Annotated in this window: 58 protein-coding genes, 1 rRNA gene and 1 pseudogene (1 of these 60 only partly in view); 32 read left to right on the top strand and 28 right to left on the bottom strand. The window is 69.5% G+C overall.

The window, feature by feature from the left end:
• Positions 1-207 carry the 3' portion of a hypothetical protein gene (locus BLQ91_RS31245; protein WP_090102691.1) on the top strand. Its footprint begins 135 nt before the window's first position, so the window shows 207 of its 342 coding nt (coding positions 136-342); its start codon lies beyond the left edge, outside the window; its stop codon occupies positions 205-207.
• Between the two features lie 92 nt (positions 208-299).
• Here the strand turns inward: BLQ91_RS31245 and BLQ91_RS31240 are convergent, their stop codons facing one another.
• From BLQ91_RS31240 to BLQ91_RS31225, 4 genes are all read right to left on the bottom strand, one after another.
• Positions 300-869, bottom strand: a complete 570-nt coding sequence (locus BLQ91_RS31240) for a hypothetical protein (RefSeq protein ID WP_143022900.1) — start codon at positions 867-869, stop codon at positions 300-302.
• A complete protein-coding gene (locus BLQ91_RS31235; protein ID WP_090102686.1) occupies positions 862-1,446 on the bottom strand; it encodes a hypothetical protein in 585 nt (194 codons plus the stop codon). The genes BLQ91_RS31240 and BLQ91_RS31235 overlap by 8 nt, the downstream gene beginning before the upstream one ends.
• 71 nt (positions 1,447-1,517) lie before the next feature.
• A complete protein-coding gene (locus BLQ91_RS31230) occupies positions 1,518-2,696 on the bottom strand; it encodes an RtcB family protein (RefSeq protein WP_090102685.1) in 1,179 nt (392 codons plus the stop codon).
• Between the two features lie 10 nt (positions 2,697-2,706).
• Positions 2,707-3,384, bottom strand: a complete 678-nt coding sequence (locus BLQ91_RS31225) for a hypothetical protein (RefSeq protein WP_090102683.1) — start codon at positions 3,382-3,384, stop codon at positions 2,707-2,709.
• A gap of 148 nt (positions 3,385-3,532) precedes the next feature.
• Here BLQ91_RS31225 and BLQ91_RS31220 point away from each other — a divergent pair, with 148 nt between their 5' ends.
• Positions 3,533-4,852: an NAD(P)-binding domain-containing protein gene (locus BLQ91_RS31220; RefSeq protein ID WP_090102681.1), complete on the top strand. Its 1,320-nt coding sequence runs from the start codon at positions 3,533-3,535 to the stop codon at positions 4,850-4,852.
• Between the two features lie 207 nt (positions 4,853-5,059).
• The gene (cpt, locus tag BLQ91_RS31215) at positions 5,060-5,605 is read left to right on the top strand and encodes a chloramphenicol phosphotransferase CPT (RefSeq protein ID WP_245733934.1); all 546 of its coding nucleotides are present in this window, start codon (positions 5,060-5,062) and stop codon (positions 5,603-5,605) included.
• A gap of 71 nt (positions 5,606-5,676) precedes the next feature.
• On the opposite strand, the gene BLQ91_RS31210 is transcribed toward cpt, so the two are convergent.
• From BLQ91_RS31210 to BLQ91_RS31200, 3 genes are read right to left on the bottom strand one after another with little or no spacing between them, the layout of a single operon-like run.
• Positions 5,677-7,179, bottom strand: coding sequence for an aldehyde dehydrogenase (NADP(+)) (locus BLQ91_RS31210; RefSeq protein WP_090102677.1), 1,503 nt, complete (start codon positions 7,177-7,179; stop codon positions 5,677-5,679).
• Positions 7,176-8,000: an NAD-dependent epimerase/dehydratase family protein gene (locus BLQ91_RS31205; protein WP_090102676.1), complete on the bottom strand. Its 825-nt coding sequence runs from the start codon at positions 7,998-8,000 to the stop codon at positions 7,176-7,178. The genes BLQ91_RS31210 and BLQ91_RS31205 overlap by 4 nt, the downstream gene beginning before the upstream one ends.
• Before the next feature lie 42 nt (positions 8,001-8,042).
• Positions 8,043-8,831 carry an IclR family transcriptional regulator gene (locus BLQ91_RS31200; RefSeq protein ID WP_245733933.1) on the bottom strand — a complete coding sequence of 263 codons (789 nt, stop codon included), beginning with the start codon at positions 8,829-8,831 and terminating at the stop codon, positions 8,043-8,045.
• Positions 8,832-8,955: 124 nt separating this feature from the next.
• Between BLQ91_RS31200 and BLQ91_RS31195 the strand changes: the two genes are divergently transcribed.
• A complete protein-coding gene (locus BLQ91_RS31195; RefSeq protein ID WP_090102673.1) occupies positions 8,956-10,266 on the top strand; it encodes a sugar ABC transporter substrate-binding protein in 1,311 nt (436 codons plus the stop codon).
• Between the two features lie 11 nt (positions 10,267-10,277).
• Here the strand turns inward: BLQ91_RS31195 and BLQ91_RS42235 are convergent, their stop codons facing one another.
• Positions 10,278-10,622: a hypothetical protein gene (locus tag BLQ91_RS42235; RefSeq protein ID WP_218130468.1), complete on the bottom strand. Its 345-nt coding sequence runs from the start codon at positions 10,620-10,622 to the stop codon at positions 10,278-10,280.
• 55 nt (positions 10,623-10,677) lie between these two features.
• Here BLQ91_RS42235 and BLQ91_RS43870 point away from each other — a divergent pair.
• From BLQ91_RS43870 to BLQ91_RS40605, 7 genes and pseudogenes are all read left to right on the top strand, one after another.
• Positions 10,678-11,148: pseudogene (locus BLQ91_RS43870) on the top strand (carbohydrate ABC transporter permease); the annotation flags it as partial.
• Between the two features lie 28 nt (positions 11,149-11,176).
• Positions 11,177-11,845: a carbohydrate ABC transporter permease gene (locus BLQ91_RS31185; protein WP_090102671.1), complete on the top strand. Its 669-nt coding sequence runs from the start codon at positions 11,177-11,179 to the stop codon at positions 11,843-11,845.
• 8 nt (positions 11,846-11,853) lie between these two features.
• Positions 11,854-12,756, top strand: coding sequence for a 5-dehydro-4-deoxyglucarate dehydratase (locus BLQ91_RS31180; protein WP_090102817.1), 903 nt, complete (start codon positions 11,854-11,856; stop codon positions 12,754-12,756).
• Positions 12,757-12,769: 13 nt separating this feature from the next.
• The gene (locus tag BLQ91_RS31175) at positions 12,770-14,029 is read left to right on the top strand and encodes a glucarate dehydratase family protein (RefSeq protein ID WP_090102669.1); all 1,260 of its coding nucleotides are present in this window, start codon (positions 12,770-12,772) and stop codon (positions 14,027-14,029) included.
• Entirely contained in the window at positions 14,026-15,159 is a 1,134-nt protein-coding gene (locus BLQ91_RS31170; protein WP_245733932.1) for a hypothetical protein, read from the top strand. The genes BLQ91_RS31175 and BLQ91_RS31170 overlap by 4 nt, the downstream gene beginning before the upstream one ends.
• Positions 15,160-15,215: 56 nt before the next feature.
• Positions 15,216-15,677, top strand: coding sequence for a hypothetical protein (locus BLQ91_RS31165; RefSeq protein WP_245733931.1), 462 nt, complete (start codon positions 15,216-15,218; stop codon positions 15,675-15,677).
• Positions 15,678-15,823: 146 nt separating this feature from the next.
• Positions 15,824-16,369, top strand: coding sequence for a hypothetical protein (locus tag BLQ91_RS40605; RefSeq protein WP_143022899.1), 546 nt, complete (start codon positions 15,824-15,826; stop codon positions 16,367-16,369).
• A gap of 152 nt (positions 16,370-16,521) precedes the next feature.
• Here the strand turns inward: BLQ91_RS40605 and BLQ91_RS31150 are convergent, their stop codons facing one another.
• The 5 genes from BLQ91_RS31150 to BLQ91_RS31130 form a co-directional block, all read right to left on the bottom strand.
• Positions 16,522-18,183 carry a fumarate hydratase gene (locus BLQ91_RS31150; protein ID WP_425412564.1) on the bottom strand — a complete coding sequence of 554 codons (1,662 nt, stop codon included), beginning with the start codon at positions 18,181-18,183 and terminating at the stop codon, positions 16,522-16,524.
• Between the two features lie 250 nt (positions 18,184-18,433).
• Complete coding sequence (locus BLQ91_RS31145) at positions 18,434-19,423, bottom strand: sigma-70 family RNA polymerase sigma factor (RefSeq protein WP_090102658.1); 990 nt, start codon at positions 19,421-19,423, stop codon at positions 18,434-18,436.
• Positions 19,424-19,658: 235 nt separating this feature from the next.
• Positions 19,659-20,084: a D-aminoacyl-tRNA deacylase gene (gene dtd / locus BLQ91_RS31140; RefSeq protein WP_090102656.1), complete on the bottom strand. Its 426-nt coding sequence runs from the start codon at positions 20,082-20,084 to the stop codon at positions 19,659-19,661.
• Complete coding sequence (locus BLQ91_RS31135) at positions 20,081-21,550, bottom strand: DUF7782 domain-containing protein (protein WP_090102654.1); 1,470 nt, start codon at positions 21,548-21,550, stop codon at positions 20,081-20,083. Before BLQ91_RS31135 ends, dtd begins: the two co-directional genes overlap by 4 nt.
• A 28-nt stretch (positions 21,551-21,578) precedes the next feature.
• Positions 21,579-23,063: a PucR family transcriptional regulator gene (locus BLQ91_RS31130; RefSeq protein WP_090102651.1), complete on the bottom strand. Its 1,485-nt coding sequence runs from the start codon at positions 23,061-23,063 to the stop codon at positions 21,579-21,581.
• A gap of 77 nt (positions 23,064-23,140) precedes the next feature.
• Between BLQ91_RS31130 and BLQ91_RS31125 the strand changes: the two genes are divergently transcribed.
• Positions 23,141-23,455, top strand: coding sequence for a DUF3099 domain-containing protein (locus BLQ91_RS31125; RefSeq protein WP_090102650.1), 315 nt, complete (start codon positions 23,141-23,143; stop codon positions 23,453-23,455).
• A 342-nt stretch (positions 23,456-23,797) separates the two neighbouring features.
• Here BLQ91_RS31125 and BLQ91_RS31120 read toward each other — a convergent pair whose 3' ends face one another.
• Together BLQ91_RS31120 and BLQ91_RS31115 are read right to left on the bottom strand one after the other, a co-directional pair.
• Positions 23,798-24,676: a carbohydrate kinase family protein gene (locus BLQ91_RS31120; protein WP_090102648.1), complete on the bottom strand. Its 879-nt coding sequence runs from the start codon at positions 24,674-24,676 to the stop codon at positions 23,798-23,800.
• Entirely contained in the window at positions 24,673-25,563 is an 891-nt protein-coding gene (locus tag BLQ91_RS31115; protein ID WP_090102646.1) for a pseudouridine-5'-phosphate glycosidase, read from the bottom strand. The genes BLQ91_RS31120 and BLQ91_RS31115 overlap by 4 nt, the downstream gene beginning before the upstream one ends.
• A gap of 31 nt (positions 25,564-25,594) precedes the next feature.
• On the opposite strand from BLQ91_RS31115, the gene BLQ91_RS31110 reads away from it, so the two are divergent.
• Complete coding sequence (locus BLQ91_RS31110; protein WP_090102643.1) at positions 25,595-25,846, top strand: DUF3039 domain-containing protein; 252 nt, start codon at positions 25,595-25,597, stop codon at positions 25,844-25,846.
• A 73-nt stretch (positions 25,847-25,919) separates the two neighbouring features.
• Here BLQ91_RS31110 and BLQ91_RS31105 read toward each other — a convergent pair whose 3' ends face one another.
• Complete coding sequence (locus BLQ91_RS31105) at positions 25,920-27,014, bottom strand: YihY/virulence factor BrkB family protein (protein WP_245733930.1); 1,095 nt, start codon at positions 27,012-27,014, stop codon at positions 25,920-25,922.
• 156 nt (positions 27,015-27,170) lie between these two features.
• On the opposite strand from BLQ91_RS31105, the gene BLQ91_RS31100 reads away from it, so the two are divergent.
• Positions 27,171-28,856 carry a DEAD/DEAH box helicase gene (locus BLQ91_RS31100; RefSeq protein ID WP_245733948.1) on the top strand — a complete coding sequence of 562 codons (1,686 nt, stop codon included), beginning with the start codon at positions 27,171-27,173 and terminating at the stop codon, positions 28,854-28,856.
• Positions 28,857-28,862: 6 nt separating this feature from the next.
• Here the strand turns inward: BLQ91_RS31100 and BLQ91_RS31095 are convergent, their stop codons facing one another.
• Positions 28,863-29,651, bottom strand: coding sequence for a class I SAM-dependent methyltransferase (locus BLQ91_RS31095; RefSeq protein WP_090102637.1), 789 nt, complete (start codon positions 29,649-29,651; stop codon positions 28,863-28,865).
• Positions 29,652-29,897: 246 nt separating this feature from the next.
• On the opposite strand from BLQ91_RS31095, the gene BLQ91_RS31090 reads away from it, so the two are divergent.
• The 4 genes from BLQ91_RS31090 (at position 29,898) to BLQ91_RS31075 (ending at position 34,483) form a co-directional block, all read left to right on the top strand.
• Positions 29,898-31,022 carry a sugar ABC transporter substrate-binding protein gene (locus BLQ91_RS31090; protein ID WP_090102635.1) on the top strand — a complete coding sequence of 375 codons (1,125 nt, stop codon included), beginning with the start codon at positions 29,898-29,900 and terminating at the stop codon, positions 31,020-31,022.
• Positions 31,023-31,099: 77 nt separating this feature from the next.
• Positions 31,100-31,873, top strand: a complete 774-nt coding sequence (locus BLQ91_RS31085; protein WP_090102633.1) for an ATP-binding cassette domain-containing protein — start codon at positions 31,100-31,102, stop codon at positions 31,871-31,873.
• A gap of 20 nt (positions 31,874-31,893) precedes the next feature.
• Positions 31,894-33,324, top strand: a complete 1,431-nt coding sequence (locus tag BLQ91_RS31080; protein ID WP_090102631.1) for a sugar ABC transporter permease — start codon at positions 31,894-31,896, stop codon at positions 33,322-33,324.
• A 4-nt stretch (positions 33,325-33,328) separates the two neighbouring features.
• Positions 33,329-34,483, top strand: coding sequence for an ROK family transcriptional regulator (locus BLQ91_RS31075; protein WP_176960043.1), 1,155 nt, complete (start codon positions 33,329-33,331; stop codon positions 34,481-34,483).
• 62 nt (positions 34,484-34,545) lie between these two features.
• On the opposite strand, the gene BLQ91_RS43000 is transcribed toward BLQ91_RS31075, so the two are convergent.
• The 4 genes from BLQ91_RS43000 to ppgK all read right to left on the bottom strand — a co-directional run bounded on the left by BLQ91_RS43000 (position 34,546) and on the right by ppgK (position 37,593).
• Entirely contained in the window at positions 34,546-34,725 is a 180-nt protein-coding gene (locus BLQ91_RS43000) for a DUF7455 domain-containing protein (RefSeq protein ID WP_231642793.1), read from the bottom strand.
• A gap of 378 nt (positions 34,726-35,103) precedes the next feature.
• Entirely contained in the window at positions 35,104-35,289 is a 186-nt protein-coding gene (locus BLQ91_RS40600; protein WP_143022898.1) for a hypothetical protein, read from the bottom strand.
• Positions 35,290-35,302: 13 nt separating this feature from the next.
• Positions 35,303-36,613 carry an RNA polymerase sigma factor gene (locus BLQ91_RS31065; RefSeq protein ID WP_090102810.1) on the bottom strand — a complete coding sequence of 437 codons (1,311 nt, stop codon included), beginning with the start codon at positions 36,611-36,613 and terminating at the stop codon, positions 35,303-35,305.
• A gap of 218 nt (positions 36,614-36,831) precedes the next feature.
• Positions 36,832-37,593 (bottom strand): polyphosphate--glucose phosphotransferase, encoded by a 762-nt coding sequence (ppgK, locus tag BLQ91_RS31060; protein ID WP_090102629.1) that lies wholly within the window; start codon positions 37,591-37,593, stop codon positions 36,832-36,834.
• A gap of 105 nt (positions 37,594-37,698) precedes the next feature.
• Between ppgK and BLQ91_RS31055 the strand changes: the two genes are divergently transcribed.
• Positions 37,699-38,493: an inositol monophosphatase family protein gene (locus tag BLQ91_RS31055; RefSeq protein WP_090102627.1), complete on the top strand. Its 795-nt coding sequence runs from the start codon at positions 37,699-37,701 to the stop codon at positions 38,491-38,493.
• Between the two features lie 130 nt (positions 38,494-38,623).
• On the opposite strand, the gene BLQ91_RS31050 is transcribed toward BLQ91_RS31055, so the two are convergent.
• Together BLQ91_RS31050 and cei are read right to left on the bottom strand one after the other, a co-directional pair.
• Positions 38,624-39,154: a hypothetical protein gene (locus BLQ91_RS31050; RefSeq protein WP_143022897.1), complete on the bottom strand. Its 531-nt coding sequence runs from the start codon at positions 39,152-39,154 to the stop codon at positions 38,624-38,626.
• Between the two features lie 25 nt (positions 39,155-39,179).
• Complete coding sequence (gene cei / locus BLQ91_RS31045) at positions 39,180-39,905, bottom strand: envelope integrity protein Cei (protein WP_281199700.1); 726 nt, start codon at positions 39,903-39,905, stop codon at positions 39,180-39,182.
• A 422-nt stretch (positions 39,906-40,327) separates the two neighbouring features.
• Between cei and BLQ91_RS31040 the strand changes: the two genes are divergently transcribed.
• On the top strand, positions 40,328-40,627 hold the full coding sequence (locus tag BLQ91_RS31040; protein WP_030464829.1) for a DUF4193 domain-containing protein: 300 nt from the start codon (positions 40,328-40,330) through the stop codon (positions 40,625-40,627).
• Between the two features lie 83 nt (positions 40,628-40,710).
• Here BLQ91_RS31040 and BLQ91_RS31035 read toward each other — a convergent pair whose 3' ends face one another.
• Positions 40,711-41,172: a DUF3093 domain-containing protein gene (locus BLQ91_RS31035; protein ID WP_245733928.1), complete on the bottom strand. Its 462-nt coding sequence runs from the start codon at positions 41,170-41,172 to the stop codon at positions 40,711-40,713.
• 24 nt (positions 41,173-41,196) lie between these two features.
• On the opposite strand from BLQ91_RS31035, the gene dut reads away from it, so the two are divergent.
• Positions 41,197-41,670, top strand: a complete 474-nt coding sequence (dut, locus tag BLQ91_RS31030) for a dUTP diphosphatase (RefSeq protein WP_090102619.1) — start codon at positions 41,197-41,199, stop codon at positions 41,668-41,670.
• Positions 41,671-41,673: 3 nt separating this feature from the next.
• Positions 41,674-42,291, top strand: a complete 618-nt coding sequence (locus BLQ91_RS31025) for a DUF3710 domain-containing protein (RefSeq protein WP_090102617.1) — start codon at positions 41,674-41,676, stop codon at positions 42,289-42,291.
• Here BLQ91_RS31025 and BLQ91_RS31020 read toward each other — a convergent pair.
• Positions 42,288-42,809 carry an alpha/beta fold hydrolase gene (locus BLQ91_RS31020; RefSeq protein WP_245733927.1) on the bottom strand — a complete coding sequence of 174 codons (522 nt, stop codon included), beginning with the start codon at positions 42,807-42,809 and terminating at the stop codon, positions 42,288-42,290. The two genes, BLQ91_RS31025 and BLQ91_RS31020, sit on opposite strands and share 4 nt — an antisense overlap.
• A gap of 203 nt (positions 42,810-43,012) precedes the next feature.
• Between BLQ91_RS31020 and BLQ91_RS31015 the strand changes: the two genes are divergently transcribed.
• Both BLQ91_RS31015 and BLQ91_RS31010 read left to right on the top strand, forming a co-directional pair.
• Positions 43,013-43,393, top strand: a complete 381-nt coding sequence (locus tag BLQ91_RS31015; RefSeq protein ID WP_090102613.1) for an OB-fold nucleic acid binding domain-containing protein — start codon at positions 43,013-43,015, stop codon at positions 43,391-43,393.
• The gene (locus BLQ91_RS31010; RefSeq protein WP_090102611.1) at positions 43,390-44,154 is read left to right on the top strand and encodes a DUF3159 domain-containing protein; all 765 of its coding nucleotides are present in this window, start codon (positions 43,390-43,392) and stop codon (positions 44,152-44,154) included. Before BLQ91_RS31015 ends, BLQ91_RS31010 begins: the two co-directional genes overlap by 4 nt.
• Before the next feature lie 85 nt (positions 44,155-44,239).
• Here BLQ91_RS31010 and BLQ91_RS31005 read toward each other — a convergent pair whose 3' ends face one another.
• Positions 44,240-44,896: a potassium channel family protein gene (locus BLQ91_RS31005; RefSeq protein WP_090102609.1), complete on the bottom strand. Its 657-nt coding sequence runs from the start codon at positions 44,894-44,896 to the stop codon at positions 44,240-44,242.
• Positions 44,896-45,558 (bottom strand): potassium channel family protein, encoded by a 663-nt coding sequence (locus BLQ91_RS31000; RefSeq protein ID WP_090102608.1) that lies wholly within the window; start codon positions 45,556-45,558, stop codon positions 44,896-44,898. The genes BLQ91_RS31005 and BLQ91_RS31000 overlap by 1 nt, the downstream gene beginning before the upstream one ends.
• Positions 45,559-45,640: 82 nt before the next feature.
• Between BLQ91_RS31000 and BLQ91_RS30995 the strand changes: the two genes are divergently transcribed.
• The 4 genes from BLQ91_RS30995 to BLQ91_RS30980 all read left to right on the top strand — a co-directional run bounded on the left by BLQ91_RS30995 (position 45,641) and on the right by BLQ91_RS30980 (position 51,666).
• Positions 45,641-47,626, top strand: a complete 1,986-nt coding sequence (locus BLQ91_RS30995; RefSeq protein ID WP_090102607.1) for an APC family permease — start codon at positions 45,641-45,643, stop codon at positions 47,624-47,626.
• Positions 47,623-48,828, top strand: coding sequence for a class I SAM-dependent RNA methyltransferase (locus tag BLQ91_RS30990; protein ID WP_090102606.1), 1,206 nt, complete (start codon positions 47,623-47,625; stop codon positions 48,826-48,828). Before BLQ91_RS30995 ends, BLQ91_RS30990 begins: the two co-directional genes overlap by 4 nt.
• Positions 48,829-48,890: 62 nt before the next feature.
• Positions 48,891-50,795 (top strand): 1-deoxy-D-xylulose-5-phosphate synthase, encoded by a 1,905-nt coding sequence (gene dxs, locus BLQ91_RS30985; RefSeq protein WP_090102809.1) that lies wholly within the window; start codon positions 48,891-48,893, stop codon positions 50,793-50,795.
• 229 nt (positions 50,796-51,024) lie between these two features.
• Complete coding sequence (locus BLQ91_RS30980; protein WP_090102808.1) at positions 51,025-51,666, top strand: slipin family protein; 642 nt, start codon at positions 51,025-51,027, stop codon at positions 51,664-51,666.
• A gap of 12 nt (positions 51,667-51,678) precedes the next feature.
• Here BLQ91_RS30980 and BLQ91_RS30975 read toward each other — a convergent pair whose 3' ends face one another.
• A complete protein-coding gene (locus BLQ91_RS30975) occupies positions 51,679-52,080 on the bottom strand; it encodes a nuclear transport factor 2 family protein (protein ID WP_090102605.1) in 402 nt (133 codons plus the stop codon).
• 90 nt (positions 52,081-52,170) lie between these two features.
• On the opposite strand from BLQ91_RS30975, the gene BLQ91_RS30970 reads away from it, so the two are divergent.
• The 4 genes from BLQ91_RS30970 to BLQ91_RS30955 all read left to right on the top strand — a co-directional run.
• The gene (locus BLQ91_RS30970; protein ID WP_090102604.1) at positions 52,171-52,611 is read left to right on the top strand and encodes a MarR family winged helix-turn-helix transcriptional regulator; all 441 of its coding nucleotides are present in this window, start codon (positions 52,171-52,173) and stop codon (positions 52,609-52,611) included.
• A gap of 64 nt (positions 52,612-52,675) precedes the next feature.
• A complete protein-coding gene (locus BLQ91_RS30965; RefSeq protein ID WP_090102807.1) occupies positions 52,676-53,359 on the top strand; it encodes a response regulator transcription factor in 684 nt (227 codons plus the stop codon).
• Between the two features lies 1 nt (position 53,360).
• Entirely contained in the window at positions 53,361-54,488 is a 1,128-nt protein-coding gene (locus BLQ91_RS30960; protein ID WP_090102603.1) for a sensor histidine kinase, read from the top strand.
• 391 nt (positions 54,489-54,879) lie between these two features.
• Positions 54,880-55,005: ribosomal RNA gene (locus tag BLQ91_RS30955) — 16S ribosomal RNA — on the top strand; the annotation flags it as partial.

The following is a 55,005-nucleotide window of genomic DNA, read 5'->3' as shown; positions in this document are numbered from 1 at the left end:
CTGCGCTGCCTTGAAGGTGTCGACCAGGGGTCCGGGTCGTTCTGGAACAACCCGGCGGTGTGGTGGGAGCAGGTGCCGAGGTTCGGCGCGGGACTGCCGCGGTGCGGCTCGGAGGAGTGCCGCAAGCTGCTGGACGACATGCTCGACGAGGCGATCAGCGACGAGATCGACGTGCTGGAGATGGAAATCCGCGAACTGCCCAGCTGATCCGGGCGTGGTTCGCCAGTCGTGAGACTTCTGGACATGCCTGCCGGCGCCGCCACCTGTTACGGCCACGGCGCCGGGGCTTCCAAGAGCACTTACTTGACGGAGACCAGTGACCTGAACAATTCCCGATAACGGTGGAGAGCCAGTCGCAGGTCCTCGGTCTGCGGATCACGGTTTCCCTCGAGTTGCTGGGTGAGGGAACGGTGCCGCGTGGTGAGCTCCTCGAGCGCCCGCGTCACGAGCTGGTCGGCCTTGTGGACGGCCGCCTTCGGGTCGTCGACGAACTCGTACTGCACCGCCTGCCACTCGTCCTCGAGCCTGCCGACCGGCTGCTGCCCGGATCGCGGCTGTTCAGTGCGGTGGTGCTCGGCGCGCTGCTGTTCAAGACGCGGCTGCTCGGAACCCGCGTGCTCGCCGTGCGTCTGCTCGGCGCGGGTCTGCTCGGTGCGCGTCTGGTCGCCACGGGCCTGGTCGGTGCGCACGTCTTCCCGGCGCTGCTGGTCGTGGCGCTGAGTCTGCTGCGGCATGCGGTCGGTGTGCGTGACGCGCTCCTCGACGTGTCGCTCCACCTGCGCTGCGCGCTCACCCTGCGGGGTGCGCTCGGCCTGCTGCGGCCGGGCGGGGGTGGGAACTCCAGCGGAGTGGGTGGGGGCCTCAGACATCGGTCTTCTCCTTCCGCGCGGCTTCCCGGTCCGTGTGCGGCTCGGCGCCGCGTTCGAGCAGGTCGGTGAACAGCTCGCGGTAGTGGACCATCGCGGTCCGCAGGTCCTCGGTGCTCGCCTCCCCGATCTCCTGGCGTTCGGAGATGTCGTGCGCCTTGCGGTAGTGCTCGAGCGTCCGCGCGTGTTCAACGGACAGAACGCTCAGCTGCGCCTCGTAACCCTCCGTGGGATAACCGCGCTCCGCCATCAGATCGGTCACGAGCCGGTCCGCGTCCGCGATCGCGCTCTCCGGCGAATCGACGAACTTGGCCTGCACGTCGGCCCAGTGCCGGCGGTAACTCTCCTGCGCCGTGGGGGAAAGCGGCTTCAGGTCGAACTCGCTGTGGCGTTGTTCCCGCTCGGCGAGCTCCTTCTCCGCGGCCGATCTGTTGTCGCTGTGCTCGACCACGCGGTCGTACTCAGGGCCGAAGCGGTCGCGCAGCTTCTTGCGCTGCATGGCGGGCCTCAGCACAAGAGCGAGGATCACCAATGCCGCGACAATCGCGACCGCCACGCCGATGATGGCGCCCGTTGACATGGAAAAACCTCCAAGACAGGCAAACTCTCTGGCTGTCCTGGAGGCTTTCCGGTTCACTCACAAGGGAAACATCACCCCTTGATGCAAACCACCTGCTTGAGCTTCGCGACCACCTCGACGAGGTCGGCCTGGTTCGCCATCACGGTGTCGATGTCCTTGTAGGCGCCCGGGATCTCGTCCACGACGCCGGAGTCCTTGCGGCACTCGACACCACTTGTCTGCTCGGCGAGATCCTGCGCGGTGAACGTCTTGCGGGCCTTGTTGCGCGACATCTTCCGCCCGGCACCGTGTGACGCCGACTCGAACGACTCCGGGTTCCCGAGCCCGCGCACGATGTACGAGCCGGTGCCCATGGAGCCCGGGATGATGCCCAGCTCGCCCCGTCCCGCCCGGATCGCGCCCTTGCGCGTCACCAGGACGTCCTCACCGAAGTGGTTTTCCTCGCTGACGTAGTTGTGGTGGCAGGAGATCGGCTCCTCGAACACGACGTGCGGGAAGTCGGCGCGCAGCACGTCGCAGACCAGGCGCAGCATGACCGCACGGTTGCGTCGCGCGTAGTCCTGGGCCCAGTACAGGTCGTGGCGGTACGCCGCCATCTCCGGCGTTCCCGAGAGGAACACGGCGAGGTCCGGGTCCGGCAGCTCGGAGTTGTGCGCGAGCGTGCGCGCCACCGAGATGTGGTGCTGCGCCAGCTCGTTGCCGATCCCGCGCGACCCGGAGTGCAGCATGACCCACACCCGCTGGTCCTCGTCCAGGCAGACCTCGAGGAAGTGGTTGCCGCCGCCGAGCGTGCCCATCTGGTGCATCGCCTTGTCGGCGCGCGCCTTCACGGCGGGCGTCAGGTCGTCGAACTTCCTCCAGAACGTTCCCCAGTCGGACGCGTCCCTCTCGGTGAAGGCGGTCGCCTTGTGCTGACCGAACCCGACGGGAACCACGGCCTCCATGCGCGACCGCAGACCGCGCAGCGTCTCCGGCAGGTCACTGGCCGTGAGCGAGGTGCGCACGGCGGCCATGCCACAGCCGATGTCCACGCCGACGGCCGCGGGGGAGACGGCGTCGCGCAGCGCGATCACCGAACCCACCGTGGCGCCCTTGCCGTAGTGCACGTCGGGCATGACCGCGACGTGCTTGAACGCCCACGGCAGCGAGGAGATGTTCTGGAGCTGTCGCATGGCGAACTCCTCGACCTCGTCCGGTCGAGTCCACATGCGGATGTCCACGTTCTGGCCGCGGACCAACGTTGCTGCCATGACATCGAGGTTAGGCGGCCTTTTGCCCGTTCCACAAAAGAGTTTCCGCCTCGGCGCCCACGAACTCCCAGGTGCCCTTGCGCACCTTCGCCCTGGAGACGTCCCCGCCGATCTTGGTGATGAACGCCCGCACGGTCGGCAGGTCGTCGACGCCGGCGATGAGAATCGCCCTGTCCTGCAACGTGACGCTGCCGCCGCCGAGCTTCTCGCGCGCGACCGCGTCCTGCAGCAGTCCCTCGCGAACCTGCCGAGCGGTGATGCCCTCGACCTCGACCTGGACGGCGTCGACCTCCGGCGAGTTGGCGTGCAGGAACCGGAACGTGAGCACCGACTCCTGGCCGAACCGCTTGGCGATGGTCGAGGCGGTGTGGCGGAGACTTTCCTCGTTCAGCGTGACGTCGAACTTGCGGGAGCGCTCGAACGTCGTCTGCTGCAGGTCGCTCGACCAGAACACGCCGTCGAGCAGCGTGGAGCGAGTGGTGACGCCACCGTTCGCCCGCACGATCCCCCGGACCTCGCGGTCGAACCGGATCAACCTGTCCTCCAGTCGCGGGTCGGCGGGATCGGTGATGATCGCGGTGTTGTTCGACGCGAAGATCTCCGGGGACGGCAGCGGCGCTCCCGCCGCCGTGCCCGTCGAGACCGCGAACGCCAACACCGACGTGACTGCCACGAGAAGATTTCGCATGCGCCACAACGTATGGGTCCGGAGTAGCCGGGTACACCCCGTTCCACTCCGCGGGCCGGTGCTTGTTCGTGCTGGTGATCGGTCGCCGGCTCACTGTTCGTGGCCTGGTCGTTGACAGGCGCAATGAACGTGAAAATACTTCAGTCCCATGGAACGCGTGTGCGTCATCGGGGCTGGTTCGTCCGGCATCGCCGCATGTCAGGTCCTCGGTGCCCGCGGGATCGAGTTCGACTGCTTCGAGACCGGGTCCGACATCGGTGGCAACTGGCGCTACCTCAACGACAACGGCATGTCGTCGGCCTACCGCTCGCTCCACATCAACACCTCGCGGCAGATGATGGAGTTCAAGTCGTTCCCGATGCCGCCGCACCTGCCGGCGTACCCCTCGCACTTCCAGATCGCCGAGTACTTCGACGACTTCGTGCAGCACCACGGGTTCCGCGACCGCATCCGGTTCCGCACCGAGGTCACGTCCGTCGCCGTCGCGCCGGGCGGGTACTCGGTGACGACGCGCGACCGAGACACGGGGGAGGAGGCCACCGCCACCTACCGGTCGGTGATCGTCGCGAGCGGGCACCACTGGTCGCCGCGGATGCCGGAGCCCGCGTTCCCCGGCACCTTCGACGGCGAGGAGATGCACGCGCACTTCTACAAGACGCCGGAGCGCTTCGCCGACAAGAAGGTGCTGGTCCTCGGTATCGGCAACTCGGCCTGCGACATCGCTGTCGAGTCCTCGCGCGTCTCCGCGCGGACGTTCCTCGCGATGCGCCGCGGCGCGCACATCATGCCCAAGTACCTGTTCGGCATGCCGACCGACCACCTGACGACCTCGCCGCTCGCCCGGTTCGCGCCCTCCTGGCTGCAGGCGCTGTCGCTGAAGGTGATGCTGCGGCTGGCGCGGGGCAAGCTCTCCGACTACGGTCTGCCCGAGCCGTCGCACGGCATCCTCGCCGCACATCCGACCGTGACCGACGACCTGCTGACCAGGCTCGGGCACGGCGACATCACCGTGAAGCCGAACCTCGAGCGGCTGGACGGCTCCGGGGTCGTGTTCGCCGACGGCTCCCGCGAGGACGTCGACGTGATCGTCTACTGCACCGGCTACAAGGTCGACTTCCCGTTCCTGCCCGCCGCCGAGTTCTCCGCCGTCTCGTCCGCGGACAACGACGTGTCGCTGTACCGGCGGGTCGTCGACCCGGGACATCCGGGGCTGTACTTCCTCGGGCTGATCCAGCCGCTGGGGGCGATCATGCCGCTCGCCGAGGCCCAGGCCGAGTGGATCGCCGACCTGATCACCGGCCGGGCCGCGCTGCCACCGGTGCCGGAGATGAAGGCGGAGATCACCTCCTACCGGGAGGGACTGCGGCGCCGATACGTGAAGTCCGAACGGCACACGCTGGAGGTCGACTTCCTCGGGTACCAGCGGGAGCTGCGGGAGGAACGACGAGCAGGCGCGGCCCGCGCCTGACGCACCTTTGCAATGAGTCTTTTGACTTCGTCCGCAAACGTTCTTTGCATGCGATTGGGTCAGGACACCGATATATCAGTTGTGGAAGGGCGTTGAACAGCGCCTTAGCAATGGGTCTTTGACGTCGTCCGCAAAAGACCCATTGCTAAGGGGTGTATGGCGAATGATGAGGGCTTGGGCGGCGGGTCGGCTGGGTACGGACGGAGCGTGGCGTCGAGTGCTCAGGTGATCGTCCTCAACGGCGGGTCCAGCTCGGGGAAGTCGGGGATCGCGAGGTGCCTGCAGGCCGTGTTGCCGGAGGCGTGGCTGGCGGTCGGGGTCGACACGTTGATCGACGTGATGCCCGCGCGGCTGCGGCTCGGGTCGGAGGGGATCGGGCTCGCGGGTGATGGTGAGGTCAGCGTCGGGGCCGAGTTCCAGGTGCTCGAGGACGCGTGGATGACCGGGGTCGCCGCGATGGTGCGCGCTGGGGCGCGAGTGATCGTGGACGACGTGTTCCTCGGCGGGACCGAGTCGCGGTCGCGCTGGGAGAAGGCGCTGGACGGGCTCGACGTGCTGTGGGTCGGGGTGCGGTGTGACGCCGACGTCGCCGCCGGCCGGGAGCTCGCCAGGGGTGATCGGGTCGCCGGGATGGCCGAGGCGCAGGCCGACGTGGTCCACCGCGGGCTGACCTACGACATCGAGGTCGACACCGCTCACGCCGAGGCCGTCGAGTGCGCGAGGGCAATCGCCGAGAAGATGCAGAGCGGCTGAAAGCAAGACGGGAACGATCGAAGAAAGCGGGGCCGCCGACCGTGCGTCGGCGGCCCCGTTCGTCCCACAGCTCAGTGCACGCCCAGCACACCGTCCACCCGGCGCGGGATTCCGAGCGGGTTCGCGTCCTTCAGCTCCGCTGGCAGCAGCGCGTCCGGCCACGACTGGTACGTCACCGGGGCGATCCAGCGGCGGATCGACGTGGCGCCGACCGACGTGTGCAGCGGGTTCGTCGTCGCGGGCCACGGGCCGCCGTGGTGCTGGCCCCACGCCACCGCGACACCGGTCGGCCAGGCGTTGAAGATCAGCCGGCCCGCCACGCGGCGCAGGACCTCGGCGATCTCACCGGCCTCCGCGTGGTCCGACTCGGCGGCGTGCACCGTGCCGGTGAGCGTTCCCGGCAGCTTCGCCAGCACCGAGTGGAGCTCGGAGGGAGAGGAGTACGTGACGATCAGCGCCGCCGGGCCGAAGTGCTCCTCGGTCAGCTTCTCGAGGTTCTGCTCGAACACCTCCACCGGCGTCGCGAAGAGCAGCGGCGCCACCGCCCACGCCTCGTCCGGGCGCGTTCCGGTCGACACCACGGACACGAGGTCCGACGCGGCCAGGGCGTCCGTGCCCGCCTTGTAGGAGTCGCACATCCGCTCGTTGAGCATCGCGCCGCCCGAAGTCGCCGCGACCGCCTCGCCCAGCGCGGGCACGAGCGACTCGGGTGCGAAGACCAGGCCCGGGTTCGTGCAGAACTGCCCGACGCCCATCGTCAGCGACTGCGCGAATCCCTCCGCGATGTCCGGGGTCGCCGCGCCCGGCAGGATCACCGTCGGGTTCACGCTGCCCAGCTCGCCGTAGAACGGGATCGGGTCCGGCCGGCCCTGCGCCAGGTCGAACAACGCCCGGCCGCCCCCGGTCGAGCCGGTGAAGCCGACGGCGCGCACCGCGGAGTGCTTCACCAGCGCGACACCCGCCTCGGTGCCGTGGACGATGCCGAACACGCCCTCGGGCGCACCGGCTTCGCGCAGGGCGTCCACGACGACCCTGGCGGTCTCGCGCGAGGTCGACGGGTGGGCCGAATGCGCCTTCACCACGACGGAGCACCCGGATGCGAGGGCGGACGCCGTGTCGCCACCGGCCACCGAGAACGCGAACGGGAAGTTCGAGGCGGAGAACACCGCGACCGTCCCGAGTGGACGCAGAACGCGCCGCAGCACCGGGCGCGGCGGGATGATGTCCGGGTTCGGCGAGTCCAAAGTGGCCTCGACGTAGCTGCCCTCGCGCAGCACCTCGGCGAACAGCCGCAGCTGGTTCGTCGTGCGCTTGAGCTCGGTCGTCAGCCGCGGCGTCCCGAGCGCCGTCTCGCTGTCGGCGGTCGAGACCAGCAGCGACGACTCGGCGTCCAGCGCGTCCGCGACCTTCTCCAGCACCACGGCCCGGTCTGCCGCCGCAACGACCGACCACGCCGAGAACGCCACAGCGGCGGCCGAGGCGATTCGATCCACCTCGCTGTCGGGGGTCTTCGCCACCGGTTCACCGAACGGCTCACCGGTCCGCGGGTTGTATCCCTGCACGCCGTGGCTCAACGCCCTGCCTCCTTGACTGCCGTGTCGAAATCGGGGCCGCACCAGGCCCCGCCCACGTACCTCGCCGCGGGCGACGAGGGGTTCAGCTCACCGTGCTCCTGCAGCACCTCGGCCGCGTACCGTTCCGAGTCGTCCTTCGGGTCGTACCCCAGCGCGCGGGCTTCGTCCAGCGAGAACCAGCCGCGCTTGTTGTCCGAGACACCCCACACGACGCGGAACCCCGGCGACGGAGCGGAGAGGCACGCCTCGAACAGCCGCGCGCCGTCGTCCGGCGACATCCACGTCGACAGCATCCGCACGTCCTTCGGCTTCTCGAAGCACGAACCGATGCGGATCGCGATCACGTCCATGCCGTAACGGTCGGCGTACAGCGACCCCAACGCCTCCATCGCCACTTTGGACACTCCGTAGTAGGTGTCCGGGCGGGGGAACGCGTAGTCGCCGGCCACGCCCTGAGCGCGCTCGACGAAGCCGACGGCGTGGTTCGAGCTGGCGAGGACGACGCGGCGCACACCGGCACGCCGCGCGGCTTCCAGCACCGTGTGCGTGCCGTCGACGTTGACCCGCAGGATCTTGTCCCACGACTCCTCGAGGCTGTGGCCGCCGAGGTGGATCACCGCGTCGACGTCCTTCGACGCGGCCTCCATCGCGGCCATGTCGGTCACCGACGCCTGGACGAGCTCCACGTTCTCGCCGTCGGTGGCCGTGGGGAGATCCGCGATGTCCAGCAGCCGCAGGACACGGCCCTCGGCCGCGAGGCGGGTACGCATGAGCGTGCCCACCTCGCCACCGGCGCCGGTGATCAGGATGCGTGCGGTCACGGGTTGGACCCTTCCGTCTTGTTCGGGTGTTCCGTCAAAGGCTCAGCGACCGAACTGGCGGAGGAGCTCGGTGATGGTCCTGGCGGCGGCGAGCAGCGCGGAGATGACCTGCTTCTCGTGCTCGGGCGTCAGCCTGCCCAGCGGGACGGAGCAGCTCATCGCGTCCAGCACGGGGTTGCGGTAGGGCAGCGCCACCGCGAAACAGCCCAGCCCGGGCGTGTTCTCCTCGCGTTCGTGGGCGTAGCCGACGTTGCGGAACCCGGCGAGCTGCTCGTGCAGCGCTGCCCGATCGGTCACGGTGTTCGGGGTCAGCGGCGCCAGCTCGTCGGGGAGGATGACGTCGACCTCCTCCGGCGTGCGCGTCGAAAGCACGGCCTTGCCGAGCGACGTCGAGTGTGCGGGGAGCCGGCGGCCGACGCGCGAGACGACGCGCAGGTGGTGCTCGGACTCGCGGCTCGCGAGGTAGACGACGTCCGCGCCGTCCAAACGGGCGAGGTGCACGGTCTCGTTGATCTCCTGGCGGACCTGCTCCATCACGCGGATCGCCGCCCGCACGACCGGGTCGTGGTCCAGGTAGGACGTACCGACGAGCAGCGCGCGAACGCCGATGCCGTACGTGCCCCTGTCCGAGTCGACCTCCACCCAGCCGCGTGCGACGAGCGTCTGCAACAGCATGTAGAGGCTGGACTTGGGATAGCTGAGCTCGCGGTGCAGCTCCGTGAGCGTCAGTCTGCGGTCTGACGCGGACAGCACCTCGAGCAGTTCCACAGTGCGGTCAGCGGACTTCACCGCGCCTGGACGAGCCGTGCCCCTGTCGATCGGCGACGCCACCTGACCTCCTCGAAACAGTTAAGCAACTTGCCCTTGACACGTTGCTCTGCTGATTCTTACAGTCCTGCATCAGGTTCACAAGTACGACCCCGGTTCATATATCTGAACACGAAGGGTTCCGACGATGCGCCGCAGAACAGCCGCCACCATCGCCACGCTCAGCGTGGCCGCCCTGCTCGCGGGGTGTGGCAGCACGGTGTCGTCGGCCGAGGACCCGAACAAGCCCCTCGAGGTGTGGACCCGCTCGACGGAGGCGACGGCCGAGGTCTACGAGAAGATCTTCGAGTCGTTCACCGAGAAGACCGGTGTGCGGGTCGACTACAAGCCGATCTTCAACGACTTCGACAAGCAGGTGCAGCAGCGCGCCGCGTCCCAGGACCTCCCCGACGTGGTCATCACCGACACCGGCTCGCTCGGCGACTTCGTCAAGCAGAGCTGGACGACCGAGGTCAAGCGCGAGGACGTGGCGGGTGGCGCCGACATCGTCGACCGCGCGTGGGGCAACGGGAAGGGCGCCGACGGCAAGTTCTACGCCATCCCCTGCTCCACCCAGGCGCTGGTCACGCTGATCCGCAAGGACTGGCGCGAGAAGCTCGGCAAGCCGGTCCCCACGACGTGGGAGGAGCTCGACGACCTGGCGAAGGCCTTCACCCGCGACGATCCCGACGGCAACGGGCAGAACGACACCTACGGCATGCTCGTACCCGGAACGACCGACCGCGGCTACCTCGCGTGGTGGGCGTCCAGCTACATCTGGCAGGGCGGCGGCGACATCCTCGAGGAGGAGGGCGACGGCAAGTTCCGCGTCGGCGTCGACTCCCCGGAGTCGACCAAGGCGGTCGAACGGCTGCGCAAGCTCTTCTGCGAGGAGAAGGTCGTGCAGCCCGGCTCGCTGACCCTCGGCACGAACGACGCGCACCCGCTGTTCGAGTCGGGCAAGAGCGGCATCTACCTCACCGGCCCCTACATGATCGGCCGCTTCGACAAGTCGGTCGGCGAGGACAGGTACGAGGTCATCGCGTCCCCGCGCGGCCCGGCCGGCGCCGCGGTGCTCGGTGAGGGCGAGAACATCTACCGGATGGCCGGTTCCGCGAAGACCGCCGACCAGAAGAAGCTCGCCGAGTACCTGATCACCGCCGAGGCGCAGCAGGCCGGCATGAAGGGCGACCCGCAGCCCGTGGTGCGCCTGCCCGTCAACAAGACCGTCGACGTCGACGCGACCTACAACGACCCGCGCTGGGCCACCGTGGCGGGCGTCTACCGGAGCGAGGCGCGGCCGTTCCCCAGCGTCCCGAACTTCGCGCCGTTCCGGCAGAAGACCTCGGAGACCCTGAACTCCCTCTTCGCGAAGTGCCCCGCCGATTCCGCGGCCGAGCTGAGGTCGCTGGCGGACGCGCTCGAGAAGGAACTCGAAAACCAGAAGGCGTCGAAGTGACCGCAGTCCAGTCACCCGGCGACACCCGAGACGTGGGCTCGACGGCTAGTGGCGGCGGTGCCGTCGAAACCCACCCCGTGAGGCGGCGCCGCCGGCGCCGCCTCACGGGAGCCACCCCAGGAGGGGGCGTCCGGGTCCCGTGGCTGTTCCTGCTCCCCGCCGCGCTGATCTTCCTGGTCTTCAAGTTCATCCCGATGGCCGAGGGCATCCGGCTCTCGCTCTACGAGGTCCGGCCGTTCCTCGGCGACATCTTCGTCGGCTTCGAGAACTACGCGACGATCCTGCGGGACGAGAAGTTCCTGACCGCCGGCGCGATGGTCGCCGGCTTCTTCCTGGCGCTGCTGCTGGAAGGGCACGCCAAGTCGCTGTGGTTCGTCCGGTCCGCGGTGTTCCTGCCCGTCGTGGCGGCTCGTGTTCTACCCGGCGCCCGAAGGCTTCCTCAACGAACTCATCTCGTGGGTCGGCCTCGGGCCTTGGGAGTACATCCACAACACGGACACCTCGCTGGTGTCGGTGATATTCGTCGGCATCTGGAAGCATGCGCCGTACGACATGGTGCTGATCCTCGCCGGGCTCGCCGGCATCGACCGACGGCAGTACGAGGCCGCCGCCATCGACGGGGCCACGACGCCGCAACGGATCTGGAACGTCACGCTGCCCGCGCTGCGGCCCGTCACCACCATCCTGCTGACGCTCGCCGCCATCCGCGGCCTGCGCGTCTTCGCCGAGGTCTACGTCCTCACCGGCGGCGGACCGGCAGGATCGACCGACGTGTGGATGACGCGCGTCTACACCACGGCGTTCGAACAGTCCGAAGCCGGGCTCGCCTCCGCTGGTTCCGTGCTGTTGTTCCTGGTTACCTTGGTTTTGACGGTCAGCGTGCAGTGGTACCGCCGCGGAGGGAGGCGCGATGAGCATCAACTCGAGCCGCTTCGACAGCGCCATCGGCTGGTCCACCCGCACGGACGCGTGGCTCAGCAGGGGCATCCGGATCGTCCTGAGCGCCCTCGCCGCCTACGCGTTGGCGCGCAAGAAGTTCCGCGGTCAGGCCATCGCACTGCTGGTCATCCTCGCCACGATGATGTTGCCGGAGGAGGTCATCGCTATCCCCCTGTCGCTGGTGATCGGCGACCTCCCGCTGGTGCACGTGAGTCTCAAGGGCACCCTGCTCGGTGTCATCCTTCCGCTGGGGGCGTGGGGGTTCTCCATCTTCGTCATGACGGAGTTCATGAGGGAGATCCCCGCGGAACTGGGGGAAGTGGCCAAAGTGGACGGTGCGCGGGAGCTGCGCCTCTTCGCGCAGATCATCCTTCCGCTGTGCAAACCCGCCCTCGGCGTCATCGCCGTGTTCGGCATCAACATGATCTGGGAGCAGTACCTGCTCCCCCTGATCGTCGCCGCCGACCCCTCCGATTACACGCTCACGGTCGCACTGCTCGCGCTCCGCTCCGACGACATGGTCGGGACGGGCATCGTGCTGGCCGGTGCGTTGCTGGCGCTGGTGCCGAGCCTGGTCGTGTACCTGGCGCTGCAGAAGTCCTTCCTGCGTGGGATCACCACCGGAGCGATCAAGGGATGAGTCTGGTTATGCAACTCGATGGTGTGCTGTTCTTTCCGGTGACCCCGTTCGACAGCGTGGGCAACATCGCTTACGACGTGCTCGCCGAACATGTCAAGCACGGTGTGTCCGCCGGGCCGGGCGCGGTGTTCGCCGCCTGCGGCACCGGCGAGTTCCACGCGCTGGGACTGGAGGAGTTCGAACGCGCGGTCGCGGTCGCGGTCCAGGCGACCGCGGTTAAGGTGCCGGTGTTCGCCGGCGCCGGTGGGTCGGTCGCGGCGACCAAGGAGTTCGTGAAGGCGGCGGAACGCGCCGGAGCCCAGGGCATCCTGCTGCTGCCGCCGTACCTGGTGACCAACCCGGCCGCCGGTCTCGTGCGGTACGTGGCCGAGGTCGCGGGCGCCACGGAGCTGCCGATCATCGTGTACCAGCGCAACAACGCGCGGTTCACGCCGGACACGGCCGTCGAGGTCGCGCGGATCCCGAACGTCGTGGGCTTCAAGGACGGCCTCGGCGACCTCGACCTGATGCAGCGGATCGTGCTGTCGGTGCGTGCCAACGTCGACAAGCCGTTCCAGTTCTTCAACGGCCTGCCGACCGCCGAGATGACCCAGCTCGCGTACCGGGCCATCGGCGTCGAGCTCTACTCGTCGGCGGTGTTCTGCTTCGCGCCGGAGATCTCGATCGGCTTCTACAACGCCGTGCAGTCCGGCGACACCGAGCTCGTGAACCGCTTCCTCTTCGAGTTCTACAAGCCGCTGGTCGAACTGCGCGACAAGGTGCCCGGCTACGCGGTCGCCCTGGTGAAGGCCGCGGTGCGCGCCAACGGCCTCGAGGTCGGCGGTGTGCGCCCGCCGCTCGTCGACCCGCTGGAGGAGCACGTCGCCGCGCTCGACAAGATCATCGCCGCGGGCAAGGCCCTGCTGAGCTGAGAGGACGTTCGGAATGAAGATCACCGAGATCGTCCTGACACCGATCGCGTTCCGGGACCCGCCGCTGCTGAACTCGGTCGGCGTGCACGAGCCGTGGGCGCTGCGCACGATCGTCGAGGTGTACACCGACGAGGGCGTCTCGGGGCTGGGGGAGACCTACGGCGACCTCGGGCACCTGGAGCGTTCGCGGTCCGTTGTGGACTCCCTGATCGGCCTCGACGTCTTCGCGCTGAACGAGATGCACGCGCGTGTGGCCGCTCGGCTCGGCGGCCAGGCGGGCCCGGACAAGCACGGCCTGACCGGGAAGATCACCGCGGAGAGCACCGTCGACCGCGTCTACTCGCCGTTCGAGGTCGCGTGCCTGGACATCCAGGGCAAGGCGCTGGGGCGTCCGGTGAGCGACCTGCTCGGCGGCGCCGTCCGCGACGCGGTGCCCTACTCCGCCTACCTGTTCTACAAGTGGGACGGGCACCCCGGCGCCGAGCCGGACGAGTGGGGCGAGGCCGTCGACCCCGCCGGCATCGTCGCCCAGGCGCGGAAGATGATCTCCCGGTACGGGTTCGGGTCGATCAAGCTCAAAGGCGGTGTCTTCCCGCCGGAGCAGGAGGTCGAGGCGATCCGCGCGCTGCGCGAGGCGTTCCCGGACCACCCGCTCCGGCTCGACCCGAACGCGGCCTGGTCGCCGGCGACGTCGCTGGAGGTCGCCGCCGAGCTCGACGGCGTGCTGGAGTACCTGGAGGACCCGGCACCCGAGATCGCCGGCATGGCGGAGGTGGCCGCGAAGGCGCCGATGCCGTTGGCCACGAACATGTGCGTTGTCGCGTTCGAGCACCTCAAGCCATCCGTGGAGCAGGACGCCGTGCAGGTGCTGCTGTCCGACCACCACTACTGGGGCGGCCTGCAGCGGTCGCGCCAGCTGGGGATGATCTGCCAGACGTTCGGCATCGGCCTGTCGATGCACTCGAACTCGCACCTCGGCATCTCGCTGGCCGCGATGACGCACCTGGCGGCGGCGACGCCGAACCTGAACTACGCCTGCGACACGCACTACCCGTGGAACGCGGCCGACGAGGTCGTCGAGCCCGGCGTGCTGTCCTTCGTGGATGGTGCGGTGCCGGTGCCCACGACTCCGGGCCTGGGTGTCTCGCTGGACCGCGACGCACTGGCGCGCCTGGCGGAGAACTACGTCCGGTGCGGCATCACGGCTCGCGACGACACGGGCTACATGCAGAAGTTCGACCCGAGCTACGAGAGGAAGCGTCCCCGGTGGTGAAGTCGGTTGTCCACGCCTACCCGTGGGACCTGATCGGAGACCCTGACGCCGTCACGCGGTACCAGGACCTCGGAGTCGACGCGATCGCCGTCGCCGCGTCCTACCACACCGTGCGGGCCGCGACGCCGCTCCACCCGTCGCACCGCCTCGTGGACGCGCGGCACGCGGCGTTCTACCTGCCGGTGCGCGCGTCGAACTACGGCCGGCTGGTGCCCGCCGAACCGTCCTGGATGGACGGTCCGGACTCGTTCGGCGCCGCGGCGGCCCTGGTTCGCGCGGCCGGAATGCCCGTGTACGCGTGGACCGTGCTGACGCACAACTCGCGGCTGGGCGACCTGCACCCGGACGTCACGGTGGTGAACGCTTTCGGCGATCGCTACCCGTACGCGCTGTGCACCACGCAGCCCGACGTCGTCGAGTACGCGTCCGTGCTGGTGTCCGAGGTGCTGGAGCTCGGTGCGCCGGACGGGATCATCCTGGAGGCGTGCGGGCCGCTGGGGTTCTTCCACGGCGGCCACCACGAGAAGACCGACGGCACGGACTGGAACGCGGTGCAGCAGAAGCTGTTGTCCCTGTGCTTCTGCTCTGCCTGCACCGCCCTGTACGCCGACCCGGACGCCCTGCGCGAAGCGGTCCGGGCCGGGGTCGATCGCGGCGCACCCGGTGTCGAGGAAGCGCTGGGTGCGCTCGCGGAGGACGTTCAGGCCGTCCGCACCGGAGTGGTGCGGTCGTTGCGGCAGAAGCTCGTCGGCGAGATCCGCGCCGCCGCGCCGTCGGTTCGCGTCGGCATGCACGTGACGGCGGACCCTTGGGGCACCGGGCCGTTCGCGACGGTGGCCGGTGGCGTCGACGCGGACGTCGACGTCCTGACGACGATGTGCTGGCCCGGCCCGGAGGTCGCCGTGCCCGGCATCGAGGCGCTGCGCGAGGTCGCGCCGGACACGCGGATCGCCGCGTACGTGCTGGGGCTGCCGCCGAAGCCCGCCGACGGTGCGGCGTTGTCGAAGGAGTGGCTCGCCTACCTCGACGCCGGGGTCGAGGAGTTCCACCTCTACCACGGAGGCCTGGCCTCCCCGGCGCGACTGGAGGCCCTGCGCGAGGCGGTCGCCGCGGTGTCCCGGCAACTGTGAAGGGAAGTCGCTGCAACCCGTTGTGAACGCGGTTCCGTCCTCTTCACATGAGGCACATGGGAACCGTAGTTGGTACAGGCGCGCTGCTGCTCGTCCTCTCGGCCTGTGGCGGCGCGCAGAACGCGGGCACTGGGGCAGGTGGCGGTCCGACGTTGCCGACCGCCACCTCGTCCTCCGAGGCGCCTCCCGGTGTCGCGCCCGGAGAAGTGCCGCCGGACGGCACACCGGTGACGAAGCTCGACGCCAACGGCCTGGCGTCGGACTATCCGCGCACCGTCTGGACGCAGGGTGACGGCAAGACCGTCGGCGTCGTGGCCCAGGAGGCCGGGTGCGGCAAGGCGAGCGCGTCCGTGCTGGAGCAGAACGCCTCCACGGTGAAGATCGAGCTGCTCGAAACGCTGCCGTTGACCAAGGAAATGTGCACGATGGACATCCGCTTCCCCCCGCTGACGGTGCAGCTGTCCGAGCCCCTGGGTGAGCGCACGGTCGTCCTGACGTCGCGGCAGGAACAGAAGTAGGCCTCTTTCCTCCTCCCCCCGGTGCCCGGCCGGCATCTGCCCCGCCGGCCGGGCACCACCCGCCGTCCCCGTCCGGGAAACTCGACCGGACAGGTCGCAGGACATTTCACAGGGACCTCCCGTCCCGGTTTGCGAGGATGGTGAGCATGAGAAACGCCGTCGCTGCCGTTGCTCTCGCCGTCGTGCTCGTCGGCTGCTCGTCCGGTACGCAGTCCAGCGCGCCCGGCTCCAGTTCGTCCGGCTCCAGCTCGTCCGGCGGCGCGCCCACCACGGGCACGTCCGCACCCGGTTCGACCGGCTCCAGCTCACCCGGCGCGAACCCCACCGCTCCGGCTCAGCCTCCGGTGTCGATCTCGGAGGAGAAGCCGGTCGTCCCGCCCGACGTCACGCCCGTGGCGAAGGAGAAGGTCGACACGACATCGTTGTCAGACACCTACCGCGACGAGGCCTACGTCTTCGGCGACGGCCGCGACGTCGAGGTGTTCGGCGTCGGCGGCGGCTGCAAGGAAGCCCGTGCCGAGGTGAGCGGCCAGTCCGCCGAGCTCGTCCAGATCACGCTCGTCACCATCACCAAGCAGCCTCCGGGCACGGTGTGCACGCAGGAGGTCCGGCAGGTGCCGCTGACCGTGCGCCTGGACGCGCCGCTCGGCAACCGCCGCCTGGTCCTGGAGTCCCGCGAAGAGACCGGCTGACGCGTGGGCCTGCAGGGTCAATGGTCGTGTGCTGCGCGTTTTCGGAGCCTGCGGGGCAGGCGACCTGCACGTGGTGGATCGAAGCAGAGCCCCCGTTCAAGCAGTACGAGCGTACTGCTTGAACGGGGGCTCGTCCGCCGAACCGCGAAGGTCTAGCGGCGGAAGCTGATCTGCAGGGTCGGCGTGGACGTCTCGGCGAAGAAGTCGTTGCCCTTGTCGTCGACCACGACGAAGGCGGGGAAGTCCTCGACCTCGATCTTCCAGACCGCCTCCATGCCGAGTTCGGGGTACTCGAGCACCTCGACCTTGCGGATGCAGTCCTGTGCCAGCCGGGCCGCCGGGCCACCGATCGAACCCAGGTAGAAGCCGCCGTGCGTGGAGCACGCGGACGTGACCTGCTTCGAGCGGTTGCCCTTCGCGAGCATCACCAGCGAGCCGCCCGCGGCCTGGAACTGCTCGACGTAGGAGTCCATGCGGCCGGCGGTGGTCGGGCCGAACGAACCGGAGGCGTAGCCCTCGGGCGTCTTGGCCGGGCCGGCGTAGTAGACCGGGTGGTCCTTCAGGTACTGCGGCATCTCCTCGCCGGCGTCGAGGCGTTCCTTGATCTTGGCGTGCGCGATGTCGCGGGCCACGACCAGCGGACCGGTCAGCGAGACGCGGGTCTTCACCGGGAGCTTCGTGAGGACCTCGCGGATCTCCGACATCGGGCGGGTGAGGTCGATGCGCACGACCTCGTCGGAGAGGTCCTCGCCCTCCACGTCGGGCAGGAACTGGGCCGGGTCGCGTTCCATCTGTTCCAGGAACACGCCCTCGGCCGTGATGCGGGCCTTGGCCTGGCGGTCGGCCGAGCACGACACCGCGATGCCGACGGGGCACGACGCGCCGTGTCGGGGAAGGCGGATGACGCGCACGTCGTGGCAGAAGTACTTGCCGCCGAACTGGGCGCCGATGCCGAAATCGCGGGTGAGCTCCAGGACCTGCTGTTCGAGGTCCGTGTCGCGGAACGCGTGGCCCAGCGGCGAGCCCTCGGTCGGCAGGGTGTCGAGGTAGCGGGCCGAGGCGAGCTTCGCGACCTTGAGGTTCTGCTCCGCGGAGAGACCGCCGACGACCACGGCGAGGTGGTACGGCGGGCACGCGGCCGTGCCGAGCGAACGCAGCTTCTCGTCGAGGAACGACGCGAGGCGCTTCGGGTTCAGGACCGCTTTCGTCTCCTGGTAGAGGAACGTCTTGTTCGCGCTACCGCCGCCCTTGGCCATGAACAGGAACTCGTACACGGGCTCCTGGCCGGGCTTGTGGAACACCTCGATCTGCGCGGGCAGGTTCGTGCCGGTGTTCTTCTCGTCCCAGAACGTCACCGGAGCCATCTGCGAGTAGCGCAGGTTGAGCTCCTGGTAGGCCTCGTAGACGCCGCGGGCGAGCGCCTTCTCGTCGTCACCGCCGGTCAGGACGCTCTCGGAGCGCTTTCCCATGATGATCGCGGTGCCGGTGTCCTGGCACATCGGCAGCACGCCGCCGGAGGAGATCGCGGCGTTGCGCAGCAGGTCCATGGCGACGAACCGGTCATTGCCGGAGGCCTCCGGGTCGTCGATGATCTTGCGCAGCTGGGCGAGGTGCGACGGGCGCAGCAGGTGCTGGATGTCCCGGATCGCCTCCTTCGCGAGCAGCGTCAGCGTCTCGGGCGCGATCTGCAGGAACTTGCGGTCACCGGCCTCGATCAGCTTCACCCCGTCCGACGTGACGAGGCGGTACTCGGTCTCGGTGTCCTTCGCCAGCGGCAGGACGTCGGTGTACTCGAAAGTGGGCACGGCGTACACAACTCCAACGGTGTGCAGTTCGGATCGGAAAACCGTACCGCCATCGAACGGACGTCCCGCCGCCCGTGCACCGTGTTCTTCGCAACGGCCGCCCGAACGCGGAAGGCCGGGGCAGCCCCCGGCTGCCCCGACCTTCCTTCGCGTGCGAAACCCGGCTCACGACGGGCGACGCGTGGCTCTGGTAACGCCCGACCGTGCCGTGAGTTGAGTCACAAGTCAATACTGCCGGACGGGTGAGACCCGACCGGGGTCACGAGGCGTAAGCACGCAGCTTCGCGGCGCGTTCACCCTGGCGGAGCTTCGACATGACCTCGCGCTCGATCTGGCGCACCCGCTCGCGCGACAGCCCGAACCGCTTGCCGATCTGGTCGAGCGTGCGCGGCTGGCCGTCCTCCAGGCCGTAGCGCAGCCGGATCACCGCCTGCTCCCGCGGCTCCAGCGTCGCGAGCACGCGGCGCAGGTCGTCCTGCAGCAGGCCGGAGATGACGGCGCTCTCGGCGTCGGTCGCGTCCGAGTCCTCGATGAAGTCGCCGAGGGGCGCGTCCTCCTCCGTGCCGACCGGCATGTCGAGCGATACCGGGTCACGCGCGTGGTCGAGCAGGTCGGCGACCTTGTCGACGTTGAGGCCGGCTTCCTTCGCGAGCTCCTCGTTCGTCGCCTCGCGGCCGAGCGTCTGGTGCAGGTCGCGCTTGATCCGCGCGAGCTTGTTCACCTGCTCGACGAGGTGGACGGGGAGGCGGATGGTGCGGCCCTGGTCGGCCATGCCGCGGGTGATCGCCTGGCGGATCCACCACGTTGCGTACGTCGAGAACTTGAAGCCCTTGGTGTAGTCGAACTTCTCGACCGCGCGGATCAGGCCCAGGTTGCCCTCCTGGATCAGGTCCAGCAGTGGCATGCCCCGGCCGGTGTAGCGCTTGGCCAGCGACACGACGAGGCGCAGGTTGGCCTTGAGCAGGTGGTCCTTCGCCCGGCGGCCGTCGCGGACGAGCGCCCCCAGTTCTTCGCGACGGGTGGGGGTGAGGCGCTTGGCCGTCTCCATGACGTGCTGCGCGAACACACCGGCCTCGATGCGCTTGGCGAGCTCCACCTCCTCCTCGGCGGTGAGCAGCGCCGTCTTGCCGATTCCGTTCAGGTAGACTCGAACGAGATCGGCTGCCGGTCCCTGGGCGTCGAGTTCGTGCTCGACGACGGTGACGGTGTTCTCTCCGACTTCACGGTCGGAGATCCTCGTGACGGTCATGGATCTCCCTCCCCCTGCTGCGGGCGGCGACAAGTCGCGCTGGCGGTCAAGGCGGCGCGGCGCTGCGCCCTGGTTGCCGGTTGCGGCGGGCCCGCTCGGGATCCCATCGCTGGCTGGCTGATACCTGGGTAACGAAGACGATTCCGAATTCGTTCCCGACTTCCATGACCTGAAGACGTCACCGCTGTCACAGCGGTTGCGCGACTAATCTGAGGATTGGCTGAGAACCCTTTAGTCAGACCTCTACGAGCACTGTGAACGGGCCGTCGTTCACGCTCCGCACCTTCATCTCCGCCCTGAATCGTCCCGTTTCGACACGCGCGCCCTTTTGCCGCAATTCCTGAACGACGGCGTTCACCAAGGGCTCCGCGTGCTCCGGCCGGGCGGCCGCCGTCCAGGACGGACGGCGGCCCTTGCGGGTGTCCCCGTAGAGGGTGAACTGGCTGACCACCAGCAGCGGAGCACCTGTCGACTCGCACGACTGCTCGTCGTCGAGGATGCGCAGCCCATGCAGCTTCTGCGCCATTTTCCGAGCGTGCGCGTCCGTGTCGTCGTGGTGGACGCCGAGCAGCACCAGCAATCCGGGCTCGGCGATCGCACCGACGATCTCCCCGGCGACTTCCACACTCGCCTCTGTGACGCGCGCCACAACTGCTTTCATGCAGGAATCAGCATTCCGTGCCGGATGAGATCACGAACGATCGGCAACGCCGCTTCTGCATCGATTTCCCCGTATGCGAACTCCAGCAGCGAGAGCAGGTCTTCCAGCGGCAACGCGCCGGTGCAGCCGGCCACGAGCTTCGCGGTCGCCTCGTCGACCTCGTGCTGCCAGCCGGGCCCGTCCGTGCGGTGCAGCCGTGCGACGACCTTCTTCCACCCGTCCTCGCCCGGCTCGGACACCTCCTCGAGCAGCACGGTGTCGGCGACCCGGAACCGCTGACCCAGCAGATCGGGGTTGGCGCGCAGCCACGCGACGTTGTCGAGCCAGCGCGCGGCCTCCGGACCCAGCGGGTCGTCGTAGGCGTGGCGCAGGTCCTCGCAGACGACCTGGGAGTGCATCTCGTCGGTGCGCCGCAGCGTCACGTAGCCGAAGCCGACGCCCTGCACATCGTTCTCCTCGAACCAGTCGAGCCACGCGCTCGCCTTGGCCCGCCCCTCGGGGCTGCGCGGGTCGACGCCCGCGTCCTTGAGCCACGTGCCGACGTACAGGGCGGGCTCGGCGATGTCGCGCTGCACGAACCACGCGTCGACGCCACCGCGGGGCAGCCAGCCGGAGACGCGCTCCTCCCAGTCCTCGCCCCTGCGGTGCACCCAGGACGCCAGCAGCTGCCCGACGCCGCCCTCGTTGAGGAACGACGGCAGCTGCCGGATGACGAGCGCCGACGCGTCATCGCCACCGAGACCGGAGTCGCGGTACACGAAGTCCACGCGCGGCGGGCCGACCACGAACGGCGGGTTGCACACGACCTGGTCGAACCGCCGGTTGCGCACCGGGCCGAACCACTCGCCCTGCAGCGTCTCGACGTCGAGCTCGTTCATGCGGAACGTGCCCTGGGCGAGCCTCAGCGCGCGCTCGGACAGGTCGGTCGCGGTGATGCGCTCGGCGTGCGTGCTGGCGTGCAACGCCTGGACGCCGCAGCCGGTGCCGAGGTCGAGCAGCGTGCCGACCGGCGTGCGCCTCGTGGCGCGGGCGAGGCTGATGGACGCGTGGCCCACGCCGAGCACGTGGTCCTCGGGGACGGCGCCGCCGCGCAGGTCGGAGTCGAGGTCGGCGATGACCCACCAGTTGTCCTCGTAGGGCCGGACGTCCAAACCGGCCCTGAGGTCGCCTGCGGTTCTGTCTGCGGCGAGGACCTCGTTCCTGACGGCGTCGTCGATGTCGACGCCGTGGAGCGCCTTGCGGACGTCCTGCTCGGGCTCCTGGTCGCCGAGCAGGAACAGGCGGATCAGCGTGCCGAGCGACCCGGCGTCCTTGCTCGCGCGGCGGGCGGGCTCCGGTTCGCCGCGGCCGAGCGCGGCGTGGGCCTGCGGGCCGAGCGCGTCGACGACGCCGTCCGCGGTGTAGCCGGCGTTCAGGAAGGCTTCGCGCAGTCGGGCGCACAGGTCGGCAGAAAGATCGGGGTGCACGGGTGGAGATGCTTTCACGCCGCCCGGTTCACCGCGTGATCTGGAGGGCGATGGCCATCGCGAGGCGCTGGTCGGGGTCGTCGAGGGGGAGCGGCGTCACTTCGGCCATCTTCTGCATCCGGTACCGCAACGTGTTCGGGTGCACGTTGAGGTCCTTCGCCGCCGCCCGCACGTCTCCTTGAGCCGCGAGCCACGCCCTCAACGTCAACGCGTACTGCGTCCCGTAGTCGGCGTCGTACCGCAATATGTTGGATATGGGGCCACGGGTGGGCAGGCGTCCGGCCTCGGCGACGGCGGCGAGCCGGTGCAACAGGACCTGTGCCCACGCGTCGTCGTACACCACCGGTGCACCGGTGGACAGCGCGAGGCATTCGTCGGCTTCCTGCCGCGACGTCGGCAGCTGCGCCGCCTCGGCCGGACCGCCGATGCCGGCCAGCACCGTCGCCTCGGAGGGGAGTTCGCGGGTCAGCGAACGCACCCACTGGACGGCGTCGTCGGCGGCCGGGATGACGGTGTAGAGGACGTTGCCGAACAGCGCGCTGCGTCCCGGACGAGACCAGCCGAAACCTGCCGTCGCCCGCTGGAACGCCAGCACCGCCGCGCCGTGCTCGCCCTCGCCCGCGTGCGCCTGCACGGCGATCACCCGCAGGTCGGCGGACGGCAGACCGAGGCGCGCGACGTCAGCGGACTCCGGCTGGTCGAGGAGCCGGATCACCAGATCAGCCTCGGCCTGGCGCTCGAGGTCGGTCGACGCTCTCGACCGCAACAGGTGCAACGCCGCCGTGCGCGCGCCGTCGACCAACGCCGCACTCCGTGCCGCGTCGACCGGACCCGTCACCTCGACCCAGACCGACCCGAGCAGCTCACGCCCCGCCCGCACCGCGGCGACGAGCCGGTTGCCGAGCTGCGGCGTCAGCTTGGGCACGAAGATCGGTTCGTCGGACGACGCGAGGTGGCTGAACACGCCGAACTCGTCGAGCGCCCGCCGCGCCTCCTCGGGCACGCGCCGCCCGAGGATGGTCTGCACCCGCACGGGGTCGACGTCCTCCTGGCGGTAGGAGTACGCGAGCACGCGGGACTGCTGGTCCTCGATCGTGACCGGCCCGCCCACCACGCCCGCGATCACGTCCGCCAGCCCGAACAGGTCTCCGGTGCGCGTGCCGCCGTTGACCAGCGTCTGAGTGACGTTCGCAAGCTGGCTCCACGGCACAGACGGATCCACGAGCAACACGGCCGCACCCGACTTCTTGGCCGCCGCGATCACCCGCTCGTCGAGCGGAGGCTTGCCGTGCAGCACGACAGCCGAGGCGGCCGTGGAGGACACGAGCCGCACCGCCGCGGCGACCGACGGCGTGCCGAGCCCGAGCAGGACGTCCCCCGCGGCCGCCGGCGTGTTTTCGGCGGGGTCGTGCAGGGCAACCCCGCGGAGTTCGGCGTCACGGCCCCTCGGCGCGCACGCCAGATGCGTGCCCAGACTGCCGAGCACGTCCACGAGGCGATCAAGGGCGACCACCCGCGGATGTTAACCGCCGACCGGGTGCCCCGGCGGTCACTCGGACGTGGGACCATGGGACACGTGGAGGTGGTGTCGTGAGCAGTCCCGATCGGAACGACACCCCGGTGTTGATCACCGAGGCGGCCCCGTCCTACGAAGAACAGCACGCCGCCCGGCGCAAGAAGTACGCGATCATGATGAGCCTGCGCTTCCCGTGCCTCATCCTCGCGGCTCTGTTCGCGCACACCTGGTGGCTCGCGCTGTTCTTCATCGTGCTGTCCGTGCCGCTGCCGTGGATGGCGGTGCTCATCGCGAACGACAGACCGCCGCGCAAGGCCGAGAAGGCCAACCGCTACGAGACCGAGCGCCGCGCCATCGCGCCCAAGAGCACGACCGTCATCGACGGTTAGACCGCCGGCGAAGCCCTGACGCACCCCGCGCCCGGCCTTCGTCGAACGTCATCCCCACCTTTGCAACAACTCTTTGGACTTCGTCCGCAAAAGACTCGTTGCAAAGGTGGACGACCATGGGGAAGTCAGGCTGACAAGCGCTTACGTGCACCGTTGCGACGCTCGCCGATCGACCTTTGCAATGAGTCTTTTGACTTCGTCCGCAAACGTCTTTTGCATCCGGCGGCGTTGAACGGGGCGAGGCGACGGGCGGTTCACGCCTGAGCAGACCTGTCGTGGGCGCGACGAACTCGTCGTCGCTCGGCCAAAGGTGTGTGTCCGGGGAAACCGATATATCAGTTGCTACCTCGGCGGCTGCGCTCCCACGACGCTGACCGCGCGCGACCCCGCCCGCACACCACCGAGGAGGGCGTCGCGCTTCGACGTACCGGACAGCCAGGCCGCCAGGAAGCCGGCGTCGAAAGCATCACCGGCACCCGTCGAGTCGACACACACGGTGGCTTCAGTGGGGACCGAGATGACCTCGTCGGCGTCCACCCAGGAGGCACCGTCCGCGCCGGACGTCACCACAACAGCCCCGACGTGCGAAAGCAGGGTCTTGGCCGACGAAGGCTCGGACGAGCCGGTCAGCGCGAGCAGTTCGTCGGCGTTGGGGAGCAGGAAGTCGACGCCGCGGACGTCCTCCAGAAAGGCGGACGCCGAGTGGATCAGCACGGCGGCCTGCGGGTCCACCGACGTCGTCCAGCCTGCCGCGCGGGCGGCGGCCAGCACGGCGAGACCGGCGGGGCGTGAGGTGGCGTCGAGCAGCACGTAGCCGGACAGGTGCAGGTGGCCGTCGGTGCCGGCGAGCAGGCCCGGGTCCAGGTCGGCGGGGGAGAAGCGGGCGTTCGCGCCGCGGTCGGGCAGCATCGAGCGCTGGCCGTCCTCGTCGACCAGGACGACCACGCAGCAGGTGGCCAGGTCCGGGTCCACGGCGAAGGCGCACTGGACGCCCGCCGTGGTCAGTTCGGCGTGGACCTGGCGGCCGGCCGAGTCGGCGCCCACGCGCGCCACCAGGACCGGGGAGGCTCCGCAGGCGGCGAGCCAGACGGCGGTGTTCGCGCCCGCGCCGCCCGGCTCGATGGTGACCTTGGCGCGCACGTCGCCGCCGTGGGCGATGGGGCCGGTGTGGCGGGCCACGACGTCGAGGCCCGCGTCACCCACCACGACGACTGGCCTCACCGGGACAGCTCCACGGCCACGGCCGCGGCGACCGAGACGTTGCTGACGACGAGCTCCTCGTTGGCGTCGAGGCTGACGCCGGCGCTCGCGGTGTGGAAGTGCTCGAGGAGGACGGGGGTGACGTCCTTGCCGCGCACGTCCTGGTCGACGAGCTTCTGCAGGCCCTCGGCGAGCAGGCGGTCGTGCAGGTCGGCGTCCATCTCGAAGTCGGCGGGGATGGGGTTCACCAGCAGCATGCCGCGGCCGCCCGCGGCGAAGACGGCGGCGGCCTCGGCGGGGGTCTCGACGCGCCACGGCACGTCGAACTCCGACTCGCGGCGGTAGAAGGCCGGGAAGCGGGAGGTCCGGTAGCCGACGACGGGCACCGAGCGGGTCTCGAGGACCTCCAGGGTCGCGCCCATGTCGAGGATCGACTTCACGCCCGAGCAGACGACCACCACCGGGGTCGACGCGACGATGTCGAGGTCGGCGGAGACGTCCCACGTCTCGCGCGCGCCGCGGTGCACGCCGCCGAGGCCGCCGGTGCCGAAGACCCGGATGCCCGCCTGGTGGGCGAGGGCGGTGGTCGAGGCCACGGTCGTCGCGCCGCTGCGACCCAGGGCGTAGGCGGGGCCGAGGTCGCGCAGCGACAGCTTCACGAGGTCGCCCGCGTTGCAGACGCGGTCGAGCTCGGCGGAGGTCAGGCCGATGTGCGGCACGCCGTCGAGGACGGCGATCGTCGCGGGGACGGCGCCTGCCTTCCGCACGACCTCTTCCAGGCGTGCGGCGACCGCGAGGTTGCGCGGGGCGGGCAGGCCGTGGGACAGGATGGTGCTCTCGAGAGCGACGACGGGCCGGTTCTCGGCCAGCGCGGAGGCAACTTCATCGGCGATGTGCAGCGTGGTCACGAGGGGACATCATCCCAGGTACCCTTGGCACGTGAGCACCCAGACTCTCCCCGAGGTCGATGTACGGCCGGACGGTACCGACCAGTCCGGGGACGACACCCCGAAGATGTTCCACTACGTGCGCAAGGCGAAGATCGCCGAGAGCGCCGTGATGGGCACGCACGTGGTCGCGCTGTGCGGCGAGGTCTTCCCGGTCACGCGGTCACCGAAGCCCGGCTCGCCGGTGTGCCCGGACTGCAAGAAGATCTACGAGAACCTGCCGCCCGGCGGCGACGGCGACTGATCTCCGAACGCGACAGCGCCCGGTGCCTCGGACCACGTCCTGAGGCGCCGGGCGCTGCTGTCCGGGCAACCGGCTAGCCGCGCTGCCGTTCTTCCTCGGAGCGGGTCCGCTGCTCCTGGATCTGCAACGGCGCCGTGCGCTGCGTGTCCGCCGGCGACGGAGCCGAGTGGCCGGTGTCGGTGTTCGTCTCCCGCGAGGGAGACTGCTCGCTCTCCTCGCGGATGCGGGACGCCGCGCGCTCCATCTCGAGCCTGCGCCAGCGGCGGCGCTGGCGGCGGGTCATGCGTGCAGGCCACATGTCCTGGATGGCGCTGTTGAAGTACGCGCCGATCGTGATCGCGAGGCCGATGAAGAACACGAACAGCAGGAACGCGATGGGGGTCGCGAGCGCGCCGTAGGTGTAGCCGGTGGTGGTGATCCACTGGATGTACAGGCGCAGGCCGATGGACGACAGGATGAACACGGCCATCGCGAGGATCGCGCCGGGCAGCACCCGGTGGTACGGCAGCCGTCTCGGCAGCGCCACCTTGTAGAGCGCCGACAGCGACAGCACCAGCAGCAGCGCGACGCCGGGGTAGTAGAAGCGGCCGACCCACGTCTCGATGTAGGGCTGCCACGACGCCGGGAAGAACTGCGGCAGGAACTCCGGACCCAGGGCGAGGACCGGCAGGCCGACCACCAGGGCCACCAGGGACACCAGGTAGAGCAGCAGGGCGAAGAAGCGCTGCCAGACCTCGTTGCGCACGCCGTACTGGTCGTGGGCGACGGTGATCGCGTCGACGAACGACGACATCGCCGACGAACCCGCCCACAGCGAGATCAGGAAGCCGATGGAGACGATCTCGCCCTTGCCGGTCGTGAGGACCTCCGCGACCGTGGGTTCGATCACGCCGTTGACGACGTCCCGGCTGAAGATCGTCCGGGTGAAGCCGATGATCTTCTCCTGGACGGCCCTGACGACGTCGTCGCCGAACCAGCTGCCGATCCAGCCCATCGAGCCCAGCACGCCGAGCAGCAGCGGCGGGAACGACAGCGTCTGCCAGAACGCCGCCTCGGCCGCTTCTGAGAAGATGTTCCCCTGCCACGCCTTCGACAGCGTGCGTGCGAGTAGACGCAGCGGCCCCTTGCGGCCGGACCTGCGTGCGCTGTTGTCGGAAGGCGAACCCATCGCAGTGACAAGCATGGTGCATACCGCCACGTTTCGCGGCATTGACATTCGGAACAGGTAGAGTCGCGGTGCCCCCGGCCACGGTCCGCCTGAGGGGATCGCCATGTCTGACCTGCACAAATGAGGAGAAACACGTCTGTGACAGCGACAGCAGCAATGCGACCGCTGCGGGCATGGCAGCGCAGGGCGCTGACCAAGTACCTGGCCGCCAAGCCGCAGGACTTCCTCGCCGTCGCGACACCGGGCGCGGGCAAGACGACCTTCGGGCTCCGCGTGGCCGCCGAACTGCTGGCCGACCGGACCATCGAGGCCGTCACGATCGTCACCCCCACCGAGCACCTCAAGCACCAGTGGGCGAAGGCGGCCGCCGAGCAGGGCATCCACATCGACTCGAACTTCCGCAACACCAACGCGATGACCTCCCGCGACTACCACGGCGTGGCTGTGACGTACGCGCAGGTCGCCGCTCATCCGACGCTTCACCGGGTGCGCACGGAGAACCGCAAGACGCTCGTGCTGCTCGACGAGGTGCACCACGGTGGTGATGCCAAGTCGTGGGGTGATGCGATCCGTGAGGCGTTCACGCCCGCGGTGCGCCGCCTCTGCCTGACCGGCACCCCGTTCCGCTCCGACGACTCGCCGATCCCGTTCGTGCAGTACGAGGAGAGCTCCGGCGGCTTCAAGACGTCGAAGGCGGACCACACCTACGGGTATGCCGACGCGCTGCGCGACGGCGTCGTCCGGCCGGTGCTGTTCCTGGCGTACTCGGGCGAGGCGTCGTGGCGGACCAGCGCGGGCGAGGAGTACACGGCGCGCCTGGGTGAGCCGTTGACGCAGGAGCAGACCGCACGGGCGTGGCGCACGGCCCTCGACCCTGCCGGCGAGTGGATGGCGTCCGTGCTGCGCGCCGCCGACCAGCGCCTGACGCAGAAGCGCGAGAACGGCCTGCCCGACGCGGGTGGCCTGGTGATCGCCACCGACCAGACCGTGGCGAAGGCGTACGCGGAGGTGCTGCAGCGCGTCACGGGGCAGGTCCCCACGCTCGTCCTCTCCGACGACCCGAAGGCGTCCGGCAAGATCGCCGAGTTCTCCGCGACGAACGAGCGCTGGATGATCGCGGTCCGCATGGTGTCCGAGGGCGTCGACGTGCCGCGGCTGGCCGTCGGCGTGTACGCGACGTCGTCGTCGACCCCGCTGTTCTTCGCGCAGGCCATCGGCCGCTTCGTGCGCAACCGGAAACCCGGCGAGACGGCCACCGTCTTCCTGCCCTCGGTGCCGGTGCTGCTGCAGCTCGCGTCCGAGCTGGAGGCCGAGCGCGACCACGTCCTGGGCAAGCCGCACCGCGAGAAGGACGGCTGGGACGACGAGCTGATGGCCGCGGCCAACCAGACCAAGGACGAACCGGGCGAGGACGAGCGCGCCTTCACGGCCCTGGGCACGACGGCCGAGCTCGACCAGGTGATCTTCGACGGCTCGTCGTTCGGCGCCCCGACCCACGCGGGCTCCGAGGAGGAGCAGGAGTACCTCGGCCTGCCGGGGCTGCTGGAACCGGATCAGGTGCGCACCCTGCTGCTGCAGCGGCAGGAGGAGCAGATGGCGCTGGCCGCCAAGCGGCCCAAGCCCGAGGTCGCCGTGCGCGAAGCACGGCCCGCGGGGGTGCAGGAACGCCTCACGTCGTTGCGCAAGGAGCTCAACACCCTCGTCGCGATGCACCACCACCGCACGAAGAAGCCGCACGGCAAGATCCACAACCAGCTGCGCGAGTACTGCGGAGGCCCGCCGACCGCGATGGCCACCATCGAACAGCTCGAGGAACGGATCGCGACCCTGCGCTCCTGGTAGCAGGCCTCAGACGCGGGTGACGGCGACGGCGAGCGTGCTGTAGCGCATCGTGATCTCGCCACCGATCGCGTCGATCGCGTGGCCGACGTCGTCGAGGAGTTCGGTGCCCTGCTCGGCGCTGAGCAGGGCCATCGGGCTCATGGTGCGCATCAGGTCGAGGTACTCGGCGGTGGTGGAGGTCCGCTCCCAGTCCGCGCGCCACTGCTCGGCGGTGGAGAACGCCCCGGTCGCGGCGAACGCCTCGCCGGTGCGCACGCAGCCCGCCTGGTAGGACTCGAACGCCTCGGCGTAGGAGTGGCCGACGCGGTGCGGGAGCTGGGGCGCCACCTTGGCGTACGCCGCGACGAACGCGTCGGCGATCGGCTCCGGCGTCCCGAACACGTGCCAGAGCGCGACGAACACCCCGCCGGGCCGCAGCACCCGCGCGACCTGCGCCGGACCGGCCTCGGCGCCGACCCAGTGCCACGACTGCCCGGCGACGACGGCGTCGAACTCGCGGCCCGCCGGGTCCCACGTCTCGAACTCGGAGACCTCCACGGTCACGCCCGTGGCGCGGGCGAACTCGGCCATGCGCTCGTCGTGCTCCACCCCGAGCACGTCGCACCCGGCCGCGGCGAGCGGGCGGGAGAGGACGCCGGTGCCGCAGCCGACGTCGACGACACGCGGGCCCGGGCTCGCGGCGACGATCTTGCGGACCAGTTCGTCCGGGTAGGTGGGGCGGGTGCGGTCGTAGCGTGCCGCTTCCGCGCCAAACGATTTCGCCAGTCTTTCGGCGGTTTCCCCGTCGAAGGTCATGAACTCACCCTAGAGGTGTCCGGGAGATGACCTCCGAGTGTTCGCCGCAAGCGATATCCAATATATCGCTGCTGGATGCAGTAGTGCGGTGGTAACGCTCTCATAACTCTCGGTGACTAAATTTCGGCACAGTTACCGCATCGTTGCGACTTAATCGATGCAGTGTGGTTCCGGTCACCCATATGTCGGGCATACGTTGTGCGCCACAACATTCTCTGTGACACAGCGCAGTGAAAGGGATGGCGGATGCGCAGCAAGACTCTCGCTTCCATCGCCGTGACCGCGGGCCTCGCCCTGGCGGTCTCGGCGTGCGGCGCCAACTCCTCCTCCGGCACCGGAGGAACCTCTGAAACGAACTCTGGCAGCGGCACGGGCGCGAAGGTCGGCGTGATCCTGCCCGAGACCGCCTCCTCCGCTCGCTGGGAGAGCTTCGACAAGCCGCTCCTCGAGGCCGCTCTGAAGAAGGAGGGGCTCGACCCCGACATCCAGAACGCCCAGGGCGACGTCCAGAAGTTCAGCACCCTGGCCGACGGCATGATCAACGCCGGCGTCAAGGTCCTGATCATCGCGACCCCCAACAGCGAGGTCGGTGCCTCCGTCGCCAAGAAGGCGCAGACCCAGGGCATCCAGGTCATCGACTACGACCGCCTGAACACCGGCGGCTCCTCGTCCTACTACGTGTCGTTCGACAACGTGAAGGTCGGCGAACTGCAGGGCCAGGGTCTCGCGGACGCGATGAAGGCCGCGCCGCAGGGCGCGAACGTCATCGAGATCGAGGGCGCGCCGACGGACAACAACGCGACCCTGTTCCACGAGGGTCAGCAGAAGGTCCTCAAGCCGCTCTACGACTCGGGCAAGCTCAAGCTGGTCCAGTCCCAGCCGATCGACAACTGGGACAACCAGAAGGGCGGCCAGGTCTTCGAGCAGATCCTGACCTCCAACGGCGGCAAGGTCGACGGCGTCGTCGCCGCGAACGACGGCCTCGCCGGCGCGGTGATCACGATCCTCAAGAAGGTCGGCCTGAACGGGAAGGTCCCGGTCACCGGCCAGGACGCCACCCCGGACGGTCTGCAGGCCGTGCTCCGCGGTGACCAGCACATGACCGTCTTCAAGCCGATCAAGGACGAGGCCGAGGCCGCCGCCAAGCTGGCCGCCGCCCTCGCCAAGGGCGACACGGCCGCCGCCGACGCCCTCGCGACCGGCAAGACGAAGGACGCCAAGGGCAACCGCGACGTCAAGTCCGTGCTGCTCACCGCTCAGCTGATCACCAAGGACAAGGTCAAGTCCGTGGTCGACGCGGGCTTCGTCAAGGCCTCGGACATCTGCGTGGCCGACACCCAGGCCGCCTGCACCGAGCTCGGCATCAAGTAGGACCGCTCGCGCCAGGGCGGGGTGCGGCAACGACCGCACCCCGCCCTAGGCGCGTGGTAACCACGGAGGAATCCCCAGTGAGCGAGCCGATTCTCGAGCTGCGCGGCATCAACAAGAGCTTCGGTCCCGTGCACGTCCTGCACGACATCGACCTCGTCGTGAACCCCGGCGAGGTCACCGCCCTCGTCGGTGACAACGGCGCGGGCAAGTCGACGCTGGTCAAGTGCATCGCGGGCATCCACCCGACCGACTCGGGTGAAGTCCTGTTCGACGGCAAGCCCGTCGACATCAAGGGTCCGCGCGAAGCGGCGGACCTCGGGATCGAGGTCGTCTACCAGGACCTCGCGCTCGCCGACAACCTGGACATCGTCCAGAACATGTTCCTCGGTCGTGAGCGCACCAAGGGCGGTCTGCTCGACGAGACGGACATGGAGCAGGCGGCGCGCAAGACGCTGGCCTCGCTGTCGGTCCGCACGGTCAAGTCGGTGCGCACCCAGGTCTCGTCGCTGTCGGGTGGTCAGCGCCAGACCGTGGCGATCGCCAAGGCCGTCCTGTGGAACAGCAAGGTGGTGCTCCTCGACGAGCCCACCGCGGCACTGGGCGTCGCGCAGACGCGTCAGGTGCTCGACCTGGTCCGCCGGCTCGCGGAGCAGGGCCTGGGGGTCGTCCTGATCAGCCACAACATGAACGACGTCTTCGAGGTCGCCGACCGCATCGCGTGCCTCTACCTCGGCCGCATGGCCGCCGTCGTGGGGTCCAAGGACGTCACGCACGGCCAGGTCGTCGAGCTGATCACGGCCGGCCGTTCCGGTGACCTGGGCATCGCCCGCCCCGAGGCGGCGACGATCTGATGAGTTCCGAAGAGGGCAGCATGACCGACACCACCGAATCGCCCGCGCAGGAAACCCCGCAGCAGGGCGCCATCTCCGACTTCGGCATCGACACGACGTCCCAGTCCACGGGCGAGGCCGTCCGCGACTACTGGGCCAGGGTCCGCGGCGGTGAGCTCGGCTCGCTGCCCGCGCTGCTCGGCCTCGTCGTCCTGCTGATCGTGTTCAGCTCCTTGTCGGACACGTTCTTCACCCTCGGCAACCTCGCCAACCTGCTCCAGCAGGGCGCCAGCATCACCATCATCGCGATGGGCCTGGTGTTCGTGCTGCTGCTCGGCGAGATCGACCTGTCCGCCGGTACCGCGTCCGGTGTGACGGCCGCCGTGATGGCACTGCACCTGATCCACAACGGCAACCTGCTCGGCGGCATGGGCGACACGGTCTTCTACGTGTTCTGCGGCCTGCTGGTGCTCGCGATCGTGCTCGCGGCCGTGATGAAGGTCTGGGCCGGTGCGGCGCTGTCCGCCGTGGCGCTCGTGATCGCCGGGGTGGGCATCCCCGCCAACGCCTGGCTCGAGATGCTGCTCGCCGTCTGCGTCGGCGCGGCCATCGGCACCATCACCGGCTTCCTCGTCGCGAAGGTCGGCATCCCGTCGTTCGTCGTGACCCTGGCGCTGTTCCTGGTCTGGGGCGGTGTCGTGCTGCAGCTCATCGGCCAGGGCGGCACGCTCGGCCTGCGGGACGACACGATCTTCAACGTCGCCAACGGCAACCTGGACTTCGTCGGCTCGTGGGCGCTGTTCGTCATCGCCGTCGGCGGCTACGCGGCCGTCGTGCTCACCCGCCACTTCTCGCGGCTGCGCAGGGGCCTCGTCGCCCAGCCCACCACGCTGGTGCTGGCCAAGATCGGCGCCCTCGCGGTGCTGGCCGCCGTCATCACCTACGCGCTGTCGCTCAACCGGGCGCCGAGCAACCTCGTGGTGATCGAAGGCGTGCCGTTCGTGGTGCCGCTGGTCCTCGTGCTGTTGGTGATCGGCACGTTCGTGCTCGACCGCACCAGCTACGGACGGCACATCTACGCCGTCGGCGGCAACAAGGAAGCGGCCCGCCGCGCCGGTATCAACGTCGAGCGCATCCGCATGAGCGTCTTCGTGATCGCCTCCTCGGCGGCCGCGATCGGCGCCATCGTGTACTCGTCGAAGGTCGGTTCGGTCGACCCGAACGCCGGTGGCGGCAACACGCTGCTGCTGTCGGTCGGCGCGGCCGTCATCGGTGGTACGTCGCTGTTCGGTGGCAAGGGCCGCCTGCGCGACGCCGTCATCGGTGGCGCGGTGCTCGCGATCATCCAGAACGGCATGGGCCTGCTCAAGCAGCCCGCCGCGGTCGTGTTCATCGTGACCGGGCTCGTCCTGCTGCTCGCCGCGAGCGTCGACGCGTTGTCCCGCCGCCGGGCGGCCACCGCGGCCCGATGACGCGGTGACGGGACCCACGTCCGGCACTCGTCCCGACGAGATCCGCAGGCACAACAGGACGGCGCTGCTGCGCCGCCTGCACATCGACGGACCGTCCACCAGGGCCTCGCTCGCGGCTGAGCTCGGGCTCAACCGCAGCACCATCAAGGCCCTGGTGGACGGCCTCGCCGAAGCCGGCGTGGTCGCCGAACGCGTGCCCGCTCTGCGCAGCGGAGCGGGCCGCCCATCCCTGCTGGTACTGCCCCAGCCGCAAGCCGCGGTCGTCATCGCGATCGACGTGCGGGTGGAACACGTGGCGATGGGGTTCGTCGGCCTCGGCGGGGAGATCCTCGGGCGGGACAGCTGGAACCTGCACCGGACGCGTGATCCGGGGGAGGTCATCACGCACATCGTCGAGTCGGCGCGCCTCATGGCCGACGACCTCGACGCCACCGCGGTCGGGGTGGGCATCTCCGTGCCCGGCGTCGTGCGGCGTGCCGACGGGCACGTGCACGAGGCGCCGAACCTGCACTGGACCGGTGTGGCGCTCGGCAAACGCCTGGAGGCGGTGCTGAAGCTGCCCGTCCAGGTCGGCAACGACGCGGAGCTCGGTGCGCTGGCCGAGCACGTCCGCGGTGCGGCGCGCGAGTCCGCGGACATGGTCTACATCTCCGCGGACGTCGGCGTCGGCGGGGGAGTGATCCTGTCGGGGCAGCCGTTGCGTGGCTCCGGCGGCTACGTCGGCGAGCTGGGCCACATGGTGGTCAACCCACGTGGGCGGCGGTGCTACTGCGGCTGTGACGGCTGCTGGGAGACCGAGGTGGGCGAGCCGGCGCTGTGCCGGGCGCTGGGCCTTCCCGACGACGCCCCGCGTGGAGCCGTCGTCGCGGCGTTGCGGGCGCTCGACGACCCCTCGGTGCTCGACGAGTTCGCCGACTGGCTCGCACTGGGCCTCGCGAACATCGTCAACGTCCTCGGTCCCGAGCTCGTCGTGCTCGGCGACCTCTACACGGCGCTGCCGCTGTCGGTGGTGGAGTCGGTGAGCTCCGCCGTGCAGCGGCGCAGCCTCGTCTCCCGCGCTGTCGGGGGGACCCAGGTCGTGCCGTCCCCGCTGGGGCGGGACGCGAAGCTCGTGGGGGCCGCCGAACTGGCCTTCGAGCCGGTGCTCGACACCCTCTAGAACAGCGAAGGGGGCGGAGATCCTCGCGGATCTCCGCCCCGAGCGGCTAGGTGGGGTGGAAGTCAGCCCTGCTGAATCTCAGCAGCGAGTTCGCGCAATTTCTCACTGTGCGCCCGGGCGTGGTGCCCGCAGAACAGCAACTCGCCCCCGGACGGGAGCAAAGCGCGAACCTGGGCAGCAGCCCCGCAGCGGTCGCAGCGGTCGGCAGCGGTCAACTCGGGGCGGGTGAGTGCTGCAGTCATGATGAATCTCCCTCCGTCCCAGCAACGGAACGAAGTGTCCCGGTGCCCTCTTACCAAGCTGCGACCACAACGCCCCTGGATGGTGCGCGGTGCTCGCTGGCTCCACTCTGACAGACGTTTTGGCGTTAGTCAGTGTTCCCGTGTGCGTGGCGACTCGCGTCACTCTCCGATTTACCCGCCTGCAGCAGCTTCACACCTGCGTTCGCCACCGGTTCACCGGCTTGACACGTACGCTGAGCGACCGAAAAACCGCTGGTGGAGCAGCCAAGTGCGGCCAGGCGGTCGGTTGCGTGCGGCCGGGAGTGTGATATCGGTTGCCCTTGTCCGCCCGCAGCGAACAGGTCACGAACGTCCCACGATTCGGACGCGAGACCGTGATCAACGGGCGGTTCCCGACCCGGAATCGAGGTTTCGGGCGAACGTCGGCACAGCAGCCGCTGCGGACATTTCCGGCGTTTTTTCGCGGAAAGCGAACACTTCCGCCTCATTTTCACGAACCGGTGAACCGTGCTCGCCGAAAACACCGAAGCCCCGCACCGAACCGGTGCGGGGCTTCGTGCGCATGACCGGGTAGGACCTAGTCGAGGTAGTCGCGCAGGACCTGCGAGCGCGACGGGTGACGCAGCTTCGACATCGTCTTGGACTCGATCTGGCGGATGCGCTCACGCGTGACGCCGTAGACCTGACCGATCTCGTCCAGCGTGCGCGGCTGGCCGTCGGTGAGACCGAAGCGCAGCCGGACGACGCCCGCCTCGCGCTCGGACAGCGTCGCGAGCACGGACTGCAGCTGGTCCTGCAGCAACGTGAACGACACGGCGTCCACCGCGACGACGGCCTCGGAGTCCTCGATGAAGTCGCCGAGCTGGCTGTCGCCTTCGTCACCGATCGTCTGGTCCAGCGAGATGGGCTCACGCGCGTACTGCTGGATCTCCAGCACCTTCTCGGGCGTGATGTCCATTTCCTTGGCGAGCTCCTCCGGGGTGGGCTCGCGGCCCAGGTCCTGGAGCAGTTCGCGCTGGATGCGACCGAGCTTGTTGATGACCTCGACCATGTGCACCGGGATGCGGATGGTGCGGGCCTGGTCGGCCATCGCGCGGGTGATCGCCTGACGGATCCACCAGGTGGCGTACGTGGAGAACTTGTAGCCCTTGGTGTAGTCGAACTTCTCGACCGCGCGGATCAGACCGAGGTTGCCCTCCTGGATCAGGTCCAGGAACGCCATGCCGCGGCCGGTGTAGCGCTTGGCCAGCGACACGACGAGGCGGAGGTTCGCCTCGAGCAGGTGGTTCTTGGCGCGCTCGCCGTCGCGGACGATCCAGCGCAGGTCGCGACGCAGCTGCGGCGTGAGCTTCTCCGCTTCCTCCTCGGAGCGGCGCACGCGCTCGGCGGCGTAGAGACCCGCCTCGATGCGCTTGGCGAGCTCGACCTCCTCCTCGGCGTTGAGGAGGGCGACCTTGCCGATCTGCTTGAGGTAGGCGCGGACCGAGTCGGCCGAGGCGGTGAGCTCCGCGTCCTTGCGCGCCTGGCGCAGGGCCTCGGACTCCTCCTCGTCCCAGACGAAGTCACCCTCGCTCTTGGGGTCCTCCGCCGCCTCGGGCTCGTCGACGACCGGCTCGTCGACGATCTCGACGTCCTCCAGGTCCTCGGCGCCCGGAGCGCCTTCCATGTCCTCGGGCTCTTCGCCGTCCTTCTTGGCGGTGCCCTTCGCGGCAGGATCGGCCTTGCCGGCCGTCTTGCGCGGGGCCTTGGCTGCGGGCTTCTTCGCTGCCGCAGCGGTCGTCTTGCGCTTCGGCTTCTCCTCGGCCTCGCCGGCCGCGGTCGCCTTGGTCGTCTTGGCGGCGCTCGCGGCGGAGCTGGAGCGTCGGGTTGCGGTTTCTGCGGCTGCCACGTACGCCCTTTCGCGACGGTCGTTCAAGGCGGACCAGAGGGCGCGAAACCTCGGTCGCCAGAGTTCAGGGGATGTCCCCGCCGATCTTGCCCGGCGGGTGTGCGTTCCATTGTAACGACGTCGGTGACGCGGTGTTGCGCCCCGAGGTGCTTCGGGGCGCTCCCACCTGCGTTGTCGCAGCTAGATCGAGTCGGACACGTTTCGGTGTCGAATGGTCGTCAGGGCCTGACGCCGTGCGCGGCGGCCCAGGCGGCGCCCACGATGCCCGCGTCGTTCTTCAGCGCCGCGGCGACGACCTCGGTGCGAACCTTGAGCAACGGCAACCACTTGTGCGCCTTCTTGCTCACGCCGCCGCCCGCGATCACCAGGTCCGGCCAGATGAGGTCCTCCAGCACGTTGATGTACCGGCTGACGCGGGGAGTCCACTCCTCCCACGACAGGTCCTTCTCCTCCTTCACCGACGCGGCCGCGCGCTTCTCGGCGTCGTGGCCGTCGACCTGGAGGTGGCCGAACTCGGTGTTCGGGACGAGCTTGCCCTCGAGGAACACCGCGCTGCCGATACCGGTGCCGAACGTCAGCAGCACCACGGTCCCGCCCTTGCCGACGCCCGCGCCGAACGACATCTCCGCGATACCGGCCGCGTCCGCGTCGTTCATGACCACGATGTCCTCGGGCCTGCGCTTGAGGCGCTCGGCGAAGAGCTTCTGCGCGTCACAGCCGATCCAGCCCTTGTCGACGTTCGCCGCGCTGAGCGACACACCGTGCTTGACCACGCACGGCAGCGTGATGCCGACCGGTCCGTCCCACTGGAACTTCTCGACGATCTCCGCGACGACCTCCGCCACCGCTTCCGGCGTGGAAGGCTGAGGCGTGGGGATCCGCATGCGCTCGCCGTCCAGTGCTCCTGCCTCGAGGTCGACCAGGCCGCCCTTGACGCCGGAGCCGCCGATGTCCACACCGAACCCGCGGGTGATGCCCATTCCCCGTGGTCCTTCCTACTCGTTCGATTCAGTAACCGTGGTGCGCAGACATTAGCCTGACGTCGTCCGATAGTCCCGTGCCAGTGACGCAGGAGGAAACCGGTCGTGTTCGATCCCCGGCCACTCGTTGACATCGCGACGGCCGTCGGACGGGAAGCGGGCGCTCTTGTTCAGCGCATGCGCGCCTCCGCGGTCGTCTCGTTCGACACCAAGAGCACCTCCACCGACGTGGTCACCGCCGCCGATCGGGCCTCGGAACAACTCGTCCGGACGCGTCTGTCCGAGTTGCGCCCCGGCGAACCCGTGCTGGGCGAGGAGGAGGGCGGCACCGTCGTCGAGGGCCTGACGTGGGTCGTCGACCCGATCGACGGCACCGTCAACTACCTGTACGGGATCCCCTGGTACTCGGTGTCGATCGCGGCGCAGCTCGACGGCGAGTCCGTCGCGGGCGCGGTGTTCGAGCCCGCGACCGGACGCCTGTGGACCGCCGCCCGCGGCCACGGCGCCTTCCTGGACGGCGCACCCCTGCACGTGTCCGCGACGACCGACCTCTCGCTGTCCCTGCTCGGGTACGGCTTCGCGTACCGGCCCGAACGCCGGCAGCGCCAGGCCGAGACGTGGGCCCGCATGGCGACGCGCGTGCGCGACCTGCGCCGGGCCGGCGCGGCGTCGCTCGACCTGTGCTCGGTGGCCGCGGGACGGCTCGACGCCTACGCCGAGCACGCGCTCGGCCGGTGGGACTGGGCGGCCGGCGGACTGATCGCCGCGGAGGCCGGCGCGGTCGTGCGGCTGCCGGGGTCGTCGCCGGAGCTGGGGGAGGACGCGACGTTCGCCGCCGCACCGGGCATCGCGGACGCGATGTACGCCGCGCTCGCCGAATCCGGCTTCGACAAGGTCTGAAACCGCAGGTCAGCACACTGATATATCGGTTGTGCAAAAGACGTTTGCGGACGTCCGCAAACGTCTTTTGCATAAAGGGTCGTTGCAACGGCGCGGGTCAACGTCCGATCAACCTCGACTCAACGTCAGGTCAACGTTGTTCCGGCGTCTGCCCGGTCAGCTCCGACAGCAGGGCGACGACCTCGCGGACGTTCGGGACGTGGATCAGTTCGGCGACCACCGCGTTCATGAACCCGTCCGGCGTGTGCCGCCGGTCGAGGCGGACGTGCCCCGAGCCGTCCGCCTCCTCCAGAAACGTCAGGACCTCGATGTCGGACAGCTCGGTCGACCTCTCTCCGCGGCCGGGCACACACACGACACGTCTGTTGGTGACGTAGTAGGTCGTGCGGTGCAGAGTGAGCCGACGCCACGCGAACGGCTCGACGAAGCGGAGTACCGTGGACGCGAGGATCCCGCCTCCGACGATCAGGAAGTTCCAGACGTCGAACGGGCCCAGCCACCCGTCCGCCAGCCACATGACCGCCGCCACCACGGCGAACAGGGCGGCGTCGAACTTCAGGCTGAACCGCATCCACGCGGCATCAGCGCGCAGGAAGACCGAACGGTGCACCGGTGAGCCCTGCCAGAGGACGCGCTCGCCCGGAAGAAGACCTACCCCCATGCCCGCAAGGTAGCGGAGCAGGACCTCAGCAGGTCACCTCTCGCGCGCCCGCCAGGTTGTCCGCGTCCAGCGACGGCGAGGCGGCCGCGGCGACCTGGCCGCCCTGCTGCTCCGGCTGCTGCGCCGCCCACTCGCTGAGCTGGTCGAGAACCTTGCGGGCGCTGCTGTTCGGCTTGACCTCGTCGAACTTCTTGCCGACCGCGATGTCGACGGTCGCGTCCTGGCGGTCGTCGCGCACGAGCTCCAGGCACGGTTCCAGCAGCGACAGGGTCCTGGCCGCCGACGCGCCGGGCGCGCCGAAGCGGAGCTGGCCGCGGCAGGTCATGTCGCCCGCCGGGTAGATGGGGTCGTTGCCGGGGTCGGCCGCCTGCTTCAGGCCGAGTTCGGTGAGCATCGTGGCCACGGCCTTGGCGTGGTTGCGCTGCGTCGAGGCGTTGACGACCTTGAAGTTGACCTCGCCGGCCGGCAGCGGGTCGGTGCGGTCGAGCGCGTCGTGCTCCAGGACGGTGCCCAGCGCGGGCGGCGGGGCCGTCGACGTCGCGGCGGCGGCCGGGTCGGCGGCCGCGATGGCCGACGCGGTCGTCACGTTGCCGGGCGGGTTGCACTTGATGGCCGCGTCCACGTCGCCGGCGTTGCCGAGCACCTTCACCCACACGAACACGGAACTGACCAACAGCACCGCGAACAGGACGAGCGCGGGCACGGGCCGACGCCTCTTGTATGGCGTCAAGCTCCCCGATGCGGATCCCACGTCCGAAGCCCTCCCCGTGATCCGTCCCTGAGGTCCAGCCTAGGCCTTGCCAGGCTGAACCGCGCCCCGACGGGCGTGACCCACTGCACCGGCCTGGTCGCTCACAGTCAGGACGGTACCGGCTCGGCGTCAGGTTGCACGCCGAGGCGCAGGTGCTCCCGCACAGGGTATCGGTCCAGCGTAGAAAGGTTGTGTCACCCGTCCGGTCGGTAGGGGGTAACCCGATGCCGGGCCACTTCGCCAGTGAGCTACCCTCTGCGCGCTCCGCACACATGTCGATCAAGCCGACGGTCACGTCAAGGGGGTTGGCTCGGCCGCCGCGTGCGAGAGACCTACGTCACCTTGACGTGGGGCACAAATGAGGTCGCTGGAGCGTTAACCAGCGACACGAACAGTCTCCGTAGACCGCAGGGGTGAAGAAGATGGCGACCGACTACGACGCGCCGCGTCGCAGCGAGGCGGACGAACTCGCTGAGGACTCCCTCGAGGAGTTGAAGGCCCGGCGGAACGAGACGCAGTCCGGCGTCGTCGACGTCGACGAGGACGCGAGCGCGGAGAACTTCGAGCTCCCGGGCGCCGACCTGTCCGGCGAGGAGCTCACGTTCAAGGTCCTGCCCAAGCAGGCCGACGAGTTCACGTGCTCCAAGTGCTTCCTGGTGCACCACCGCAGCAGGCTCGCCGAGGACAACAACGGCGTGTACATCTGCCGCGACTGCGCTTGATCGACGGCCTCGGGGCCGTCGGGGAGAAGTCCGCTGCAGAGAACTGGGCGCTCACCCTCACGGGTGGCGCCCAGTTGTGTCTTTCAGGACTTGATCGCCGCGGCCAGCTCTTCCGGGCGCCGCGTGCTGATCACCCAGTAGGGCGTCGGGTCCTCGGGGTCGTTCACGCGCACCCGCACGAGCGGCTTGACCCAGCCGCGGTGCACGACGTACGCCGCCGGGTCCAGGTACGGGCCCATGGCCTTGCGCTTGTCCTCGGGGGCGATGACCTCGACCTCGCCGAGCAGGTCCAGCGGGATGTGGGCGTCACCGGCGCGGAGCTCGCCGCCGGCGACCTCCACCTTCGTCGACCCCATGCGCACGATCAGCACGACCGTGAGGGGCAGCAGGATCACGTACGGCAGCCAGGAGCGCACCCCGGGGAAGCCCATGTGCACCTCGGCGGCCAGCAGCGCGGCGGCCAGCAGCGGCAGCGGCCAGATCCACCACGTCACGTAGAGGCGCTCGCGGAAGGTCGTAGTGGCGGTCACGGCAGTCTCACTCACGTCGTCAGGGTAATCTCGGCCGCCGTGTCCAGCGTCGAGGTGTTGCTGACCCGGCTCGATCCGGGGGTTCCCGTGCCCGCCTACGCCCGTCCCGGCGACGCGGGCGCCGATCTGGTCACCACGTCGGACGTGGTCATTCCACCAGGCGAGCGAGCGGTGGTCGGCACCGGTGTCGCCATCGCGCTGCCGGAGGGGTTCGCCGGGTTCGTGCACCCGCGGTCCGGACTGGCGGCGCGGGTCGGGCTGAGCGTGGTCAACACGCCGGGCACGATCGACTCCGGCTACCGCGGTGAGATCCGCGTTTGCCTCGTGAACCATGATCTCCGTGAGCCGATCGCGCTGTCACGCGGCGACCGGATCGCCCAGCTCGTCGTGCAACGCGTCGAGCACGCGGTGTTCCGCGAGGTCGCCGAGTTGCCGGAAACGGCACGCGGTGCGGGAGGCTATGGCTCGACCGGTGGGCATGAGGTGCTCGCCCGGATGAATGCGGAGGGGTAGGGCATGTTCGGAAGGCGCCGCAAGCGCGGTCGTCACTCCTCGGGCTCGGTCGACACCGGTCCGGAGCACGACGAGGCGTTCGACGAGGACGTCGACGGCCCGTGGGACTCGACGGTGGCGCCCCGTGACGACGTGCAGCGGCTCGACCTGGGATCGGTGCTGCTGCCGATGCCGGACGAGGCCCAGCTGCAGGTCGAGATGGACCAGCAGGACGGTTCCGTGCGCGCCGTGCACATCCTCACGTCCGTCGGGCAGCTGACGGTGAGCGCGTTCGCCGCGCCGAAGTCCGGCGGCCTCTGGAAGGAGGTCGGCGCCGAGCTGGTGCAGGGCCTCAAGGAGGACGGCGCCCGCATCAACCGCGAGAACGGCGAGTGGGGCGAGGAGATCACCGCGCGCAACCAGGGCGTGCAGATCCTCTTCATCGGCATCGACGGGCCGCGCTGGATGCTGCGCGGTGTCGCGGCCGGCCCCGAGGAGCACTTCGCGCAGAACTCCGAGGCGTTGCGCGAGATGATCCGCGGCACCGTCGTCGTGCGCGGCGAGCAGCCGATGCCGCCCCGCACCCCGCTGCCGGTCGAGCTGCCGGAAGCGATCGCCCGGCACATCCAGCAGCAGGGCTAACAGGCCTGTCGCCACGCCTGCACCGCACGCCCCAGCGCGTGCGGGTAGGCGTCGAGCGTCGTCGTGACGAGAACGGCCCGCGGGAGGGCTTCGGCCCACTGCCGGGCGACCTCGATCGGGTGCACCGGGTCGTCGGTGCACCCGAGGATCCCCACTGGCACGTCGAGCGACCTCAGCTCCTCGAGCGTCGGCGCCGATGACTCGGCGGCTTCCTCGAGGTGCGGCACCAGCAGGTCGCCGTAGCCGCGCCAGGCCCTGCCGAGCTCCTCGCGCAGCCAGCCGGTCGTGCCGGCCAGCGCGGCCTCCAGGCCCCGCGTCGCGACGACCTGCGCGCTGGCCTTCGCCGCGAGCGCCGCGGGAGCCCCGTCCGGGGAACCCGTCCACGCGGGCAGTGCGAGGACCAGGCCCGCGCACCTGTCCGGGTTGGCCGCGGCCCACCGCGCGGCCACGTGGGCGCCGAGTGAGACGCCACCCACCACGATCGGGTGGCCTGCCGGGGCATTTTCGAGGGCCGTCAACCGTTCACGGAGTGTGCGGACCGCCGGTGCGGTGAAAACAGCACCGACCTGCGACAACGGCTCTGTGAACACGGAACGGACAAACACCTCGTCGGAGGCGGTTCCGGGCAGGAGGACAACGGTCTCGGCAGGCACGGCCGAGATTGTCGCCCGCTCTGCGTACCCTCATGACAGACGGTCCACACCACAGGGCCACCTGAGCAATGCAGGAGTCGGGGATGAGCGGCTATTGGCGCCGCTTGGTGCGTCGCTTGACCAGCGACGTCGCCGAGCTCGACGCGGACGACCTCTCGCGAAAAGCGGAGGCGGTCGGCGCGGTGAAGGCCTGCGACTGCAAGTCCGGTGAGGAGGTCATCGTCCTCGGAAGGCTCCGCAGCGTGGAGCTCTGCCCCCGGGACGCGGCCGCCACCCTGGAAGCCGAGCTCTACGACGGCACCGAGGGCGTCACCCTCGTCTGGCTCGGCCGCCGTCGCATCGCGGGTATCGAGCCTGGTCGGACGATCAAGGCCCGTGGCCGCATCGCCGTGCGCGACGGGCGCAAGGTGCTCTACAACCCCTATTACGAGTTGCAGAACGCTTCATGACTCCAGCCAAGACCGAAGAAAAGCAGCCCACCGTCCTCGAGCAGATGGGCGGGGTGAGCGGAATGCTCTACTCGTCGCTGCCCGTCCTCGTCTTCGTGATCGTCAACTTCGCCACCAAGAACCTGATGGCCGCGATCATCAGTTCGCTCGCCGCGGCCGTCGTCATCGGCGTGGTCCTCGCGCTGCGCAAGGGCACCGTCCAGCCCGCGATCTCCGCCGTCTTCGGCGTCGGCATCGCGGCCTTCATCGCCTACAAGACAGGCGAGGCCAAGGGTTTCTTCCTCTTCGGCATCTGGCAGAGCGTCGTGTACGGCAGCGCGTTCCTGCTGTCGATCGTCGTGCGCCGCCCGCTCGCCGGTGTGATCTGGACGTTCCTCAACGGCAGGGACCGCTCCTGGCGCGACGACAAGGCCACGGTCCGCGACTACGACATCGCGACCTTCGTGTGGGCCCTCGTCTTCTTCGCCCGCTTCGTCGTCCAGCGCTGGCTCTACGACGAGGACCAGGTCGGCTGGCTCGCCGTCGCCCGCCTCGCCATGGGCTACCCGCTGATGGCCATCGCACTGCTGGCCACGGTCTGGGCGGTCCGCCGCGCGGACAAGCGCCTCAAGGCGGCCGAGGAGGCAGCGGAGGCGAAGGCCAGGTCCGAGGCCGAGGCGGAGGACGTCCTGGCCCGCACGGCCGACGACCTGCTGACGCCGGACATGGACGAGCTCAAGCGCGTCGTCGACGCCGACTCCCGCGACAGGTCCAGGGACTGATCCGCTCGCCGTTCCCGGCCGGCGCCTCCTCGTGGGGCGCCGGCCGAGTCGTGCCCGGCGAGCCGCAGTCCTGTCCGGACGGTGGTCAGTAGCCGAGGGCGGTCTTGATGTCCTGCTCGACGGCTGCGGTCGTGACGAACAGCAGTTCGTCGCCGCCCTCCAGCGTGTCGTCCGGCTGCGGCACGATGACCCGCCCGCCGCGCAGGATCGTCACCAGAGCGGCGTCGCGGGGCAGCGTCAGCTCCGACACCGCGCGCCCGGCGAACGGCGTCGACTCGTCGAGCGTGATCTCCACGAGGTTCGCCTGGCCCTGCCGCAACGTCATCAACCGCACGACGTCGCCGATCGTCACCGACTCCTCGACCATCGCGGCGAGAAGCCGTGGCGTCGACACGGCCACGTCGACACCCCACGACTCGGTGAAGAGCCATTCGTTCGTCGGGTCGTTCACGCGCGCGACGACGCGGCGGACCGCGAACTCCGTCTTCGCCAGCAGCGACACCACGAGGTTGACCTTGTCGTCACCGGTCGCGGCGATCACCACGTCGCACAGCTGCATGCCGGCGTCCTCCAAAGAGGACAGCTCGCACGCGTCGGCCTGCACCCACTCGGCCTGCTCGACCGAGTTCGGGTCGAAGTGCGCCCGGTCCCGCTCGATCAGCATGACCTGGTGCCCGTCCGAGACGAGCTCCTGCGCGATGGACCGGCCCACCGCGCCCGCACCCGCGATCGCGACCCGCATCAGCTCTCCTCCGGTGCCTGCAGCGCCGCGGCCGCGACGTCGGTGATCGTGCCGGACAGCGCCGCCACGTAGATGGTGTCGTCCGCCTGCACCACGGTCTTGGCGTCGGGCAGGACCCCCGTGCCGAACCGCATGAGGAACGCCACGCGCGCGCCGATGGCCGCCTCGAGCTCGAAGACGGGCCGCCCGACCCACGACTCCTCGACCTCGATCGGCAGCACCGCCACGGTGCCGGACGGGTCGCGCCACGCGGTCGCCGCGCCCTCGGGCAGCAGCATCCGCAGGAACCGGTCGGTCGACCACGGCACGGTCGCCACGGTCGGGATGCCCAGCCGCTCGTACACGGCGGCGCGCTTGTGGTCGTAGATGCGGGCGACGACGTGCTCGACGCCGAACGTCTCGCGCGCGACCCGCGCCGAGATGATGTTCGAGTTGTCGCCGCTGGAGACCGCCGCGAACGCGCCCGCGCGCTCGACCCCCGCCTCGATCAGGACGTTGCGGTCGAAACCGTTGCCGATGACCTGCTGGCCGTGGAAGTCGCTGCCCAGCCTGCGGAACGACTGCGGATCCTTGTCGATCACGGCGACCTGGTGGTCGAGTCGCTCGAGGGCCCTGGCCAGGGAGGCTCCCACCCGGCCACACCCCATGATCACCACGTGCACGACTTGCCTCCTCAGGCGAACTCTCCGCAGAACCTACCCAGCATTAGCCCGTCCCGGTGAGCGGACCCCTTACGCTCTGGCCGTGTCCAAGCTCGCCACCGCTGCCAAACGCCTCCTGGTCGGCAGGCCGTTCCGCAGCGACCGCCTCGCTCACACCCTCCTGCCCAAACGCATCGCCCTCCCCGTGTTCGCCTCCGACGCCATGTCGTCGGTCGCGTACGCGCCGGAGGAGATCTTCCTGATGCTGTCGGTGGCGGGCTTGAGCGCCTACGCCTTGGCGCCGTGGGTGGGGGTCGCGGTCGTCGTGGTCATGCTCACCGTGGTCGCCAGCTACCGGCAGAACGTGCACGCCTACCCCTCCGGCGGCGGTGACTACGAGGTCGCGACGGTCAACCTGGGGCGCAGGGCGGGGCTCACCGTGGCGAGCGCCCTGCTCGTCGACTACATCCTCACGGTCGCGGTGTCGATCTCGGCGGCGGCGGCGAACATCGGCTCGGCCATCCCGTTCGTCGCGACCCACAAGGCGGAGTTCGCGGTCGCGGCCATCGTGCTGCTGACGGCGGTGAACCTGCGCGGCATCCGCGAGTCCGGCGCCGCGTTCGCCGTGCCGGTCTACGCGTTCATGATCGGCGTCTTCGGCCTGATCGGCTACGGCCTGTTCCGCGGCTTCGTGGCGGGCGACGAGATGCGGGCCGAGAGCTCCGGTCTCGAGATCCACGCCGAGTCGGACCACCTGATGGGTCTCGCGTTCGTGTTCCTCGTGCTGCGGGCGTTCTCGTCCGGCTGCGCCGCGCTCACCGGCGTCGAGGCGATCAGCAACGGCGTGCCGGCGTTCCGCAAGCCCAAGTCCCGCAACGCGGCGACCACGCTGCTGCTCATGGGCGGCATCTCGGTGTTCATGCTGATGGGCCTGGTCATCCTCGCCCAGCTCACCGACGTGCGGATGGCCGAGTTCCCCGAGCAGCAGATCACCAACGCCCCCGAGGGCTACGAGCAGAAGACGATGGTCGCGCAGATCGCGCGCGCCGTGTTCGACGGCTTCCCGCCCGGCTTCTACTTCATCGCCGGTGTCACCGCGCTGATCCTGGTGCTCGCGGCGAACACCGCGTTCAACGGCTTCCCCGTCCTCGGCTCGATCCTCGCCCAGGACCGCTACCTGCCGCGCCAGCTGCACACCCGCGGCGACCGGCTCGCGTTCTCCAACGGCATCCTGTTCCTCGCCGGGTTCGCGGTCGTGCTGGTGATCGCCTTCGACGCCGAGGTCACCCGGCTGATCCAGCTCTACATCGTCGGTGTGTTCGTGTCGTTCACGCTGAGCCAGCTCGGCATGATCAAGCACTGGCAGCGGCTGCTCAAGACCGAGGCCGACCCGCAGGCCCGCACCCGCATGCGGCGCTCGCAGGCGATCAACACGTTCGGCCTGGCGCTGACCGCGACCGTGCTGATCATCGTGCTCATCACCAAGTTCACCAAGGGCGCGTGGATCGCCATCGCCGCGATGGCCGCCATCTACGCGTTGATGACGGCGATCCGCAAGCACTACGACACCGTCGCCGAGGAGCTCCGCAAGCAGGAGCGCGTGCGCACGATGCCCGCCCGCAACCACGCCATGGTGCTGGTGTCGAAGCTCCACATGCCGACGCTCAGGGCGTTGTCCTACGCGAAGGCCACGCGCCCGGACGTGCTGGAGGCCGTCACGGTCAACGTCGACGACCGCGACACCCGACGGCTCGTGCAGGAGTGGGAGAAGGAGAACTTCAAGATCCCGCTCAAGGTCATAGAGTCGCCCTACCGGGAGATCACCAAGCCCGTCCTCGACTACGTCAAGCGCGTCAAGACGGACAACCCGCGCGACGTTGTTACGGTGTTCATCCCCGAGTACGTCGTCGGCCACTGGTGGGAGCAGCTCCTCCACAACCAGAGCGCGTTGCGGCTCAAGGGAAGGCTGCTTTTCCAGCCGGGTGTGATGGTGACCAGTGTGCCGTGGCAGCTCGAGTCGTCGGTGAAGGTCAAGGACAAGGACGTCATCGCGCCCGGCGCTGTCCGAAGGGGACTTGACGACCGATGAGCTCGACCAAGGAAGACTGGACCGGACGCAAGTTCGAGGTCGAAGTGGGCGCCGTCGCTCACGGCGGGCATTTCGTTGCACGGCACGAGGGACGCGTTCTGTTCGTACGTCACGCGCTGCCCGGTGAGCGCGTCGTGGTGTCGGTGTACGAAGACAACGGCGGCTCGTTCTGCCGTGCGGACGCCGTGGAGATCCTGGAGCCCTCACCGGACCGTGTGTCGCCGCCCTGCCCGTTCAGCGGGCCGGGGAAGTGCGGCGGCTGCGACTTCCAGCACGTCTCGTGGGACGCGCAAAGGGAGCTCAAGGCCCAGGTCGTCCGGGAGCAGCTCTCCCGGCTCGGCAAGATCGAACGGGACGTGGTCGTCGAGGCGCTGCCCGGCGGTCCGCTGGAGTGGCGGACCCGGATCCGGATGGCCGTCGACCGCGACGGGAGGCCGGGTTTCCGCGGCACCCGTTCCCACGACGTGATCCCGGTCGACCACTGCGTGATCTCCCGGCCGGGCATGGTCGAGGCGGTGACCGGCCGCACGTGGCGGGCGCAGGAGCTGACGATCGTCCAGGACGGTGACGGCAACCGCCACGTGGGTGAGGTGCGCGGCCGGCACACCGCGCGACGTGCCGGATCGGGTACGGCCGTCGAGACCGCCGCCCAGCGGAAGTGGCGGATTTCCGCCGAGGGTTTCTGGCAGGTCCACCCGGCCGCCGCGGACACCTTCGCGACCGTCGTGGGGCAGTGGGCCGCGGCCGAGCCGGGCCAACGCGCGTGGGACCTCTACGGCGGTGCGGGGCTCTTCGCGTCCGTGCTCGCCCGTCAGGTCGGCGAAAGCGGATCGGTGCTGGTCGTGGAGTCCTTCCCCGGTGCCGTGGAGGACGGCAGGCGCAACCTCCGCCGCCTGCCGCAGGTGGAGTGGGTGGCGGACAAGGTCGAGCGCGCCGTGACGCGCAGGCTGCCCGTCGAGGACCCCCACGTCGTCGTGCTGGACCCGCCCCGCAAGGGAGCGGGCAAGGTCGTTGTGGCTGAAGTCGCACGACGCCGTCCGCAGCGGGTCGTGTACGTGGCCTGCGACCCCGCCGCCCTGGCCCGCGACCTGGCCGAATTCACAGTTCAGGGGTACCGGCTCGCTGATCTCCGGGCGTTCGACGCGTTCCCGATGACGCAGCACGTGGAGTGCATCGCGCTGCTCGTACCTGAGACGCCGTGACCATGCGTCTCAGTCGCGTCTCCGTAGACTGAGCCGAAGTCTTCAGGAGTGAGGTGGGCGTGGTGACCCTGCTGGAGTCCGTGCACGGACCGGCTGATCTGAAACGGATGGACGAGGCGCAGCTGTCGCGGCTGTGCGAGGAGATCCGGCGTTTCCTGGTCGACAAGGTGTCCAAGACGGGCGGGCACCTGGGCCCGAACCTGGGTGTCGTCGAGCTGACCGTGGCTCTGCACCGCGTGTTCGACTCGCCGCAGGACCCGATCGTGTTCGACACCGGTCACCAGTCGTACGTGCACAAGATCGTCACGGGTCGGCGCGACGGCTTCGACCGGCTGCGCCAGCGGGGCGGGATGTCGGGCTACCCGTCGCGGGCGGAGTCCGAGCACGACGTGCAGGAGAGCTCGCACGCCTCGACGGCGTTGTCCTACGCCGACGGTCTGGCGAAGGCGAAGCAGATCAACGGCGCCCACGGCCACGTGGTCGCGGTCGTCGGCGACGGCGCGCTGACCGGCGGCATGTGCTGGGAGGCGTTGAACAACATCGCGGCGGACAAGAACCGCCCGGTCGTGATCGTCGTCAACGACAACGGCCGCTCGTACTCGCCGACCATCGGTGGTCTCGCCGACCACCTGTCGTCGCTGCGCCTGCGCCCCGGCTACGAGCGCGTGCTGGAGAAGGGCAAGAGCGCCCTGCAGCAGACGCCGATCTTCGGCAAGCCCGTTTACGCCGCCCTGCACGCCGCCAAGCGCGGCATCAAGGACGCGCTGGCGCCGCAGGCGATGTTCGAGGACCTCGGCCTCAAGTACATCGGCCCGGTCGACGGCCACGACATCGCGACGCTGGAGTCCGCTCTGCAGCGCGCGAAGTCGTTCGGCGGCCCGGTCATCGTGCACGCCGTCACCCGCAAGGGCATGGGCTTCGCGCCGGCCGAGAACCACGAGGCCGACCAGATGCACGCCACCGGCGTCATCGACCCGATCACCGGCGAGGACCTGAAGCCGACCAGCCGCACCTGGACGCACGTGTTCTCCGACTCACTGGTCGAGATCGGCCGCGAGCGCTCCGACGTCGTGGCGATCACCGCCGCGATGCAGGGGCCGACCGGTCTGGACGCGTTCGCCAAGGCGTTCCCGGAGCGCTTCTTCGACGTCGGCATCGCGGAGCAGCACGCGCTGACCTCCGCCGCCGGTCTCGCGATCGGCGGCCTGCACCCGGTCGTCGCGGTGTACGCGACGTTCCTCAACCGGGCCTTCGACCAGCTGCTGATGGACGTGGCGCTGCACAAGCAGGGCGTCACGGTCGTGCTGGACCGCGCGGGTGTCACCGGCCCGGACGGCGCGTCGCACCACGGCATGTGGGACATGTCGATCCTCGGCGTCATCCCCGGCGTCCACGTGGCGGCGCCGCGTGACGCCGGCACGCTCGCCGAGGAGCTGCGCGAGGCCGTGGCGGTCTCGGACGCCCCGACGGTGATCCGCTACCCGAAGGCGTCCGTGGGCGCGGACCTGCCGGCGCTGGAGCGCGTGGGTTCCGTCGACGTGCTCCGCCGTTCCGGCAACGACGTGCTGCTGGTGACGGTCGGTGCGCTGGGCGAGCTCGGTCTCGAAGCCGCGCAACGGCTGGAGGACCAGGGCATCGGCGTGACGGTCGTCGACCCGCGGTGGATCTATCCGATGTCGTCCGACCTCGTGGAGATGGCCGCGTCGCACAAGCTCGTCGTGACCGTCGAGGACGGCGGCCGGCACGGTGGCTTCGGGTCGGCTTTCGCGGCCGCCCTGCGCGACGCCGACGTCGACGTGCCGTTGCGGGACATCGCCCTGCCGCAGCAGTTCCACGACCACGGCTCGCGCGGCGAGGTGCTGGCGTTGTGCGGCATCACCGCGCAGGACGTCGCACGCCGCGTGACGGAGTGGGCGGCGCGGCTGGAGTGCCTGCCCGTGGAAATCGACGCGACCGCGGAGAAGTAGGTCGGCTAACCTCCCTCCCCGAGAGCGTCCGCTCCAGGCGGCCCGGCAGGTTTCCCTCGCCCGGTCCCGTGATAGGGCGGACGCGTTGGTTCTGTAGAGACCAGGTTCGAATCCTGACGCCACGACCCCGGCCGCACACGGGGGCGAGGAGCTCTGCGAGTCCTTCGAGGACTCCCGCTCACCGCCTCGCCGGCCGGGGTCGTGGCCTGTCCGGACGGGGGTGGAGACGATGAAGCGCACGTTGTACCCGTGGGAGCGGGGTGTCCGGTTCGACCGCGGTGTGCTGGTCGGTGAGCTCGGTCCCGGACGGCACCGCGTGCCGATGCGGTCCGTGCTGACCCGCGTCGACGTCCGCTCGCGGACGATGACCCCGGCGGCGCAGGAGGTTCCCACCGCCGACGGGGTCCTGGTGCGCGTGACGGTCGTGGTGCGGTGGGCGGTGACCTCGCCGACGAAGTTCGTCATGGAGTCGGCCGAGCCCGAGTCCGACCTCTACACCGCGGTGCAGCTCGCTTTGCGCGCCGCCGTGGTCACCCGCGCGCACTCGGCGGTGGACCCAGAGCGGGACGCCGTCGCCGTCGAGATGCTGGCCGGTGTCGCGGCACGCGCCGAGGAGTTGGGGATCACCGTGTCCGAGGTCGCCGTTCGCGACGTCGTCATGCCGGGTGAGCTGCGGCGGGCCGCGCTGGCCGAACTGGTGGCGGCCTCGGAGGGACGTGCGGCGCTGGAGCGGGCCCGTGGCGAGACGGCCGCGCTGCGGTCGTTGCTGAACGCCGCCCGGCTGGCCGAGGAGCACCCGGCGTTGCTGGAGCTGCGGGCGCTGCAGACCGCCTCGACCGTCGTGGTGGACCGGCCCGCACGGAAGTCCTGACCGAGGACCCGGTCAGGACTCGCGCAGCCAGAGCAGGGTCGTCCGCGACTCGCGCAGCCGCCAGCCGGCGGGCGTCCTGACCGCGACGCAGTCCAGGCGCAGTCCCGCGGTGCGGAAGGGCGCCTCGCCGGCACGGAAGAAGTAGGTCACCGAGTTCGCCGAGGCGGTGGCCTTGTCGCCGTCGAACTCCACCAGCAGACCGGTGGTCATGTGCTGGGTGAGCTCGTCCGGCTTGTCCGCGCTCCGCATCGCCGCGACGAACTCGTCGACGCCGTTGATCTCGCCGTTGCGGGGTGAGGAGATCGCGATGTCGCGGTCGAAGACGGTGTGCGCGTCGTCCCACCGCTTCTCGTCGAGCAGGCGGGCCAGCTTGCTGAACAGGACGTTGATCTCGAGACGGTCTGTCGCGGACATGAGAACCCCTGACTAGTTGGTGGCGCCAACGTTGGCGTCACCAACATTGCACATCGTCGTTGGTGGCGCCAACGTTTTAGGATGACGTCCATGGAGGAGACCCCCGCACGTCTGGCAGGGAAACCGAGCTGGCTGCTGAGCCAGCTCGCGGTGCACGCGCACCGGCTCGCCTCCGAGGCCTTCGGTGAAGAGGGAGCGCGGGGCTACCACTACCGGGTGCTCGCCGCGCTCGACGAGTTCGGCGCGGCCAGCCAGGCCGACCTCGGCCGCCGCTGCAACATGGACCGCAGCGACGTCGTGGCGGCGGTGAACGAGCTGTCGGAGCAGGGGTTCGTCGACCGTGCGCCGGACCCGCGGGACCGCAGGCGCAACACGGTGACGCTCACCGAGCTCGGCAAGACGCGGCTGTGCCGGCTCGACCGTGCGCTCGACGGGGCACAGGCCGCGCTCCTGGGACCGCTCGGGGAACGGGACCGGGAGGAACTGACCCGTCTGCTGGGCGCACTTCTGGCGCACCACCAGCGCGGATAGCTCCGGCAGCTCGCGTGAAGGTGCCGTTAAGCGTGGTCTCAGGTGGATGTGGCACCTTGGACTCGTGCGGATTCTGGTTGTCGAGGACGAGGCGCCCCTGGCCGACGCGATCGCTCGCGGCCTGAGGCGCGAAGGCATGGCCGTGGACGTCGCCTACGACGGCGAGACCGGGCACGAGAAGTCGACCGTCACGCGGTACGACGTCGTGGTGCTCGACCGCGACCTGCCGGGGATGTCCGGCGACGAGCTGTGCAAGGAGATCCTCAGCTCCGGCGCGCTCACCAGGGTCATGATGCTGACGGCCAGCGGCTCGATCGAGGACCGCGTGTCCGGGCTGTCGCTGGGCGCCGACGACTACCTCGCGAAGCCCTTCGCGTTCCCCGAGCTCGTGGCGCGCGTGCGGGCGCTGGCCCGGCGCGCGACGCCCGCGACCCCGCCCGTGCTGTCCGCGCAGGACGTCGAGCTGGACCCGGCGCGACGCACCGTGGCGCGCGGCGGCACCCCGATCGAGCTGACGCGCAAGGAGTTCGGCGTCCTGGAGGTGCTGCTCGCGGCCAAGGGATCGGTCGTCAGCAGCGAGGAGCTGCTCGAGCGCGTGTGGGACGAGAACGCCGACCCGTTCACCACGACCGTGCGCGTCACCGTGATGACGTTGCGCAAGAAGCTCGGCGAGCCGGGCATCATCGACACCGTCGTGGGCTCCGGGTACCGGGTGCCGAGTGCTTCGAACGGATCTGCTGAGGACTGACATGCGCAGACGCGGCCCAGGACTGCGTCTCCGGATCACGCTGCTCACCACCGCGCTCGTCGCCGTGGTGAGCGCTGTCCTGCTGTTCCTCGGGTGGACGCTGGTCGGACGGGTCTTCGACTCGTCGCCGTCGTTCCCCTCCGACAGCCAGGTCACGGTCGACGGGGTCACCGTCACCGTGCAGACGCTGACCGACGCGCTGACCGCTGCCGCCCGCCAAGACCTCCTGCGCGCGGGATTGGTCGCGTTCGCCTGCATCGTGCTGGCCGCCGCTCTGCTCGCATGGACGTTCACCGGCCGTGTCCTCAAACCGCTGCACGACGTCACGGGCGCCGCACGTCAGCTGTCGGCCGAGTCGCTCGGGTCGAGGCTGCGCCTGGAGGGACCGCGTGACGAGGTCGCGGACCTCGCGGACACGTTCGACGCGATGCTCGACCGGCTCGAAGCGGCCTTCGACTCGCAACGACGGTTCGTCGCGAACGCGTCGCACGAACTGCGCACTCCTCTCTCAGTGGTGCGCACGGAACTGGACGTGACTCTGTCCGATCCGGACGCCGACGTCGAAGAGCTGCGCCGCATGGCCGGAGTCGTGCGCGCGGCAGGGGAGCGTGCCGAACAGTTGGTGTCCGCACTGCTGTTGCTCGCGCGCACGGACGGCATCGGGCTCGCCGTGCGTGAACCGGTCGACCTGTCCGCCGTCGTCGAGTCGGCGTGGAAGGCCACGCGGGCCGAGGCGGAGGCGCGGAACCTGCGCGCGGTGTTCCGGTGCGTGCCGGCTCTCGCGGTCGGCGACCCCGCCCTGCTGGAGCGCATCGCCGGCAACCTCCTGGAGAACGCAGTCCGGCACAACCACGTCGGCGGGTGGATCGAGACCGTGGTCGAGACCGGGCCGAAGTGGTCGGTGCTGAGGGTGTCGTCGTCCGGTCCGCTCATCCCGCCCGACCGCGTCGAGGAGCTGTTCGAGCCGTTCCGCCGGGGCGTCAAGGACCGCACCAGCCAGTCCGGCACGGGTCTCGGCCTGTCGATCGTGCGTGCCGCGGTGGCCGCTCACGGCGGGTTTGCCCAGGCAGTGGCCGTGCCGACCGGCGGTCTGTCGGTCACCGTGCACCTGCCGAGCGCACCCCACTGACGCCAGGTGCAAGATTCTCCGCGTGGCCCCGGTCACACTCTGCGTCGATCTTGGCGGGTTTGAGCCATCTGCGTGGTGTCTGACCTGCGATTACTTGGTGAAGGACCCCCGATTTGGATCTCGTGGGACGCCCGTGTAAATTTCTCTCTGCCAGCGCGGAACGGGCCGGGAAACAGACCGGAACGGAGCGCGGCGAAAGACTTCTAAGCCAGACACAGCCCCGGAAGTGACTCTCTTCGGAGATTAGCTGCGGTGTGCGCGTGTTCTTTGAGAACTCAACAGCGTGCCGATAACACAGCCAGTAATATGAATATCTCTCGTCAGAGATATTCCTTTGAGAGTAATATCAGATTGCCAGACATATTCCGTCTGGAGCGATCAAACACAATCCTTATTGGAGAGTTTGATCCTGGCTCAGGACGAACGCTGGCGGCGTGCTTAACACATGCAAGTCGAGCGGTAAGGCCCTTCGGGGTACACGAGCGGCGAACGGGTGAGTAACACGTGGGTAACCTGC

Origin of the sequence: Lentzea jiangxiensis, from assembly GCF_900104175.1 — a bacterium.
In the GTDB taxonomy this organism is placed as follows: Bacteria; Actinomycetota; Actinomycetes; order Mycobacteriales; family Pseudonocardiaceae; genus Lentzea; species Lentzea jiangxiensis.
This window is presented reverse-complemented; position numbering and strand designations above follow the sequence as displayed.

Bases quoted from the DNA above. Each gene is read 5' to 3' on its own strand.
- BLQ91_RS31010 (WP_090102611.1), top strand. From the start codon at position 43,390: ATGACTCCAGCCAAGACCGAAGAAAAGCAGCCCACCGTCCTCGAGCAG.
- BLQ91_RS31025 (WP_090102617.1), top strand. From the start codon at position 41,674: ATGTTCGGAAGGCGCCGCAAGCGCGGTCGTCACTCCTCGGGCTCGGTC.
- BLQ91_RS31225 (WP_090102683.1), bottom strand. From the start codon at position 3,384: ATGCGAAATCTTCTCGTGGCAGTCACGTCGGTGTTGGCGTTCGCGGTC.
- BLQ91_RS31235 (WP_090102686.1), bottom strand. From the start codon at position 1,446: ATGTCAACGGGCGCCATCATCGGCGTGGCGGTCGCGATTGTCGCGGCA.
- BLQ91_RS31165 (WP_245733931.1), top strand. From the start codon at position 15,216: ATGGGAACCGTAGTTGGTACAGGCGCGCTGCTGCTCGTCCTCTCGGCC.
- BLQ91_RS31050 (WP_143022897.1), bottom strand. From the start codon at position 39,154: ATGGGGGTAGGTCTTCTTCCGGGCGAGCGCGTCCTCTGGCAGGGCTCA.
- BLQ91_RS30975 (WP_090102605.1), bottom strand. From the start codon at position 52,080: ATGTCCGCGACAGACCGTCTCGAGATCAACGTCCTGTTCAGCAAGCTG.
- BLQ91_RS31180 (WP_090102817.1), top strand. From the start codon at position 11,854: ATGCAACTCGATGGTGTGCTGTTCTTTCCGGTGACCCCGTTCGACAGC.
- BLQ91_RS31145 (WP_090102658.1), bottom strand. From the start codon at position 19,423: ATGACCGTCACGAGGATCTCCGACCGTGAAGTCGGAGAGAACACCGTC.
- BLQ91_RS31240 (WP_143022900.1), bottom strand. From the start codon at position 869: ATGTCTGAGGCCCCCACCCACTCCGCTGGAGTTCCCACCCCCGCCCGG.
- BLQ91_RS40605 (WP_143022899.1), top strand. From the start codon at position 15,824: ATGAGAAACGCCGTCGCTGCCGTTGCTCTCGCCGTCGTGCTCGTCGGC.
- BLQ91_RS31005 (WP_090102609.1), bottom strand. From the start codon at position 44,896: ATGCGGGTCGCGATCGCGGGTGCGGGCGCGGTGGGCCGGTCCATCGCG.
- BLQ91_RS30990 (WP_090102606.1), top strand. From the start codon at position 47,623: ATGAGCTCGACCAAGGAAGACTGGACCGGACGCAAGTTCGAGGTCGAA.
- BLQ91_RS43000 (WP_231642793.1), bottom strand. From the start codon at position 34,725: ATGACTGCAGCACTCACCCGCCCCGAGTTGACCGCTGCCGACCGCTGC.
- BLQ91_RS31175 (WP_090102669.1), top strand. From the start codon at position 12,770: ATGAAGATCACCGAGATCGTCCTGACACCGATCGCGTTCCGGGACCCG.
- BLQ91_RS31015 (WP_090102613.1), top strand. From the start codon at position 43,013: ATGCAGGAGTCGGGGATGAGCGGCTATTGGCGCCGCTTGGTGCGTCGC.
- BLQ91_RS30970 (WP_090102604.1), top strand. From the start codon at position 52,171: ATGGAGGAGACCCCCGCACGTCTGGCAGGGAAACCGAGCTGGCTGCTG.
- BLQ91_RS31105 (WP_245733930.1), bottom strand. From the start codon at position 27,014: ATGGGTTCGCCTTCCGACAACAGCGCACGCAGGTCCGGCCGCAAGGGG.
- BLQ91_RS31100 (WP_245733948.1), top strand. From the start codon at position 27,171: ATGCGACCGCTGCGGGCATGGCAGCGCAGGGCGCTGACCAAGTACCTG.
- BLQ91_RS31040 (WP_030464829.1), top strand. From the start codon at position 40,328: ATGGCGACCGACTACGACGCGCCGCGTCGCAGCGAGGCGGACGAACTC.
- BLQ91_RS31230 (WP_090102685.1), bottom strand. From the start codon at position 2,696: ATGGCAGCAACGTTGGTCCGCGGCCAGAACGTGGACATCCGCATGTGG.
- BLQ91_RS31185 (WP_090102671.1), top strand. From the start codon at position 11,177: ATGAGCATCAACTCGAGCCGCTTCGACAGCGCCATCGGCTGGTCCACC.
- BLQ91_RS31080 (WP_090102631.1), top strand. From the start codon at position 31,894: ATGACCGACACCACCGAATCGCCCGCGCAGGAAACCCCGCAGCAGGGC.
- BLQ91_RS31090 (WP_090102635.1), top strand. From the start codon at position 29,898: ATGCGCAGCAAGACTCTCGCTTCCATCGCCGTGACCGCGGGCCTCGCC.
- BLQ91_RS40600 (WP_143022898.1), bottom strand. From the start codon at position 35,289: ATGCGCACGAAGCCCCGCACCGGTTCGGTGCGGGGCTTCGGTGTTTTC.
- BLQ91_RS30960 (WP_090102603.1), top strand. From the start codon at position 53,361: ATGCGCAGACGCGGCCCAGGACTGCGTCTCCGGATCACGCTGCTCACC.
- BLQ91_RS31195 (WP_090102673.1), top strand. From the start codon at position 8,956: ATGCGCCGCAGAACAGCCGCCACCATCGCCACGCTCAGCGTGGCCGCC.
- BLQ91_RS30980 (WP_090102808.1), top strand. From the start codon at position 51,025: ATGAAGCGCACGTTGTACCCGTGGGAGCGGGGTGTCCGGTTCGACCGC.
- dtd (WP_090102656.1), bottom strand. From the start codon at position 20,084: ATGAAAGCAGTTGTGGCGCGCGTCACAGAGGCGAGTGTGGAAGTCGCC.
- BLQ91_RS31220 (WP_090102681.1), top strand. From the start codon at position 3,533: ATGGAACGCGTGTGCGTCATCGGGGCTGGTTCGTCCGGCATCGCCGCA.
- ppgK (WP_090102629.1), bottom strand. From the start codon at position 37,593: ATGGGCATCACCCGCGGGTTCGGTGTGGACATCGGCGGCTCCGGCGTC.
- BLQ91_RS31095 (WP_090102637.1), bottom strand. From the start codon at position 29,651: ATGACCTTCGACGGGGAAACCGCCGAAAGACTGGCGAAATCGTTTGGC.